The organism is Cronobacter sp. 153480017-3 (assembly GCF_053627815.1).
Genome location: NZ_JBSEYN010000004.1, coordinates 52,560 through 110,230, shown reverse-complemented (window position 1 = coordinate 110,230; position 57,671 = coordinate 52,560). Strand labels below are relative to the sequence as shown.

Sequence of the window (57,671 nt, the reverse complement as noted above, 5' to 3'; positions counted from 1 at the left end):
CATAAATGTTCGTTATCGCTCATAATAGCAAACAAACGCGCTTTTGATAACAACAAAAAAACATTTCCGTGTGATGTGAATAACATTATGGCGTTACAGACGGAGGAAGCCTTACACTTACGTTATTATCGGCATAGCGCCTCGCGCGGTTGGCCGGTCTTACGCCCCTTTAAAGATGAAAGAGATCACCATGGATCAGTTTGAATGTATTAATGTCGAAGAAGCGCACCAGAAACTGCAGCAGGGGAACGCCGTGCTGGTGGATATTCGCGATCCGCAAAGTTATGCGATGGGCCACACGCCTGGCGCGTTTCATTTAACCAACGCCACGCTGCCCGCCTTTATGCAGCAGACCGATTTCGACGTGCCGGTGCTGGTGATGTGCTATCACGGCAACAGCAGCAAAGGAGCGGCGCAGTATCTGCTTCACCAGGGCTATGACCAGGTCTACAGCGTGGACGGCGGTTTCGACGCCTGGCATCGCCATTTCCCGGCGGAAGTGGCGCACGGCGAGAGTTAAGCATCGTCTGCGCGTCGTTCGCAGGTATACTGTTTGCCTCATGTGGAGATACCTTTCTGAAAAGAACGACTTGCTATGTTGATGATTAACTCGTTTGACAACCCGCGTCTTGCACAGGCGTTTGTTGACTATATGGCCACCCAGGGCGTGATACTGGAAATCCAGCGGCATGACACCTGGGATATCTGGCTTGCCGATGAGGCGCAGGCGGAAAGGGTCAAAGCGGAGCTGAGCTATTTTCTCGCGCATCCGGGCGATCCGCGCTATCTCTCCGCGAGCTGGCAGACGGGGCAACTGAACGCCGGTTTGCGCTATCGCTCGTATCCGTTTATGGCGAGCGTGCGCGCCCACGCAGGCCCGCTGACGCTTGGCATGATGGCGCTGTGCGTCGTGGCGTATCTCGCGATGAGCATCATTGGTTCTCCGCAAGTGGCCGTCTGGCTTGCATGGCCGTTCGATCCCTCTCTCAAATTTCAACTCTGGCGCTATGTCAGCCCGCTGCTGTTGCACTTTTCCCTGCTGAGCCTGATCTTCAATCTGCTATGGTGGTGGTATCTTGCCGGTCCGCTGGAGCGTAGCGTCGGCAGCGGTAAACTGCTGACGCTAACGCTGGTGACGGCGCTGGTGGGCGGCGTTATTCAGTATCAAATTGCCGGCCCGTGGTTCGGCGGCCTCGGCGGCGTGGTCTATGCGCTGGTGGGCTATGTCTGGCTGCGCGGGGAACGCGAGCCGGAAAGCGGGCTTTATCTGCCTCGCGGCATTCTGGTGTTTATGCTGCTGTGGCTCGCTATCGGCGGCCTGGGGCTGTTTGGCAACAAGACGGCGAATGCCGATCTGGTGGCGGGGATGCTGATTGGCCTGGCGATGGCCATGACAGATACCCTGCATGCGCGAAAACGAAAATAATACGGCAACACGTCAGGAGAAGGGTGTGAAGCAAACACAACGTCACGATGCCATTATTGAACTGGTAAAAAAACAGGGCTATGTGAGTACCGAAGAGCTAGTGGAGCAGTTTGCCGTCAGCCCGCAAACCATCCGTCGCGACCTCAACGATCTCGCAGAACAAAATATGATCCTGCGCCACCACGGCGGCGCGGCGTTACCGTCAAGCTCGGTCAATACCTCCTGGCATGACCGCAAGGCGACCCAGACGGCGGAAAAAGAGCGTATCGCCTATAAAGTGGCAAGCCAGATCCCCAACGGCGCAACGCTGTTTATCGATATCGGCACCACGCCGGAAGCGGTGGCGCACGCGCTGTTGAATCATGAGAATCTGCGCATCGTGACCAATAACCTGAACGTGGCGAATACGCTGATGGTGAAGGACGATTTCCGTATCATTCTGGCGGGCGGCGAGCTGCGCAGCCGCGACGGCGGGATTATCGGCGAGGCGACGCTCGATTTTATCTCTCAGTTCAGGCTCGATTTCGGCATTCTGGGTATCAGCGGCATCGACAGCGACGGCTCGCTGCTGGAGTTCGATTATCACGAAGTGCGCACCAAGCGCGCGATTATCGAGAACTCGCGCCACGTGATGCTGGTGGTGGATCACTCCAAGTTTGGCCGCAACGCGATGGTGAATTTAGGCAGTATCAGCCTTGTGGACGCGGTTTATACCGACACCATGCCGCCCGCCGGCGTGATGCAGGTGATTAACGCCAATAAGGTGCAGTTAGAGTTGTGTTGAGGCCTTTGCGGTGAGGTGGGGTTTGCGGCGTGGTTGTTGGTAGAATGGCGGGTGCGCCTCGCTTACCCGCCCTACGATTCAGTTCATCGTAATATTATGTAGGGTGGGTAAGCGAAGCGCACCCACCGCGTACCCGCATTAATCGCCCTTATCAATGCCGCTTTTAAACCCCATACCCCATCATCTTCAACAACTGCTGGGCGTGCTGAACGGCGTCCTGACGGTGCGCCACGCCAAGCTTCTGATACAAATTGCGGATATGCGTTTTAATCGTGGTCGCCGCCACATCAAGCTCACCGGCAATCTGATCGTTGCTGTAACCGGAGTAGATAAGCCCCAGCACCTGCCATTCGCGTTGGGTCAGCGGGCTGGTGCGGATCAACTCCGGCACTTCCGGGTGATTCAGCAGCTTATTGACGAAGTTCTCGTCAAAATGCGCGAACTTGTGGCGATGATGCTGGTTAATGTCGCGCAGAATGCGCTGCGCGCGATGCTGTTCAATCTCTGGCAGCGTATTGAGCTGCAACAGCTGACGCAACTGCTGCGCCATTGCTTCGCCTTCAATCACGAAATGGCTGATAAACCCGGTGCGGTTGGCCAGCGTTAACGCTTCCATCAGCACGCGCTGGGCGTCGCTTTTCCGCCCGGCGTTCCAGTAAAGCTGATTCAGCAACAGCAGGTTGCGGTTGATATCGCTCATCAGCCGCAGGCTGCGGGCGTTTTCGTTGAGCTCTTCCAGCACCATCTCCGCGGGCTCGTAATCGCCAAGCAGGATCTGCACGCGGGCGATATTGCGCCACTGGCTTTGCAGGAAATGGTTATTGGCGAAGGCCGGTTTAGGCGTCTGGCGCAGCCAGGCCGCGGCGGCGGCTTTGTCGCCGGTCATCTGCCAGTAGATCACCCGCACTTTGTCGGCATTAGAAACCCAGTCGCTGTGGTAATGGCCGTTACCGAGCAGATTTTCGAGACGATTCAGATGGCTGCGGGCGTTGTCGAGATCGCCGCGCGCCAGCGAGCACTGCACCAGCAGCGCCAGGCACTGCAACTGCTGCTGCGGCTGGTAGTTCGCCAGCACAGTCATTCCGGTGCGCGCGCAGGCTTCCGCTTCATCCAGCCGCGCCCAGGCCCACAGCAGCTGCGCGCGAATACGCAGCAGGAACTCATGCAGCGGCAGCTGTTCGAGATGCTGCTCCTGGATAAGCGTAAAGGCTTTTTCCTGCGTCTCCCAGGCCGCCTGCAAAAAGCCCTGGGCGAAGAGAATTTCGCTCTGCTGGATAAGGCTCCAGAGTGCGTAGTGCCAGACATCGTGACGGCGCGCCATCAGTTCGGTCTGCTGCATCACCGACAGCGATTTCGTTAAATCGCCTTTGCAGTGCAGCACTTCGCCGTGGACGGATGTCGCCACGATGCGGCTGTAGAAATTCGCCAGCGGCAGCGTCTCCAGCGCGACCATCGCCAGCCGCTCGGCCTCGTCCGGGTCGCCGTCGTTAATCGCCACCTGCGCGCGCAGGGCGTTGAATTCGCCATGCAGCGTGTCGTCCATTTCGCCTTTCATCTCCTGCTCGGCGCGCGCCAGCAGGGTGTTGACTTCGCTGTAGCGGTGCTGGCTTTGCATCAGCCAGGCCTGCAACAGCACGAGGCGCGGATTGGCCAGCAGGCTTTCCCAGGGCAGGGCTTTTAAAGACTGTTCCAGCAGAGTGAGTTCACTGTGGTTGAACAGCCCCCAGGCGTGATTAAGCAGGATGTCGCGCAGCATACTGGCGTCGCCCGCCGCGAGCGCGTGGTGAATCGCCTCGCTCGGGAACCCCTGCGCCATCCAGCTCTCCGCCGCGGCGCGGTGGATATCCGGCAGCTCGGTCGACAGCTCCCACTGGCAGCGCTGACGCAGAAAACTACCGAACAGCGGGTGATAGCTGAACCATTCACCGGAATCATCCATCCGTTGCAAAAACAGCCCCTGGCGTTCGATCTCTTCCAGCCGCATCTGGCCGTTTTCTTCGCCGGTCACGCGCACGATCAGCGCGTCGTTCATTGAGCGCAGCAGGGCGCTTTTCAGTAAAAACTGTCGGGTGTCGTTATCGACGTTATTCAGCACTTCGTCGACCAGGTAATCGGACAGGTGGCTGGCGTTAATGCCTGCCAGCCGGCGCGCCGACTGATGCACCGCGCCGGTATTCTGACGTGCCGAAAGCGCAATGAGTTGCAGCGCGGTGGCCCAGCCTGCGACGTCGTCGCAAAGACGGTTGCTTTGCGCCGGTTCGATGGGCTGGCTCAGGCGGCAGTCGAAAAACTGGCGCGCTTCCTGGTGCGTAAAGGCGAGCTGCTGGCTACCGATTTCGAGCAACTGCTCGCGCACGCGCAGGTTAGCGATACCCAGTTGCGGCAGGTTGCGCGAAAGCACCACCAGCGTCAGATGATCGGGCTGATGGCGCAGGAAGAAGCGCATCGCCTCATGAATAACCGGATTGGTGATGAGATGGTAATCATCAATCACCAGAAAGAGCGGGCGCGGCCAGTCCGCCAGTTCGATGAAAAGCTGCGCAAAAAGGGAAGAGAGGCTCGCGTACTGGCGTTTCTGGGCCATCACTTCGCTGCTGGCACAGTGGCCACCGGTCGCCTGCTGAATAGCGGCGATAAGGTAGCTGGCGAAGCGCTCCGGTTGGTTATCGCCTTCGTCAAGCGAATACCAGCCCAGCTCCGTCTTACCTGCGGCCCACTGGGAAATCAACGTCGTTTTTCCGTAGCCGGCGGGGCTGGTGATTAGCGCCAGCCGGTAGTTGCTAGCGCCGGATAATTTAGCCAGCAGACGTTCACGAACCACAGTGTGTTCAAGACGAACCGGGCGACTTAACTTAGACGGTATCAACATAGGATCACTTCACTGTGCAGGAGGCAAAGAGATGACGATTTTTTTTGAGCTTCGTAATTAATACTAAATTAAGGTCGGACAGAATCAGCATGAATGCAAGTTATGTCCTTTTTTGGGCACGTTAAAGTTGCACTCTGTCACATTTCCATTTTTTCTGTGAATATTTCACCCCCGTTCGCCTGCAAAGGCCGTTGGCTCTGGCTTTGCGTTAAGGCGTGGATGAGTTTTATTTCGTCACTGGCACAGTAAACCTTGCAAACCTGCCATATTTTCAGTGGGTTTTGTGCGCAGAATCACCGTAAAAATGCGCCGGAAGGGAGCTGAAGCGTTATTTTTAGTGAGAATTCGTTTCCGCTGTAACAGCGCTTCCGCTTTCGCATGCTCTCAAGGGGAATATGTCGAGTGAAGCGGTACGTTTTGCAGATGTTCCCGCAGGTTTTACCGCTTTTTGTGGGGGTTTTAGTGCCGTAGATCACAGTTTTTGCTACTCCCCGTTTCTCCTCCCTAGCTAATCCTGCGCAGGAGGAGGAATTCACTCAGGGGGCGGGGCAAACTAGCGAAAATTCTCCTTATTTTTGCTACAGGACTCCGATTTACTATGTCACAGCCCACCTTTAATCCGACCGAATTCGAGGCTGCGCTGACCCGTCAGTGGCAGCGTTTTGGTTTACACAGCGCCAAAGAAATGACGCAGCGCCAGTGGTGGCAGGCGGTCAGCGGCGCGCTCTCAGACATGCTCGTGGCGATCCCGGCGCATCAGCCGCAGGCGAAACAGCGCCACGTGAACTACATCTCGATGGAATTCCTGATTGGCCGTCTGACCGGCAACAACCTGCTCAATCTCGGCTGGCACGATGAGGTGAGCCGCATTCTGGAAAGCCACAATATCCATCTGGGCGATCTGCTGGAGCAGGAAACGGACCCCGCGCTCGGCAACGGCGGTCTGGGGCGTCTGGCGGCTTGCTTCCTGGATTCGATGGCGACCGTAGGACAATCCGCGACCGGGTATGGCCTGAACTACCAGTACGGCCTGTTCCGCCAGTCTTTTGAAGACGGCAAGCAGATGGAAGCGCCGGACGACTGGCACCGCCGCAGCTATCCGTGGTTTACCCATAACGAGGCGCTGGATGTGCAGGTCGGCATCGGCGGTAAAGTGGTCAAAGAGGGAAAAACCGCGCGCTGGGTGCCAGGGTTCATCATCACCGGCGAAGCGTGGGATCTGCCGGTGGTGGGCTACCGTAACAGCGTGGCGCAGCCGCTGCGTCTGTGGCAGGCGACGCACGCCCATCCGTTTGATTTGACCAAATTTAACGACGGCGATTTCCTGCGTGCCGAGCAGCAGGGCATCGACGCGGAAAAACTGACTAAAGTTCTCTACCCGAACGACAACCATCAGGCGGGTAAAAAGCTGCGCCTGATGCAGCAATATTTCCAGTGCGCCTGTTCCGTTGCGGATATTCTGCGCCGTCATCATCTGGCGGGCCGCAAGCTGGCCGAGCTGCCGGATCACGAAGTCATCCAGCTCAACGACACGCACCCGACCATCGCCATCCCGGAACTGCTGCGCGTGCTGATCGACGAGTATCAGCTGAGCTGGGACGACGCCTGGGCGATCACCAGCCGCACCTTCGCCTACACCAACCACACTCTAATGCCGGAAGCGCTGGAGTGCTGGGACGAGCGTCTGATCCGCACGCTACTGCCGCGTCATATGCAGATAATCAAAGAGATCAACACGCGCTTTAAAAAGCAGGTAACCAAAACCTGGCCTGGCGACGAGGCGGTCTGGGCGAAACTCGCAGTAGTACACAACGGCCAGGTGCGCATGGCGAACCTCTGCGTGGTGAGCGGCTTTGCGGTGAACGGCGTGGCAGCGCTGCACTCCGATCTGGTCGTCAAAGATCTGTTCCCGGAATATCACCAGCTCTGGCCGAATAAATTCCACAACGTGACCAACGGCATTACGCCGCGCCGCTGGATCAAACAGTGCAACCCGGCGCTGGCGGCACTTATCGACAAAACGCTGAAAAAAGAGTGGGTAAACGATCTCGACGCGCTGGCTGGCCTTGAGAAATATGCCGACGACGCGGCATTCCGCAAAGCTTACCGCACCATCAAGCAGGAAAATAAACAGCGTCTGGCGGCGTATATTCACGCCCGCACCGGCATTGAAATCAACCCGAACGCGCTGTTTGACGTGCAGATCAAACGCCTGCACGAGTACAAACGCCAGCATCTCAACCTGCTACACATCCTGGCGCTGTATAAAGAAATTCGCGAAAACCCGAACGCGAACCGCGTGCCGCGCGTCTTCCTGTTCGGCGCAAAAGCCGCGCCGGGTTACTACCTCGCGAAGAATATCATCTACGCTATCAACAAAGTCGCGCAGGCGGTGAATAACGATCCGCAGGTCGGCGATAAGCTGAAAGTGGTCTTCCTGCCGGATTACAACGTCTCGGTCGCCGAGATGATGATCCCGGCAGCGGATATCTCTGAGCAGATCTCGACTGCCGGCAAAGAGGCATCCGGCACCGGCAACATGAAGCTTGCGCTCAACGGCGCGCTTACCGTTGGCACGCTGGATGGCGCGAACGTCGAGATTGCCGAGCAGGTGGGTGAAGAGAATATCTTTATCTTCGGTCACACGGTTGAAGAAGTGAAAGCGCTGAAAGCCAAAGGGTATGACCCGGTGAAATGGCGCAAGAAAGACAAACTGCTGGATGAAGTGCTCAAAGAGCTGGAAAAAGGCGTCTACGCAAACGGCGACAAACACGCTTTCGATCAGATGCTGCATAGCCTCGGGAAACAGGGCGGCGACCCGTACCTGGTGATGGCGGACTTCGCGGCCTATGTTGAAGCCCAGAAGCAGGTGGATGTGCTCTACCGCGACCAGGAAGCCTGGACTCGTGCGGCAATCCTCAACACCGCGCGCTGCGGCATGTTCAGCTCTGACCGCTCCATCCGCGATTATCAGCAACGTATCTGGCAGGCAAAACGCTAAAAGGAGCCGCCATGGAAAGCAAACGCCTTGACTCCTCCGCCCTTGCGGCGGGGATTAGCCCTAACTACATCAATGCGCACGGCAAACCGCAGGCGATTGGCGCTGAGACCAAACGGCGTTTGCTGGAAGCGATGAACCCGGAGGCCGCGCCGAAAGCGGCCGATAAATCGCCGCTGCCGCCGGTAAAAGTGGTGGCAAAGAGCCGCCGTATGCAGTTAACGCCGCAGGGCCGCGGCGATTACCACTGGCTGCTCACCAGCGAAACCGGCGAGCAGTTTAGCGGCAACGCGCGCGGCGGCGAGGCGCTGACGCTGCCGGCGAAGCTTGACGAGGGGTATCACACGCTGACGCTCACGCGTGACGACAGCCGCTGGCACTGTCGGCTTATCGTCGCGCCGAAGCGCTGCTATGAGCCGCAGGCGCTGCGTGAGGGTAAAAAACTCTGGGGCGCGTGCGTCCAGCTTTATACGCTGCGCTCGCAAAATAACTGGGGCATCGGGGATTTCGGCGATCTGCAAGCGATGCTGAATGAAGTGGGCCCGCGCGGCGGCGCGTTTATCGGTTTAAACCCGATTCACGCGCTCTATCCGGCGAACCCGGAGAGCGCGAGCCCGTACAGTCCCTCTTCTCGCCGCTGGCTTAACGTCATTTACATCGACGTGAACGCGGTGGAGGATTTCCGGCGCAGCGATGAGGCGCAGGCGTGGTGGAAGCTTAAGTCCACGCAGCAGGCGCTGAAAGCGGCCCGGGAGTCGCAGTGGGTCGATTACTCGACCGTGACCATGCTCAAGCTCACCGCGCTGAAAATGGCCTGGGCGCGCTTCTCCACGCGTGGCCCGGATGATGACGATGTGGTGGCGTTTCGCGATTTCGTGGCGCGCGCGGGCGAAAGCCTCTACTGGCAGGCTGCGTTCGACGCCATCCACGCCTGGCAGGCGCAGGAAGATCCGATGCGCTGGGGCTGGCCCGCCTGGCCGAAAGCGTATCAGAACACCAGCAGCCCGGAAGTGCAGGCGTTTTGTAAAAACCGCGCTGATGAGGTCGATTTTTACCTCTGGCTGCAATGGCTCGCGTATGAGCAGTTTGCCCGCTGCTGGCAGACCAGTCAGTCGCACGGTATGCCGATCGGGCTGTATCGCGATCTGGCGGTCGGCGTGGCGGAAGGCGGCGCGGAAACCTGGTGCGACCGTGAGCTGTACTGTCTGAAAGCATCGGTTGGCGCGCCGCCGGATATTCTGGGGCCGCTCGGTCAGAACTGGGGCCTGCCGCCGATGGATCCGCACGTGATGCAGGCGCGCGCTTACGAGCCGTTTATCGAACTGCTGCGCGCCAACATGACGAATTGCGGCGCACTGCGCATCGACCATGTGATGTCGCTGCTGCGTCTGTGGTGGATCCCCTATGGCGAAACGGCGGATAAAGGCGCTTATGTGCAGTATCCGGTCGACGATCTTCTGGCGATCCTCGCACTCGAAAGCCAGCGCCACCGCTGCATGGTGATCGGCGAAGATCTCGGTACGGTTCCGGCGGAAATCGTCGGCAAGCTACGCGACAGCGGCGTCTATTCGTACAAAGTGCTCTACTTTGAAAACGAAGGCGGCAGCCGCTTCCGCGCGCCGAAGCGCTGGACGTCGCAGGCGATGGCGGTCGCGACCACTCACGATCTGCCGACGCTGCGCGGCTACTGGGAAAGCGGCGATTTAACGCTTGGGAAAACGCTCGGGCTTTATCCCGACGAAGAGGTGTTAAAGGGACTGTACGCCGATCGCGAGCGGGCCAAACAGGGGCTGCTGGAGAGCCTGCACCAGCATGGCTGCCTGCCGAAACGCGCAGGGCATCACGCCGCGCGCATGAAAATGGGCGCCACGCTTAACCGCGCGCTCCAGCGCTATATCGCCGACAGCAACAGCGCGCTGCTCGGTCTGCAGCCGGAAGACTGGCTGGATATGGCGCAGCCGGTCAACGTGCCGGGCACCAGCGACCAGTATAAAAACTGGCGGCGCAAGCTCACCGTCGGGCTGGAAGCGATGTTTGCTGATGACACCGTGAACCGGTTGATTAAAGATCTGGATAAACGTCGCCGCGCCGCGTCGGCGGGTAAGCCAGCAAAACGTAAGTAATCGCTCGCCCCTGCGTCGCATACACCGCGCAGGGGCGACTATTTTTCACAGATGCAATAAAAAGCTTGCGTTGTGTGAGCCATCATGCGTTAATGCACTCCTCGGTTTGCGAGACAGACCCGTCGAAAAGCAGTTTAGTAAAGCAGTTCTCATTTCAAGTGTTATCCCAAGATATCCCTTCTTTTTGAGTCTCCTCCATAAGCGCTAAGTAAATTCTGTTATGCAGGCCACGCAACGCCGTAAGGCTCAATGATTTTTTAAGGTGATAACATGTCTGACAAAATGACTGGTTTAGTAAAATGGTTTAACGCGGAAAAAGGTTTCGGCTTCATCACTCCGGACAACGGCAGCAAGGACGTTTTCGTTCACTTCTCCGCTATCCAGAACAACGGCTTCAAAACCCTGGAAGAAGGCCAGAAGGTCTCTTTCTCCGTTGAAAGCGGCGCGAAAGGCCCGGCAGCTGCGAACGTAACTGCCATCTAATCGCTCGCTCTGCGCGGTTTCCGACAGCGATGACGGGTCAGCCCTGAGCAGTGAAATCGACGCAAAAAAACCCGCCTTGTGCGGGTTTTTTTATTCCGAGGATACGCGAAAAAAAAGCCCGCTGAAAGCGGGCTTTTTTAATGGCGGGCGATAGCGCTTAGTAGTAAGAGTGCTCGCCGCGCTGGTGTTCGGTGAGATCGCGCACGCCTTTGAGTTCCGGGAACTCGTTCAGCAGTTGCTTCTCGATACCTTCTTTCAGGGTCACGTCCACCATAGAACAGCCGTTACAGCCGCCGCCGAATTGCAAAATGGCGTAGCCTTCGTCGGTGATTTCCATCAGCGTGACACGACCGCCGTGGCCTGCCAGCTGCGGGTTAATCTGCGACTGCAGCATATACTCCACGCGCTCCATCAGCGGTGCGTCATCCGCCACTTTACGCATTTTCGCGTTAGGCGCTTTCAGCGTGAGCTGCGAGCCCAGCTGGTCGGTCACAAAATCGATTTCCGCATCTTCCAGATACGGCGCGCTCAGTTCGTCGACATACGCGGTGAGCAGGTCGAATTTCAATGCGGTATCCGTAGCTTCCACGGCGTCGGGCGGGCAGTAGGACACGCCGCATTCAGCATTCGGGGTGCCTGGATTGATAACGAATACGCGGATCTGCGTCCCTTCTTCCTGGCTTGCCAGTAGCTTGGCAAAGTGTGCCTGGGCGGCATCGGAAATACGGATCATAGCAATGGCCTAATAGTTGACTATTTTAGTTGGTTATAATACGCCCATCATCGAGGCTCTACAAGGTTCGACACAGGCACCATACCTGGACAGTCGCCGCGCCGTTGCGCTTAAGCAGGCGCGCGATTTGGGCAACAGTACTCCCTGTTGTGACGACATCATCCACAATAACGATATGGAGACCCGCCACCGGTAATTCAACCCGGAAGGCGTTTTTCAGGTTGCTGCGCCGCTGGCGGGCGCTGAGCTGCCGTTGGGGCGGAGCCGCTTTGATTCGCGCTACCACGCCCGGCGCGTAGCGTATCCCAAGCCAGCGTGACAGCGCCCTGGCGATAAGTGCGCTTTGGTTAAAACCACGCCGCCAGGCGCGTGTGCGGTGTAGCGGCACGCTGATGATAAGATCCGCTTTGGGAAGGGCGTCTGCGCGTTTCGCCGCCAGGATTTTTAACAGCAACAAACGGGCGAGTGCCGGCGCAAGCGCGGTACGTCCCTGAAATTTCAACTGATGCACCAGCCCGCTTACCGGCGGCGCGTAATCGCTCGCGGCGAGCAGCCGTTGCCAGACGGGGGGCTTTTGCAGGCAGCGGCCGCATGGTTGCGTCTCAAGCGCGGCAGGCATGCCGCACTGTGGGCACACCGCCACCTGCCGCCGCCGCTGGCAGCGCGAACAAATTCCCCATCCCGGCACGCGCAGCGGCATCCGGCATAGCCAACACATCCCCGGTATTGTTAGCATGACGACCTCCTTGTACATCAATCATGAGAAGAGTAACGGATGAACGACATCTGGTGGCAGACCACGGGCGAAGGAAATTGTCATCTTGTGCTGCTGCACGGGTGGGGGCTGAATGCCGAAGTGTGGCGTTGCATTTCGCAGGAATTAAGCTCGCACTTTACGCTGCACCTGGTGGATCTGCCGGGTTACGGGCGCAGCCAGGGCTATGGCGCGCTGACGCTCGACGAGATGGCGCGCCTGGTGGCGAGCCGCGCGCCCGAACGGGCCATCTGGCTCGGCTGGAGCCTCGGCGGGCTGGTGGCAAGCCAGGTCGCGCTCAATGAACCATCGCGGGTTGACGCGCTGGTGACGGTCGCTTCATCGCCCTGTTTTCAGGCGGGCAACGACTGGCCCGGCATCAAGCCGGAAGTCTTAAGCGGTTTTCAGCGTCAGCTGAGTGAGGATTTTCAGCGTACGGTCGAGCGTTTTCTCGCGCTGCAAACGCTCGGCACCGAGACGGCACGCCAGGACGCGCGCGTGCTGAAATCCATCGTACTGGCGCAGCCGATGCCTGGTGCTGACGTATTAAACGGCGGGCTGGAGATCCTGAAAACCGCCGATCTGCGCGAGGCGCTCACCGCCTGGCAGGGGCCGTTTTTACGCCTTTACGGGCGTCTCGACGGGCTGGTGCCGCGCAAGGTCGCAGCGCTGCTTGATGCACGTTTTCCTGACAGCGAATCGCAGGTATTTGAGAAAGCGGCTCATGCGCCGTTCATCTCTCACCCGCGCGAATTCTGCGATGCGCTGCTGGCGCTGAAGGCTCGCCTGGCAAACCGGTAAAAGCGCGCCATACTTTAGATGTCATTGTTATCGGGCGTTTTTATCCCGCCCTTCACATCATCTGAGCAGGGAGTCATTCATATGAAATTACGCACCGGTATGCTGTTGTCTGTGGTTGTGGGGTCGCTCTCTTTTGGCGCGATGGCGGCGGAAGAGCTGCAAAAAGATAAAGTCAAAGAGATGAATCTCACCAAAATCGGCACTATCGTCTCTGACAAAGGCACCGCGCCGATGGATGCGAAAGCCGAACTGGTTAAGAAAGCCGATGAAATGGGTGGCAAATATTATGTCATCACCAGCGGCGAGAAAACCGGCAAAGACATTCACGCCACGGCGGACGTGTATAAATAACGCGTTTATCAATAAAAAGGGCGGGCATCAGGCCCGCCCTGTCTGTTAGCGCAATTGCCACACCTCTTTACGGCACGCCTTGCCTTCCGGGCAGTGGCGACAGCTACCGCTCAGGCAGCCCGACAGCCACTCCTCCTGACGTTCCGCTTTTCCCATCGCTTCCAGGCGACTGAGCATCGCGTTGACCAGCGGCAGCGGCGTCGCGAGCTGTTCGCTGATACGCTGCGCGTCCATTCTTCCCGAGAGCGCCAGCAGATCGCGCACTTCGATTAGCGTTGCCATCAGTGGCACTCTCCGGCGGTGGTTTCGCAGCAGCGCGCCTCGCGGCGTGGCGCCAGCAGGCTGACATCGACCCGGCTACGCGCCCGGCGCAGCGCGGTCAGCAGCGCGATGTTAAACAACACCACCGCCAGCATCGCCGTCAGGCTAAAGAGCGGATGCGCCTGGAAAGTCGCGCCCTGGTAGAACAGGGTCGCCAGCGAATACGCGATATTCAGCCCCCAGAGAATCGAAAAGCCCATCCAGCCGCGGCTCGATTCACGAGCGATAGCGCCCATCACCGAAATGCAGGGGATATAGAGCAGCACGAAGATCAGATAACTATAAGCGGCGGCTTCGCTACCAAATTTCGCACTCATCACGCCCATCGCGCCCGTTGCCATTTCGCCGTCGCCTTTGCTTGCCTCAATCGGGTTCGCCAGCACGCTCAGGCTAAAGGTATCTTTCAGGCTCTGCCAGGTTTCCGCCAGCGCGGCGGTCAGTTCGTCCTTCAGACTGAAACTGGCCGCGTCAAATGGCGCTTCATGAATATTCTCGGCGGTATAAAGCGTGTTCAGCGTGCCGACGACCACTTCTTTCGCCATCGCGCCAGTGAATAACCCAACGGTGGCCTGCCAGTTATCTTCATGAACGCCGATCGGCGTTAAAAGCGGCGTCAGTACACGGCTGACGGAAGCCAGCGCGGAGTCGTTAATGTTGTCCACGGCCTTGCCACTGAACGAAAAGCTATTCAGCGCGCCAATGAACACACTGACAATGACGATGACTTTCCCCGCGCGCAGTACAAAGCCTTTCAGACGCTGCCAGGTTTGCAGCAGCAGGCTTTTCAGGTGCGGCACGTGGTATACAGGCAGCTCCATCACGAACGGCGTGGCTTCGCCTCGCATGATCGTATATTTCAGCATCAGGCCGGTCAGGATGGCCATCACAATGCCGAGCAGATAGAGCGAGAAGACCACCAGCGCGCCCTGCTGACCAAAAAAGGCAGCGGCAAACACGGCGAAAATCGCCAGACGCGCGCCGCAGGACATAAACGGCGCCATCATAATCGTCATCAGCCGTTCGCGCGGCGCATCCAGCGTACGGGCACCCATTACCGACGGCACGTTGCAGCCAAAGCCGACGATCAGCGGAACGAACGATTTACCCGGCAGGCCCAGCGCCTGCATCAGGCGATCCATCACAAACGCCGCGCGGGCCATATAACCCGAATCTTCAAGAAATGACAGAAACAGGTACATCATGCCTATCTGCGGCACAAGCGGCAGCACGGTATTTATACCGCCACCAATCCCCTGGGCCAGGAACAGCGTCAGCCAGGCGGGAAAATGCAACGTATAGCCGACCCATTGCAGCCCGTGAATGAACACGGCTACAGAACCCGCGTCGAAAATTGGCTGCAACGCGCCGCCGATGTTAATGGCGAGCAGAAACATCAGATACATCACGCCAAGAAAAATGGGCAGGCCCAGAAAGCGGTTGAGAATGATGTTATCCAGCGCGGCCGTGAGGCGGTGCGGTTCGGCGGTAAGGCTGTTGCTGACCGCATCGCAAATCGTCGAAATGCTCTGGTAGCGGGCGTCAACGATGTGCAGCGCCGGGTCGTTCAGCTCGCTTTCAAGCTGTGCCTGGATTTGCGGAAGCCGTGCCGCGGCATCGCCCGCGATGCCGCGGCTGTAAATATCGCCTTCAAGCATTTGCAGGGCGAGCCAGCGGCGCTGCTGGAGGGTGAGTTCGTGAGGCATCGCCGCCGCCAGCGTTTCGGCCGCGTCAACGAGCGGGGCGGGGTAATGCACACGCTCGATAGTCTCGTTGCGCGTGTGGCGATCAATCGTGAGCTTCAGGCTGTCTATCCCGCGTGCGCGGGTGGAGACCAGCGGCACCACCGGGCAGCCGAGGCGTTTCGCCAGCGCGTCGATATCAATGCGAATATTTTGCTTTTCAGCGATATCGAGCATGTTGAGCGCGACCACGCACGGGATGCCGAGCTCCAGCAGTTGCAGCGTCAGGTAGAGGTTGCGCTCAAGGTTGGAGGCGTCCACCACGTTTATCAGCATGTCCGCCTCGCCGCTAAGGATGTAGTGGCAGGCGATCTGTTCATCGAGCGAGGTTTGTGAGGAGATGGTGGTCAGAGAGTAGGTGCCAGGCAAGTCGACCAGCGTTACCTGATGATCGGTCGTCGCGAAGCTGCCTTCCTTGCGTTCGACCGTCACGCCGGCCCAGTTGCCCACGCGCTGCCGCGCACCGGTGAGCTGGTTAAATAGCGTGGTTTTGCCGGAATTGGGATTGCCGATTAAGCCGATGGTTAATTTTTTCATTTGCGTTAACTCAACACAGAAATAGTTCAGCGGGCTGCTTCAACCTGCAAAAGCGCCAGATCTTTTTTTCGCAGTACCAGGCTTACGCGTCGGGTTTCGATATGAATCGGGTCACCCAGCGGAGCCACGCGTTTTACCTCAAATGATGAGCCCGGCAGCATGCCGAGTGACAATAGTTTCTGGCGATAGGCCGGGCTGATTTCCCGGGCGAAACCCGTAATTTTCCAGCTGCTATTAGGTGTGAATTGCATAGGACCTGCTTATTCCGAATGCGCTCAGCGGCGGTGAACAGTGGCGATACAACGGCCGGGAGCCGATTATTGCGCGGGAAGGCGTTGTTTATCTGCTTAAGATGGTAATGAGAATGGTTTTTATCTTCAATAGAATATTGCAGCGCGGCGAGACTTTCTGAAGTTTATTTGTTCTGGCGCAAAAAATGCGGCATGGGGTATTTGCAATAAAAGTTTTCAATTTATTTATGCTTTATTTTTCATTTAATTAAATTTAAACGTACATACAATTTATTCCTCTGCGCGTTCGGCAGGTTATTTATTAGTGCCTGTTGTTATTAAAATGAAAAATGTAACCGCGCACATGTTGGCGTTTATTTCCGGATGTGAGGCTTTTTAAGGCGGCGAGGTGTTTTACCTGTCGAAGAAAGGCGGGTGCGCTGCGCTTACCCACCCTACAAATACGCAAACTGCCCTTTATGAATTGGCGGGTGCGCTGCGCTTACCCACCCTACAAATACGCAAACTGCCTTTTATGATGTGGTGGGTGCGCTGCGCTTACCCACCCTACAAATACGCAAACTGCCCGTTATGATGTGGCGGGTGCGCTGCGCTGCGTTTACCCACCCTACGGAACCAAAAAGCCTGCCGAAACGTAGGGCGGGTAAGCGCAGCGCACCCGCCAATGGCACCCTCCAAAAATAATAAAAAAGGCCAGTTTCCCGACCTTTCTTGTTCCATAACTGCGGATTACCGCTTTTTACCGAACGCGGCGGCGAGCGCGTCGCTCATCGCGCTGTTGCCGCCTGCGTTGCTGTCGCGCGCCGGTTTACGGTTATTCTGGGCCGGACGCTTTTGCGTCTCGCGGTTATTACCGCCGCCGCGCCGCGCGTTGCCTTCGCCGGGTTGCTCGTCAAGACGCATGGTTAGCGCGATACGCTTACGCGGCAAATCGACTTCCAGCACTTTCACCTTTACGATATCGCCCGCTTTCACCACGGTGTGCGGATCCTCGACGAATTTGTCGGAGAGCGACGAGATATGCACCAGACCATCCTGATGCACGCCGATATCCACAAACGCGCCGAAATTGGTCACGTTGGTCACCGCGCCTTCCAGCACCATGCCTGGCTGCAGATCGTTCATCGTCTCCACGCCTTCGGCGAACTGAGCGGTTTTAAATTCCGGACGCGGGTCGCGGCCGGGTTTTTCCAGTTCTTTGATAATGTCGGTCACGGTCGGCACGCCGAAACGCTCGTCGGTAAAATCTACCGCCTTCACGTTACGCAACGCGCTGCTGTTGCCCATCAGATCGCGCAGCGACTGCTCCGTCGCCGCCAGAATGCGCTCCACCACCGGATAGGCTTCCGGGTGAACCGTTGAGGCGTCGAGTGGGTTATCGCCGTGGTTAATACGCAGGAAGCCCGCGCACTGCTCAAATGCTTTCGGCCCCAGACGGCTGACTTTCAGCAACTGCTGGCGGTTGCGGAACTGACCGTTCTCATCGCGCCAGGCCACAATATTCTGCGCCATCATGCGCGTCAGGCCCGCCACGCGGGTCAGCAGCGGCACCGACGCGGTGTTGAGATCGACGCCCACAGCGTTCACGCAGTCTTCCACTACCGCATCGAGTTTGCGCGCCAACTGGCTCTGGCTAACGTCATGCTGATACTGGCCCACGCCGATAGATTTCGGGTCGATTTTCACCAGTTCTGCCAGCGGATCCTGCAGACGACGCGCGATAGAGACCGCGCCGCGCAGCGATACATCGAGATCCGGGAACTCCTGCGCCGCCAGCTCAGAGGCGGAATACACCGACGCACCCGCTTCGCTGACAATCACTTTCTGCGCCGTCACTTTCGGGAACTGCTTCTGCACGTCGAGGAAGAAACGCTCGGTTTCGCGCGAGGCGGTGCCGTTGCCGATAGCGACCAGCTCCACATTGTGCTTCTCGCACAGCGCGGCGATGACGACCGCCGCTTTTGCCGCCTGGCCGGTGTGCGGATAGACGGTATCGGTCGCGACCAGTTTGCCGGTGGCGTCAACCACCGCCACTTTAACGCCGGTACGCAGGCCCGGATCGAGGCCCATTGTGGCGCGCAGCCCTGCAGGCGCGGCCATCAGCAGGTCATGCAGGTTACGGGCGAACACGTTAATCGCCTCGTCTTCGGCGCGCTCGCGCAGCGTGCTCATCAGCTCGGTTTCCAGATGCATCAGCACTTTGATGCGCCAGGTCCAGCTCACCACGCCTTTACGCCAGCTGTCGGCCGGGGCGTTATTCAGGCGCAGCCCTAAATGATCGGTAATAATCTGTTCGCAGTAGCTTTCGCGCGGCGGCTCGTCGAATTGCGGGTCAGCGTTCAGCGAAAGCTGCAATACCCCCTCGTTGCGTCCGCGGAACATTGCCAGCGCGCGGTGCGACGGCACCGAGGCGATCGGTTCGTGATGGGCGAAGTAGTCGCGGAATTTCGCGCCTTCTTCCTCTTTGCCTGGCACCACGGTGGACACCAGATGCGCGTTTTTCCACAGGTAGTCGCGCACTTTGGCGAGCAGCGCCGCGTCTTCGGCAAAGCGCTCCATCAGGATATAACGCGCGCCGTCGAGCGCGGCTTTGGTGTCGGCCACGCCGTTATCGGCGTTAATAAATTTTGCGGCTTCCGCTTCCGGGTCGTGAGACGGCTCGTTCCACAACAGGTCAGCGAGCGGCTCAAGGCCCGCTTCAATCGCTATCTGCCCGCGGGTACGGCGCTTCGGTTTGTAAGGCAGGTAGAGATCTTCAAGCTCGGTTTTGCTCTGGGTGCCGGTAATGGCCGCCTGAAGTTCATCGGTCAGTTTGCCCTGATCGGCAATCGATTTGAGGATAGCCGCACGGCGCTCTTCGAGTTCGCGCAGATAACCCAGACGCGTCTCCAGCTGGCGCAACTGGGTGTCGTCCAGACCGCCGGTGACCTCCTTACGATAGCGTGCGATAAACGGCACGGTGTTCCCTTCATCAAGCAGGCGAATGGCAGCGTCTACCTGTTCAGCCCTGGCCTGAAGCTCACTGGCGATAATACGACTGAGCGAATCATTCATCATGGCAATATCATCTGTTATGTACAAAAAGTCAGGGCACAGTTATACGGACTGAAAGGTAAAAATGCCAGCCGTAGCCGCGCCCGCGGCGGGTTTCGGAGCTATCCGCAAAGGGCTTACTTCACATACTCAATGGCGTTTACATACCAGGTGGCTTCGCCGCCCGGCGTCTGGACGGTCGCCACGTCGCCTTCCTCTTTTTTGAGCAGCGCGCGGGCCATGGGGGAATCGATAGAGATGTAATCTTTGCGCCCGAAAATCTCGTCATAGCCGACGATACGAAAACGCTTCACGTCGCCGTCGTCATTTTCCACCTCAACCCAGGCGCCGAAAAAGACTTTGCCTTCTTGCTGCGGCGAATAATCGACGATTTTCAGGTTCTCAAGGCATTTGGTGAGATACCGCACGCGGCGGTCGATTTCGCGCAGGCGCTTTTTGTTGTACTGGTAATCGGCGTTTTCACTGCGATCGCCAAGGCTTGCCGCCCAGGTCACTTTTTTGGTGACTTCAGGCCGCTCCTCGCGCCACAGATAATCGAGCTCTTTTTTCAGTTTTTCGTAGCCTTCGCGGGTTATTAACGGCGTTTTCATCGGCTGGCCTTCGCTGAGAATTTTAACGTCCGTACCTTAGCGGGCGCGCTGGCGAATGTGAAGCGCCTGGCGCGCGAAAACGCGCTTGTCCCACATGCCAGAAACAACCCGGCCAGCATACGAAATGCGCCAGTTCGTTTATGATGAAAGCTGAGGTTGGCAGCGTCGTCATATCGCCCCCTGGAGATACGTCGGTTTTGTGATGAAAAGTGAAGATAAGCTGCTGTTAAATATGCTTTGTAACAATTTCGACTACAATATATACCAGATTTAACTCACCGGCTGACGCACACTTTTTTAGAATGGCGTTACAACTGTTTGAGCCTTTGGGAGTAAACACAATGCAGGAAAATTACAAGATTCTGGTGGTGGATGACGATATGCGCCTGCGCGCGCTGCTTGAGCGTTACCTCACCGAGCAGGGCTTCCAGGTGCGCAGCGTGGCAAACGCCGAACAGATGGACCGCCTGCTGACCCGCGAGTCCTTCCACCTGATGGTGCTTGATCTGATGCTTCCTGGTGAAGACGGGCTTTCTATCTGCCGCCGCCTGCGCAGCCAGAGCAACCCGATGCCTATCATCATGGTCACCGCGAAAGGCGAAGAGGTCGATCGTATCGTGGGGCTGGAGATTGGTGCCGACGACTATATTCCTAAACCGTTCAACCCGCGTGAACTGCTGGCCCGTATCCGCGCGGTTCTGCGCCGTCAGGCCAACGAACTGCCGGGCGCGCCGTCGCAGGAAGAAGCGATTATCGCCTTCGGGAAATTTAAGCTTAATCTCGGTACCCGCGAGATGTTCCGCGAAGATGAGCCGATGCCGCTTACCAGCGGTGAATTCGCCGTCCTGAAAGCGCTGGTCAGCCACCCGCGCGAGCCGTTGTCGCGCGATAAGCTGATGAACCTGGCGCGCGGGCGTGAATACTCCGCGATGGAACGCTCCATCGACGTGCAGATCTCCCGTCTGCGCCGCATGGTGGAAGAAGATCCGGCGCATCCGCGCTATATCCAGACCGTCTGGGGCCTGGGCTACGTCTTTGTGCCGGACGGCGCTAAAGCATGAGGAAACTGCGCTTCTCGCCTCGCAGTTCTTTTGCCCGCACGCTGCTTCTTATCGTCACCCTGCTGTTCGCAAGCCTGGTGACGACATACCTGGTGGTGCTTAACTTCGCCATCCTGCCGAGCCTCCAGCAGTTTAATAAAGTCCTGGCCTACGAAGTGCGTATGCTGATGACCGATAAACTGCAGCTGGAGGACGGGACGCAACTGGTGGTGCCGCCGGCGTTTCGTCGGGAGATCTACCGCGAGCTGGGGATTTCGCTTTACGCCAACGAGGCGGCGGAAGAGGCGGGTTTGCGCTGGGCGCAGCATTATGAGTTCTTGAGCCAGCAGATGGCGCAGCAGCTTGGCGGCCCGACGGAAGTGCGCGTCGAGGTCAATAAAAGCTCGCCGGTGGTGTGGCTGAAAACCTGGCTGTCGCCCAACATCTGGGTGCGCGTGCCGCTCACCGAAATCCATCAAGGCGATTTCTCGCCGCTGTTTCGCTATACGCTCGCGATTATGCTGCTGGCGATTGGCGGCGCCTGGCTGTTTATCCGCATTCAGAACCGGCCGTTGGTGGAGCTGGAGCACGCCGCGCTGCAGGTCGGTAAAGGCATTATTCCGCCGCCGCTGCGCGAATATGGCGCTTCCGAAGTGCGTTCGGTGACGCGCGCGTTTAACCATATGGCGGCAGGTGTGAAGCAACTGGCGGATGACCGCACGCTGCTGATGGCGGGCGTCAGTCACGATTTACGCACGCCGCTGACGCGAATTCGCCTCGCCACCGAAATGATGAGCGAAGGCGACGGCTATCTGGCGGAATCTATCAATAAAGATATCGAAGAGTGCAACGACATCATCGAGCAGTTTATTGACTACCTGCGCACCGGGCAGGAGATGCCGCTGGAAACCGCCGATCTTAACGCGGTGCTGGGCGAGGTGATCGCCTCGGAAAGCGGCTATGAGCGTGAGATAGAAACAGCGCTGCAAAGCGGCGAGATCCCGCTGCGCATTCATCCGCTCTCCATCAAGCGCGCCGTGGCGAATATGGTGGTCAACGCCGCGCGCTACGGTAACGGCTGGATCAAAGTGAGTAGCGGCACAGAACTCAACCGCGCCTGGTTTCAGGTGGAAGATGACGGGCCGGGCATTGAGCCTGCCCAGCTCAAGCACCTGCTGCAGCCGTTTGTGCGCGGCGACAGCGCCCGCAGCACCAGCGGTACCGGGCTGGGGCTCGCGATTGTGCAGCGTATTATCGACAATCACCATGGCCTGCTGGATATCGGCAAGAGCGAGCGCGGTGGGTTACGCATTCGCGCCTGGCTGCCGGTGCCGGTAGGCACGACGGTGGTTAAAAACAGCTAATTTTCTACTCTTCACATCATAAAAAAACGGCTCCTTTACGGAGCCGTTTTTACATTTAACCCGTTAGCGCTGTGGGCCTGCGCTCACCAGCGCGGCGCCGGCAGGCGTGTCGGTGTATTTCTCAAAGTTGCTGATAAAGAGCTGCGCCAGCTGCTGCGATTTTTCCTGCCACTGTTCCGGCGAGGCGTAGGTATTGCGTGGGTCGAGAATGCGCTCATCGACGCCCGGCAGGCTGGTCGGAATCGCCAGATTAAACAGCGGCAGCGTAAAGGTTTCCGCGTCGTCCAGCGAACCATTGAGGATGGCGTCGATAATCGCGCGGGTGTCCTTAATGGAGATGCGTTTGCCGGTGCCGTTCCAGCCGGTATTGACCAGATACGCCTGCGCGCCCGCCGCCTGCATACGTTTTACCAGCACTTCGGAGTACTGCGTCGGGTGAAGCATCAGGAACGCCGCGCCGAAACAGGCCGAGAAGGTCGGGGTCGGCTCGGTCACGCCGCGCTCGGTGCCCGCCAGTTTCGCCGTAAAGCCGGAGAGAAAGTGATACTGCGTCTGGCTGGCCGTCAGGCGCGATACCGGCGGCAGAACGCCGAACGCATCGGCGGTCAGGAAGATAACTTTCGTCGCGTGGCCCGCTTTCGACACCGGCTTCACGATGTTATCGATGTGGTAAATCGGGTAGGAGACGCGGGTGTTTTCGGTTTTAGAGGCATCGTCAAAATCAATGCTACCGTCGTCACGCACGGTGACGTTTTCCAGCAGCGCGTCGCGGCGAATGGCGTGATAGATATCCGGTTCGGCTTCTTCAGAGAGGCGAATGGTTTTGGCATAGCAGCCGCCTTCGAAGTTAAACACGCCGTCATCGTCCCAGCCGTGTTCGTCATCGCCAATAAGGCGGCGTTTCGGATCGGTGGAAAGCGTCGTTTTGCCGGTGCCGGAGAGGCCAAAGAATACCGCTACATCGCCTTTTTCACCGACGTTCGCCGAGCAGTGCATCGAGGCGATGCCTTTCAGCGGCAGCAGGTAGTTCATAATCGAGAACATGCCTTTTTTCATCTCGCCGCCGTACCAGGTGCCGCCAATCAGCTGCATCCGTTCGGTCAGGTTAAAGGCTACAAAGTTCTCGGAATTCAGCCCCTGCGCCTGCCAGTCCGGGTTCGTGCATTTCGCGCCGTTCATTACGATGAAATCCGGCTCGAAGCCTTCCAGTTCATCCTCGGACGGGCGAATAAACATGTTTTTAACGAAATGCGCCTGCCAGGCCACTTCGGTAATAAAACGCACCGACAGGCGGCTGTCCGGGTTAGCGCCGCAAAAGGCGTCGATGATGAAAAGACGTTTACCGGAGAGCTGCTGCGTCACCAGGCCTTTCAGATGCTGCCAGGTTTCCGGCGTCAGCGGTTTGTTGTCGTTTTTGCCTTTGCCGTTATCGGACCACCACAGCGTATCGCGCGTGGTGTCGTCGCGAACGATGTATTTATCCTTCGGCGAACGGCCGGTAAAAATGCCCGTGTCGACGGCGACCGCACCCAGATCCGTCAGTACCCCGCGCTCGTAACCCTCAAGCGACGGGTCGAGCTCTTCGCGATAAAGGGTGTCGTAATCGGGGTTATAAACCACCTCCTGGACGTCGTTAATACCGTAAGCCTTGAGATCCTGCGGGGTTATGCCTGTAACTCGCATTTCACTGCTCCTTAGCCAATTTATACTATCTGAAAGTGTAGGGTCATTCCGGGGACGTTAACCGCGACAGGCTTCATAGATTTACGTTACTGATGGGTTGCCAGGCGCGCCATAGTGGAAAATTCTGTGAGACCGGTCACGACGGGTCTCAGAGTATGGCAACATTTTATCTGTGTACGCGTTAATTGTTCCGAATATGTTATAAAAGCCACCCGCCAAACCCGCACTTTGTGACTGTAAGCGCTTTCCTGAAGAAAATTATCTTTTCTGTGAAAACCAAAACCGGCGGGGGATCGCACAGGATAAACAGACTTTTGCGGATACGCGTCCGGCTCTGGCCTGCGAAACGCGTCTTTTCCCACTTCACGCTCACTTCACGCAAAGGCGTTATCTTCACCGCGTGAATGCGTTTTTAAAGGATTATCGTCATGTCTGAACTTCATCCCCTGGCACCCGCGACGCGCTGGGGCATCGTGATTATTGCCGCGCTCTGCGGCCTGCTGATGTTTTTAACCGGTCCGCACAGCCTGATAGCGATGAGCCAGGGATCGGCGCTGGTGCTGCACTCGCTGGCCATCACACTCTGCGCGAGTGTGGCGCTGGCGGCGACTCGCCTGCGCGCGCTGCGTTTCTGGTGGATGACGGGCGCGCTGCTGGTGCTGGTAGGCGTGATGTCGGGCTGGATGCGCTGGTCTGTTTCGGGCGTTGATGAGCTGGACGCGGGTGAAATGATCGCCACCTGGTATTTCCACCTGGCGGCCACGCTCTTTATGGCGCTCCCCTGGCTGCAGCGTGACAGTACGTCCGGCGCGCCTGTTTCACGCCGCCTGGCGCTGTGGAATAACGGCGTCGCGCTGCTGATGGCGCTGGCGCTCGCCGGTGTGTTCTGGGGCGTGCTGCTGCTGTGGGCGAAACTCTTTAACGCGGTGGATATCCGCTTCTTTGACATTCTGTTTTTCGACACGCCGCTCTTTGTTTATGTCATGGCGACGGTTTCCGGCGCGGTATGCTTGCTGCTGTGCCGCAGCCAGACGCGCATCACCGAGGCGCTGATGCGTTTTCTGACGCTGGCGGCATCCGGCCTGCTGACGCTCGCCGCGCTTATCGCGCTGCTGTTTCTCGCGACGCTGCCGTTTGTTGGCCTGAGCGGCCTTGCGGCGCGCACCTCCTGTAACGCGCTGCTGAATACGCTGGCGCTGGTCTTGCTCGCGCTTTCCGGGCTGGCCTGCGCGCCGTCGCCGCATAAAGCGCTGCGTCTGCTGAACAGCACCGGCGTTGTCGTCACACCGCTTTTCTCGGCGCTCGCCGGGTGGTCGCTGTGGCTGCGCGTACAGCAATATGGCTGGACGCCGTGGCGCGTTTACGCGGCGCTTATCACGGCGACGGTGCTGTGCTGGGCGGTGTGCGCCACGCTGCAGGCGATTAGCCGTATGAAGGGCAATGAACCGGCAGGCGATCGCGGCGGCCGTGTTGTCATGCTCTTCTCGCTCGCACTGCTGGTTTTAAGCCATACGCCAGTGCTCGACCCGTGGCGCATCAGCGTGGAGAGCCAGATGGCGCGTTATGAGAGCGGGGCGCAAAAGGCCGACCTGATGAGCCTCTATATGCTGCAACACGCCGGACGCCGCGGCCAGGCGGCACTGAATGAACTTCGCCATAACCCGGCTTTTATGGCCGATAAAGAGAATCGTCAGGCGCTGCGCGATCTGCTGGACAGCGACTCGACGGTGGCCGATGACGACCTGCGCGACGCCATTACGCTTGCCGCAGGGGCGCAGGCACCTGCAGAGAGCTGGTGGCAGTGGGTCAGCAAAGAAGACACCTACAGCGTGCGCGGCTGTTTATATGAGAAGGGCAGTTGCGTTGTGGCGGCGCTCGATTTGAACCATGACGGGCAAAATGAAGTGCTGCTGTGCAGTAGCGACACGCGAAGCTGTAGCGTCACGATGCGCGAGAACGGCCAGTGGCGGCAGGCGGGCTGGAGCCAGGAGATTCCCGGCAGTCTGACGCGCGAAAAATTCGACAAGGCGCTGCGCGAAAATCAGATCAAAGGAAAAGAGAAAACCTGGCAGGATGTGGAAATTGGCGGGGTGAGGATCCCGATAAACTATCAGTAAGCGTAAAAAAAGCGCTTCCCGCAAGGCGGCGGGAAGCGTCAGCAGGCTTTAGTGTACCTGCGGATCGGCCGGGGAGGCGTTTTTACGGATCCCGGCGATATCCATCGCGTCGAACACATAGTGGGTGCCGCAGTAGTCGCAGTGCATATCCACTTCGCCGTCTTCTTCCAGAATCTGCGCGACTTCTTCATCCGGCAGCGTGCGCAGCGCATCGGCGCAGCGCTCGCGCGAGCAGGTGCATTTGAACTCCACCGCCTGCGGATCGTAAACGGTCACTTCTTCTTCGTGGTAGAGACGCCACAGCACATCGTTGGCGGGCAGCGTGAACAGCTCGTCCGCCTTGATGGTTTCGGTCAGCGTCGCCAGATGGTTGAAATCATCCGTCTGGGCGTCCTGCGCTGGCAGCACCTGCAACAGCATGCCGCCAGCGGCAGGCTGGCCCTGCGCTTCACCGGTGCGGATAAACAGACGGGTCGGCAGCTGTTCGGAGCGCATGAAGTAATCTTCCAGACACGCGGCCAGCGTATCGCCTTCCAGACCGACGACACCCTGATAGCGCTCGCCTTCTTCCGGCGTAATGGTGATGACCAGATAGCCATTGCCCACCAGCGTTTTCAGGTCGGCGTCCGCCGGGACATCGCCCTGCACGCGCGCGACGCCGCGCATCTGCTGGCGGTTGTTGCCGTTAATGACGGCAAGCGTCATCGGGCCGTCGCCCTGCAACTGAACGGTGATATCGCCCGCGAATTTCAGCGTCGCGGTCAGCAGGCTGGTGGCGACCAGCAGCTCGCCGAGCAGGGTTTTAACCGGCATCGGATAGTCATGGTTTTCAAGGATCTGTTTCCAGGTTTCTGAAACCGTCACCAGTTCGCCGCGCACGGCATAATTTTCAAAAAGATAGCGGTGTAGTTGGTCGTGTTGAGCCATTATTCTCTCTCCTGGCGTGACGGTTATTCGCTGTCGCCAAATTTAAATTTGATCAGATCGCGGCGCTCTTTTTTATCCGGGCGGCGATCCGGATGCGGCATGGAAAGGGCGTTGAGTTTACGCGCCAGCGCGAGTTTTTCGCGCTTTTCGATACTTTCTGCCGTCTCTTCGTACAGCAGTACCGCCTCGCTTGCCGGTCGTCGCTGATCGGTAATGCCTTTTACCACCAGCGTGCGTTCATCGTTTCCCTGGCGCAGCGTTAATACCGCGTTCGGTTCGATAATTTTACTCGGCCTGGTCCGTTGCCCGTTGTAGTGCACCTTGCCGCCTTCGATCATCTCGCGGGCCAGCGTGCGGGTTTTATAGAAGCGCGCCGCCCAGAGCCATTTGTCCAGGCGAACCCCTTCGGTGGATTTCTCTTTCATCACGACTCCTCGGTTTGCAGCGAGGGGATCAGACGCCGGTAATCGCCAAGCGCCGGGTGGCGCTGATAGCTTTTATCCGCAACGCCTGAATCGGGATTGGTGACGCCAAGGCAGTAGCGAATACCAAACCGCGCGGCGGCATCGAGAATCGGCTCGCTGTCGTCAATAAACAGCGTGCGCGACTTATCAAGGCCGGTGTGCCGGGCAACGGCCTGCCATAACCGCTGATCCTCTTTTGGATAACCAAATGTGTGGGTGGAAAGTAATAAATCAAGGTGCTGAGCAAGCCCGGTATGCTCAAGCTTGACCGCCAGATTATGCGGATGCGCGTTGGTCAGCAAAATACGCCGCTTGCCGCAGGCTTTCAGCGCGTCGAGAAACGGCACGGTATCTTCACGTATCAACGCGCGCGGCCCTTGCTCGGTCGTCATGGCGCAGATATCGAGCCCCAGGCGCTCGCTCCAGTAATCCAGACAGTACCAGTTTAGCGTATGCTGCACGGCGTGATATTCGGCGCGGATATGGTTGTGGGCGTCATCCAGCGAGATGCCGCGCTGCTGGCTTAGCGTTTCGGGCACCAGCTTCTGCCAGAAGAAGGTGTCGAATGCCAGATCCAGCAGCGTGCCGTCCATATCCAGCAGAACGGTATCAACGTCCTGCCAGGCGATATCAATAGTCATGGGAACTCCCGCCTGAGGAAAAAGGGGCGACAGGTTACCATAAACCTGTCGCCGCCGGATTATCAGAACAGGGGGCGAATATCCGCGGAAGGGACCAGTTGCGGGTTGAAGCAGTTTTCGTAGTAGCGCTGAATTTCTTCGATACGGGTGCGGCTGCGCTGCCAGCGGCGCAGCGCGACGACGCCGTTATACAGCGCACAGATGAGCATCACCAGCATCAGGAGTGTGGTGCCGAAATAGCGCCACAGCCCGGCGCTGTCAGGGATACTGCTGAGCGTCACATGCTGGGTGCCGTTGGCGTCGGTGCGCAGGCTGGTAACGACGCCTTCCGCATGGAATGGCGTCTGCATCAGCATACCCGCCAGCCGCTGGAACTCTTTCCACTGCTCCTGCGGCGGCAAATCATACAGCGACGTCGGCGGCAGTGGCTGGTTCACCATATCTTTGCCTTCATCGCTGATAATCATAAAGCCGCCCGGTGGCGGGCTGTTGAGCGACTGCGCGGCGCGGCTGGTTTCACGTACGAAGAACGGCGCGGTGGAAGCAATCACCAGATTATCGAGCGATTCAGCGCTGACCGGGCGCAGCAGGACGTTAATGCCGTCGAGCTTGCCTTCGCTGGCGCGTTTCACGAGCGACGGCCAGTCTTTGGTGTTGCCGAGGTTCACCAGCGCGTTTTTCAGCCTGACGCACTCTTCTTCGCCGGTACACAGCGCTTCGGTTTTCAGCACGATCTCCGCGAAATCATCGAGCAGCACCATGCCCGATTTCTGAATCGCCGACGCCAGCTGCGGGTTGATTTTGGTGTCGCCTTCCTGCGGATGCAGCTGGCGGTTTACTGCTTCTGCCAGCGCCGTGGCTTTGGTCACCGTGTCGGATTCCGGCAGAGGCAGCGGGCTTGCGTTATTCCAGAGAATTTGCGAGCAGTCGAACGGCATAAACGGGTAATTCTGGCGGGTGGTATAGCGCCCCGGCAGATGAATATTACACATGCCTGTGCCGTTAATCCGCAGCGTATCACCAACGCGCAGGCCAGCTTCTTCAAGCTTCGCCACGCTGGTCGCTTCGACCGTTTGTGCGCCTTTAAGCCAGGAGATAGTCAGCTTAAACGGCATATCGAGCGGCACCCAGATAGTCAGCAGCAGCAATACCAGCAGCGCGCCTGCGCCGATCACTGCGCTGCGCAGCCAGTGCTGAAGCGGGAAATGTTTTACTTCGTCATGCAGCGACAGAAAACGACCCTGGCGCACCACATGCCTGTCCATATAGATATCGATATCCGTTTTCTGGCCTAAATCATGCGCGATAAACGGCTGCCAGTGCGGCGGATAGATCAGGTCGATAATGCCGAGCGAAATATTATTAAGCTGTTCCTGGTTGGTTTCGCCAAACAGCCCCCAGCGTTTCGGTGTGCCCCGCAGACAATGGATTTCGCGCAGCGCTGTTTTCGCCGGCGGCGCATACAGCCCCCACAGGCCTGCGCCCAGCAGCAAAATGGCGCCGCCAGCCAGCCAGGGCAGCATCATCGGCGGCGTGACGAGGCAGAAGAAAAAAAGTACAAACGCGGCGCAGATCAGCAGCGCCTCGCGCAGTCCATCCGGACGCCCGAGCGCATGCTCCTCCTGCGTCTCCTGCCGGATATTCAGCAGCTCAATCTGTTCGCTCTCTTCGCCGCGAATGGACGCCAGGCCAGATGCCGGGCCTTCCAGCACGTAGCCGCGGGCTTCATGCACATGTTCCTGAATAGAATGGCCATTCAGAGAGATAACCAGCGGCAGCGTCGCGGTGCGGATAAGCTCGACGCTATTATCATCAGTGATGTATTGCTCGCAGAAGGGCGGCAGATGCACTTCTACCGAGTCCAGATAGTAACGCCATTTGTTCGGATCGTCAGACGAGAGGCCGTAGCGGGTAATAGCCCGACGGATGCAATAGACGGTGCTGCTTTGCGGCGTCAGCGTTAACCGGACTGGCGGCTTAATGGCGCCGGTCGGCGTCGGCGAATCCTGAAAACGCGAGAGCGTTTCCAGATAGCTTTCGATGGCGCTACGCTCTTCACTGCTGAGTTTACGGGTAGTGGCACCAGCAAAAACCTGGGCGGGTAAACGAGGATGACGGGGGCGAATTTTGCGCTTTATCCACCAGCCTGCAATGACGATGCAGGCCAGCATAGCAGCGACTAAAATCAACAAGGTGCTCATGCTTTCCCCATCAAATCACGGTACTCGATGCAAATGTAAACAAGTATTGCCTATGCAACATTAAGGCAGAACAATGAACAAAAATCGACAGGTATGGAGTCAACTTGAGTGAAATTATTTGAGGCATACCAGCGGTAAATCAATGTTAGCAAAGCGGGAAGCGTGGAAATATCAGCAAATTCTTATTTTAAATTCAACCTCTTGACATAAATGGGTATTTAGGTTTTACGTGCGCGTGAAGTTGCAGGAATGTAAATAAAAAACGATTCACATTGCCCGAACCGTGCGGTGTGTCGCACAATGAGCAAAGATATGGTTACCCGGTGGCCGGTTAATATGAATAAACCTCTGCAAAAACCCACTATTTTAAATATTGAAACGGTCGCCCGTTCGCGTCTTTTCAGCGTTGAGCAGGTAAGTCTCGCCTTCAGCAATGGCGAGCAGCGCGTCTATGAGCGTATGCGTCCTTCGGAGCGCGAGGCGGTGATGATCGTGCCCATCATTGACGAGCATCTGGTTTTAATCCGTGAATATGCTGTCGGCACCGAATCCTACGAGCTGGGCTTTTCCAAAGGGCTTATCGATCCGGGTGAAAATATTTACGAAGCGGCCAATCGCGAATTAAAAGAGGAAGTCGGCTTTGGTGCGAACCAACTGACGTTCCTGAAAAAACTCACTATGGCGCCGTCTTATTTCTCCAGCAAAATGAATATCCTGGTGGCGGAAGATCTCTATCCGGAAACGCTGCAGGGCGACGAGCCGGAGCCGCTGATTCAGGAGCGCTGGCCGCTCGCGCATATGATGGATCTGCTGGAAGATCCGGATTTCAGCGAGGCCCGCAACGTCAGCGCGCTGTTCTTAGTGCGCGAATGGCTGAAGATGCACGGCAGGCTGTAATCGCCTTACAAAAAACGCCCGGCAAAGGGCGTTTTCGTCAGCGTGATACTTAAAAAAAACGCCCCATGACGGGGCGTTTGTTGTTTTATCAGAACAGCTCGTGGGTTTCCCCGTTATCGATAATCGTCGTGCCGACTTCATGCACCGCCTGCTGGGTCGGCTGCGTGCCTTCGATAAAGTACTCTTCACGGCTGTTGCCGCCATTCGCCAGCTGGCCGGTACTGCGGTCGATATTGACCGTCACGATGCCCGGCGGCGGCGTTAACGGCTCTTCCGGCACGCCTTCCAGCGCGGCCTTCATATACGCATCCCACGCAGGCTGCGCGCTTTTCGCACCGCCCTCATAGCCGGAGATCTGGTCTTTAATCGCACCCGAGGCCGTGGTGCGGCCGAGATCGCGGCGGTGATCGTCAAAGCCAATCCACACAGACGTCACCACCCCCGGACCATAACCGGAGAACCAGGCGTCTTTCGAGCTGTTGGTCGTACCGGTTTTACCGCCGATATCGCGACGTTTGAGATCGCGTCCGGCGCGCCAGCCTGTTCCCTGCCAGCCCGGCTCGCCGAAGATATTGCTGTTCAGCGCGCTTTTAATCAAAAACGACAGCGGCGTGCTGATGACGTGCGGCGCATACTGCGGTGCCGGGCTCTGCGCGACCAGATCGCGGTTTGCCTGCTCAAGCTGTGGCATCGGCACCGGCGCGTTCTGCTGTTCGGCAGAGGTGGCGACGTTTTCCACGTCTTTGTTTTCCAGCACGTTTGATTTCGGCGTTTCGCCGTAAATCACCGGGATATCGCAATCCGGGCAGGCGATTTTCGGCTTCGCTTCAAACAGCGTTTCGCCCTGAACATTGGTGATTTTGCTGATAAACCACGGGTCCACCAGGAAGCCGCCGTTCGCCATTACCGCATAGCCGCGCGCGACCTGTAACGGCGTGAAGGACGCGGAGCCGAGCGCCAGCGATTCGGTATGCACGATATTCTGCGCCGGGAAGCCGAAACGCTGAAGATATTCCGCCGCGTAATCGACGCCCATCGCGCGCATGGCGCGAACCATCACCACGTTTTTCGACTGGCCCAGGCCCTGGCGCAGACGAATCGGCCCAGCATATTCCGGCGGAGAGTTCTTCGGACGCCAGTCAGAGCCCGCACCGGCATCCCAGCGCGAAATCGGCACGTCGTTCAGAATGCTCGCGAGCGTCAGGCCCTTGTCCATCGCCGCCGTATACAGGAACGGCTTAATATTCGAGCCGACCTGGCGCAGCGCCTGGGTCGCACGGTTGAACTTGCTCTGATTGAAATCAAAGCCGCCCACCAGCGCCAGTATCGAACCATCTTTCGGGTTGATGGAAACCAGCGCCGAGTTGACATCCGGCACCTGCGCGAGCCACCAGCTGTCATCGACCTTACGCACCCAAATCTGCTGACCTGCCTGCAACACGTCGGTGACGCGGCGCGGCGTCGGGCCCTGCGCGGTATCGGAGCGGTAAGGGCGCGCCCAGCGCACACCGTCCATTTTCAGCGACACCGAGGAGTTATCGGCAAGCAACGCCGTCGCTTCGTCAGGATTCGCCGAGGTGACTACCGCAGGCAGCAGCGGCCCGTAGGTCGGCAGGTTTTTCAGCGAATCGGTGATTTTCTTGCTGTCCCACGCCACTTCGCCCACGCGCCACAGCACGTTAGACGGGCCGCGATAACCGTGGCGCATGTCGTAATCCATCACGTTGTCGCGCACCGCTTTCTGCGCGGCCTGCTGAATGCGGCGGGTAATGGTGGTGTAAACCTTATAACCGTCCTCGTAGGCGTTTTCGCCGTAACGGCTGATCATCTCCTGACGCACCATTTCTGTCAGGTACGGCGCGGAAAACGCGATTTCCGGCGCGTGATAATTGGCGTTAATGGTTTCGCTGCGCGCCTCGTCATACTGCGACTGGCTGATATAGCCCTCGCTCAGCATACGTGAGAGCACGACGTTACGGCGCGCCGTGGCGCGCTCAAGCGAGTAGAGCGGGTTGAACGTCGATGGCGCTTTCGGCAGGCCAGCTATCACGGCAATTTCGCTTAAGGAGAGTTGATCCACCGTTTTGCCGAAATAGACCTGAGCAGCCGCGCCCACGCCGTAAGCGCGATAACCGAGATAAATCTTGTTCAGGTAAAGCTCAAGGATCTCATCTTTCGTCAGCAGTTGCTCAATACGCACCGCGAGAAAAGCCTCCTTGATTTTACGCATCAGGGTGCGTTCCGGGCTAAGAAAGAAGTTACGCGCCAGCTGCTGCGTAATGGTACTCGCGCCCTGTGAAGCGTGACCGGAGAAGAGCGCCACGCTCGCGGCACGGAAAATACCGATAGGATCGACGCCGTGGTGATCGTAGAAGCGGCTGTCTTCTGTCGCGATAAACGCTTTCACCATTTCCGGTGGGATCTGATTGAGCGTCAGCGGGATACGGCGCTTTTCGCCGTACTGTGCGATCAGCTCGCCGTCAGCGCTATAGATCTGCATAGGAATTTGCAGCCGCACATCTTTCAGCGTGGCGACGTCAGGTAACTGGGGCTCAATAAATTTATACAGGCCGTATATCGAGCCGGCTCCCAGCAGAATGCAAAAGACTGCAAGGAAGAATAAATACTTTACGAACTTCACCGAGGATTTCCCATTTAGTTTCTGTTGGGCAGTTTATAAACAACCGCGCGGTAGTATAAAGGCAAGCCTGAAGCATTGATATGGCATTTTCATTTTGCGCGACAGGGAGAACGTCAAAAATGATCGTCGGGAAATGGCAGATAGGCTTGCATATTCAATCAGATAGCATCGTTGCCGTGGCGCTGGTGCGAAAGCGAGGCGGCTGGCGACAGCAGCGCTGGTGGAGATTCCCGCTGGCCCCTCATCACGACGGCGAACCGCGCCGCCAGGCGTTAATCGAGGCGCTGACGCCGTGGCGCGCGCAACTGCCGCGCTACTCCTCCATCCGGCTTGGGTTTCCGGCGCAGCGCACGTTACAGCGCGAACTTCCCAGGCCTGCGACCACGCTGTGCGAGCCAGAGTGCGAGGCCTGGCTTGGTGCCGTGGCTGCCCGTCAGCTCTCTTTGCCGCCCGACGCGCTGGCGTTTGATTATACCGAACGCCAGGACGGCTATGCCGTAACCGCCGCGCGCGCTGCGGAAGTGGCGGAGCTGATGGCGTGCGCCCGCGCGCTGCGTTTTACGCCCGCCGCGCTGACGCCGGATGCGAGCGCGCTGGCCTGCCTCTTGCCCTATACCGCTGATGCCTGTCAGGCCATCGTGGCGCAGACGGGCACGCAGTGGCTGTGGGCGATGCGCGATCGCTGGGGCGTCTGTGCAACGCCAGGCGTGGAAGGGCTGAGATCGCTCGGCGCGCAGCTTGGCATACAGGCACAGGAAATCGCGCTGTGCGGTGCATCCTGGCAAGAAGGCGACTGGCAGGCGTTTGATCCGTGGCAGGTTATCACCTGGCCCTGTCTGCCAAAGCCCGAAGACACCGGGTGCTTCGCCGTCGCGCTTGGTCTGGCGCTGGGAGCGGCGTGATGAGGCGGCATATTAATCTTCTGCCGTGGCGGCATGTCAGGCGGCGCACCCGGCTGATGCGCTGGGGCGGTTTTTTTCTTCTCGCAGCGCTGGTGGTTCTGCTCGCGTCTATGGCGGGCCATTACGTCATCAGGCACCAGCAGCGCGCGCTGCAGCAACAGCTTGATGCGCTGCTCATTACGCTGACGGAGCAGAAATCGCGGCTGCGAGAGGCGCAGCGCGCCGCGGCGGAATATGAGGCATTACGCGCGCGCTGGCAGCGTCGTGAAAGCGACCGCCAGGAGGTCGCGGCATGGCGGCAGCGTCTGCTGACGCTTGCCGATGCCTTGCCGTCATCGCTCTGGCTCACCACGCTGCGTTTTCATGATGACTGTCTCGAGCTCACCGGCAATGCGTATGAGCCCCAGGCGCTCAGCCTCTTTGAGGAAAACGTGCGAGCGCTTGCGCCTTTTACGCAGATAACGCCGGGGGAAACGCGCCGGGAGGCGGAGGGCTACTGGCACTTTTCGCTCTCATTGCAAAAGGAGTCTGCCGATGCGGCTTCTCATTGATCGCTGGCTTTCCGGTCCCTCATCGCGGCGTGCCGCGTGCGCTGGCGTCTGGATAGCGCTGCTGGTCGCGGCGGCTTACGCAGGGCTGATGCCTCTCACCAGGGACTTTCGCCAGCTGCAAGCGCAGCTTGAACAGCGCCGGGCTGAACTGCAAACGCTTAAGCAGCGGCAGGCTGCGCAATCTGGCGAGCGAGACGCTGTGGCAGCGCTTGAGGCACAACTTGCCATGAAGCCCTTTTCGCCGCTGGCGGTGGATCCCGGCCCCGAAGGGCATCTTATTCACTGGCAACCGCAAGGGGATACCGGCGAGCTGGAACTGGCATTAGCCTGGCCGCATGTGCCTGATATTTTTGAGGCGCTCGCGCAAAGCGACATGCTGGCGCACGGTTTTACGCTGAGCAGAGAGGGCGACCAACGCCTGCGGCTCATGCTACAGCTGGAGCGCGCCCATGAGAAGTAGCGCGCTATGGATCTTACTGATGCTGGCGAGTTGCCCGGCCTGGGCTGCGCGAGACCCTTTTGCGCCGCCGCAGGCGCGCTGTCAGCTGCATCAGGCCGATCTCTGGCGTTACGGCGGCATGGTGAAAAGGGGCGAGTCGGTGCGGGTGCTGTTACAGACGCCGGAGAAAACGTGGCTTCGCGTCAGCCCAGGCGCGACGCTCCCGACCGGCTGGCAGCTTACCGGTGTTGAGGCCAATAAGGTGATGTTAAAGAGTGGCGACGGGTGTCGCCCTTCGGTTCTGGTATGGACACTTAAGGATACGCATCATGATAAGGAAATCCCCTCCTTTATTATTACTCGCGGCGACAACCGTCTTCGCCGCGCCCACGAGCCCGGGCGTCTCGCTGGTGGCGGATGAAACGCCGGTCGTCCAGCTATTACAGGCGCTGGCTGAAAGCGAGCAGTTAAACCTGGTGGTCGCGCCGGGTGTGGAGGGCGTCGTCTCTTTGCATTTGCAGGATGTGCCCTGGCAGCAGGCGTTCCAGATGGTGACGGAGAGCGCGCGGTTGCGCTGGCATAAAGAGCGCAACACTTTGCGCGTCTACCCTGAAAGCTGGGAGCAGCAAAATCAGGCACAGCGGGACGCCGCGCGCCAGCAGCAGGAACGGAATCTGCCGCTGGTAAACGACACCTTCACACTGCGTTATGCCGAGGCTTCGGAGCTTGCCGCCGCGATGGCCGCGCTCGGCGATAAACTGATAACCCCGCGCGGTAGCGTCACGGTAGATAAGCGCACTAACCGCCTACTGGTATGTGATACCGCCAACGCGTTGCGTCAGGTACGGGAGTGGGTCGCGAAAATGGATATCCCGGTAGGTCAGGTGGAACTGGCCGCGCATATCGTCACCATTAACCAGCAGAGCCTGCGTGAGCTTGGTGTTAAGTGGAGTACCGCGGATGCCGACGGCCCCACGACGCTCTATCACCCGACGACCATTTCCGCGGATCTGGCAGTGGCGAATGCGACCACGCGGCTTGGTTTTAATATCGGGCGTATCGATGGGCGCATGCTGGAGTTTGAGCTTTCGGCGCTGGAGCAAAAACAGAAGGTGGAGATTATCGCGAGCCCCCGGCTGTTAGCGGCACATCAACAGCCAGCCAGCATCAAGCAGGGCAGTGAAATTCCGTATCAGGTGTCGAGCGGCGAAAGCGGGGCGACCTCCGTGGAGTTCAAAGAAGCGGTGCTGGGGATGGAGGTAACGCCCACCATTGGGCAGGACGGGCGTATTAAGCTTAAGCTGCGCATTAGCCAGAATATGCCGGGCCAGGCGCTACAGCAGGCCGATGGCGAAGTGTTAGCGATTGATAAACAAGAAATCGAAACGCAGGTTGAGGTCAAAGACGGCGAAACGCTGGCGCTTGGTGGAATTTTCCAGCAAAAAAATAAAGCGGGGAATGAACAGGTGCCGGTTTTGGGAAATATTCCGCTCTTCGGGAGTCTTTTTCGCCACGACGGTAAAGATAACGAAAAACGTGAACTGGTGGTGTTTATTACGCCGCGCATCATCAACGGGGCCTGAGTTCACAGGAGTTTTTAGCCATTATCGTCGCCGGATGTTTGACGCAGGGGTGGAATTAGCATACAAGGAGTACCGATTTGAGAGTCGGTCAAAGGCGGTGCATCCGTTGTTGTTTTTTCACTCCTGTGCGTCAGACGCGGTGATTTATTCGGTTGCCAAACTACCTTGAGTGTTGAGATAATTTTTGATCTGACTCTCGCACTATCGCTTAAGAGGTTTCAGTTCATTTCCCGCAGCTCAGGGTTATTGCACGCGGGTTTATCATCAACGAATTGTCTTAGTAGTACCGAAAAAATGGCAGAGAAACGCAATATCTTTCTGGTTGGGCCTATGGGTGCTGGCAAAAGCACTATTGGGCGTCAGTTAGCACAACAGCTCAACATGGAATTTTACGACTCCGATCAGGAGATCGAAAAACGTACCGGAGCTGATGTCGGCTGGGTCTTCGATGTAGAAGGCGAAGAAGGTTTCCGCGATCGCGAAGAAAAAGTCATCAATGAACTGACGGAAAAGCAGGGTATTGTACTGGCGACCGGCGGTGGCTCTGTCAAATCCCGCGAAACCCGCAATCGTCTCTCCGCGCGTGGTGTGGTGGTCTATCTGGAAACCACTATCGAAAAGCAGCTCGCCCGTACTCAGCGTGATAAAAAACGCCCGCTGTTGCAGGTTGATACGCCGCCGCGTGAAGTGCTCGAAGCGCTCGCCAACGAACGTAATCCGCTGTATGAAGAGATTGCCGACGTCACCATCCGTACTGACGATCAGAGCGCAAAAGTCGTGGCTAACCAGATTATCCATATGCTGGAAAACAACTAATTCCGGCGAATCCTTACTCACCTGCGGGTAAAGCACAGAAGGTTACTGAACGTCATGGAGAGGTTAACGGTTACTCTCGGGGAACGTAGTTACCCTATCACCATCGCAGCCGGATTGTTCAACGATCCGGCTTCCTTTTGGCCTTTGCGTGCAGGTGATCAAACCATGCTGGTCACCAATGAAACGCTGGCACCGCTGTGGCTGGATAAAGTCCGCTCCGCGCTGGAGCAGGCGGGCGTGAAGGTTGACCAGGTGATTTTGCCCGACGGCGAGCAGTATAAAAGCCTGGCGGTACTGGAAACCGTGTTCAGCGCGCTGCTGGAAAAACCGCATGGCCGCGATACCACGCTTATCGCGCTGGGCGGCGGCGTTATCGGCGATCTTACCGGCTTTGCCGCGGCGTGCTATCAGCGCGGCGTGCGCTTCATCCAGGTGCCGACCACGTTGCTTTCGCAGGTCGATTCCTCCGTTGGCGGCAAAACCGCCGTTAACCATCCGCTTGGCAAAAACATGATAGGTGCCTTCTGGCAGCCCGCCTCCGTGGTGGTCGATCTCGACTGTCTGCAAACCCTGCCTGCGCGTGAGCTGGCCTCCGGGCTCGCTGAAGTCATCAAATACGGCATCATCCTTGACCGCGATTTTTTCCTCTGGCTGGAGGAGAATATCGACGCGTTGCTGGCACTCGATGGCGCGGCGATGGCGTACTGCATCCGCCGCTGTTGCGAGATCAAAGCCGATGTCGTCGCGGCGGACGAGCGCGAAAGCGGTATGCGCGCCTTGTTGAACCTGGGCCATACTTTTGGTCACGCGATCGAAGCGGAAATGGGTTACGGCAACTGGCTGCATGGCGAAGCGGTCGCCGCAGGCATGGTGATGGCGGCGCGTGCCGCCGAGCGTCTCGGCCAGTTTGAGACGCAGGATGTCGAGCGCATTATCGCGCTGCTCAAGCGCGCGGGACTGCCGGTCACCGGCCCTGAATCCATGCCGCCGCAGGCGTATCTACCGCACATGATGCGTGATAAAAAAGTTCTGGCTGGCGAGCTGCGCTTAGTGCTGCCGCTGGCTATCGGGAAGAGTGAAGTGCGCGGCGGAGTGCCGCACGATCTGGTTTTAAGCGCGATTGCTGATTGTCAGCAGGCGTGAATGAAAAGTACTGTTCGCCAGTCAATGGCGTTTTTACTATCGGGCAATAGCGTGGCGCAGGCCGCAATGAGCCTTCGAGTGGGGTGTTAAATGGATGAATTCAAACCAGAAGACGAGCTGAAACCCGATCCCAGCGATCGTCGTCCTGGTCGTTCTCGTAAATCTGCTGAGTTCGATAACGAACCGCAAATCAACATTGATGACGTTGATCTTGATGCAGACGATCGTCGTCCGGCGCGAGCGCGTCGCGAGCAGGCGCAAGAGACTTACGAAGCGGATGAATCGCTGGCGGATGATGAAGAAGTCCAGGAACGTCGTCCGCGCAAGCGTAAAAAAGCGCCCCCGAAAGGGCCCATTTCTCGCCAGCATCTGATGATGGCGCTCGGTATTTTTGTTCTGGTGCTGCTGATTATCGGCATCGGTTCGGCGCTGAAAGGCCCGGACGCCACGAAAACCGACGACGCGCAGGCGCAAAACGCCGAGAAGAATATCGATCTCTCCGGTAACGCAGGCAGCGCGTCAGATCAGGCCAACGGTGCGCAGCCGCAGCCGGGCAACACCTCTGCCGCAAATCAGAACAGCGCTAACGCGCCGCAGGATATCTCTCTGCCGCCGGTTTCCTCAACGCCGACTCAGGCGGAATCCCCGTCTGCGCCGCAAGGCCAGCAGCGTGTCGAAGTTCCGGGCGATCTGAACAATGCGCTGACGCAGCAGCAGGGCCAGATTGATAACACCGTGGCAGGCTCTACGCTTCCCACCGAGCCTGCAACTGTCGCGCCGGTGAACGGCAACGCCGCCGCCTCTCAGCCGTCGCGCGACACCGCGCAAAGCGAGAAACCTGCGCGTCATAACGCCACTACCACCACGCGTCCTGAGCGTAAGCAGATGGTGATTGAGTCTGAGCCGCGTAAAACGCAGACTACCCAGAGCAAACCGCAGCAGACACCGGCGAAAACCGCCACCACGGAGCAGAAGCCAGCCAGCACGCCGAAACGCAGCGAGCCTGCGACCGGCACCGCCTCCGCACCGGTAAAAGCGCCAGCGACCACCGCCACGCAAGCGCCGAAGAGTACGCCTGCCGCGAGCCAGCCTTCTGCCCCTGCGGGTGGTGCGAGCGCGGGTAATGTCGGTGCGCTGAAATCCGCGCCGGGCAGCCACTACACGCTTCAGCTGAGCAGTTCGTCGAACTACAACAACCTGAACGCGTGGGCGAAGAAAGAGAATCTCAAAAACTACGTGGTCTATCAGACGACCCGTAACGGTCAGCCGTGGTATGTGCTGGTAAGCGGCGTGTATGGCTCGAAAGATGAAGCGAAACGCGCGGTTTCTTCGCTGCCAGCCGACGTGCAGGCGAAAAACCCGTGGGCTAAGCCGATTCACCAGGTCCAGGCCGATCTGAAGTAATGAGTAAAGCGCAGTATGCTGTCGGAGCCTCCTCCACAGCGTGGGAAGGTATGAGTTAATCAGGCAGCATGAAAAAATATCGCGCTTTTCTTAAATGGGCAGGGGGGAAATACCCCCTGCTCGATGATATCAAACGTCACCTCCCTGAAGGGGAGTGTCTTATCGAGCCTTTCGTTGGCGCCGGGTCGGTTTTTCTCAACACCGACTATTCGCGCTATGTGTTATCAGATATCAACAGCGATCTGATAAGTCTCTACACCACGGTTAAAGATAAAACTGACGATTACGTCAGCGAAGCGCGTCTGCTGTTTACCGCCGAGCATAATCAAGCCGAGGTGTACTATCAGTTGCGTGAAGAGTTTAACCAGAGCCGGGACGAGTTCCGCCGCGCGCTGCTCTTTTTGTATCTTAACCGCCACGGTTACAACGGGCTGTGCCGCTATAATCTGCGCGGCGAGTTCAACGTGCCGTTTGGTCGTTACAAAAAGCCCTATTTCCCGGAGACGGAGCTGTACCATTTTGCGGAGCGCGCCCAGAACGCGCTATTTATCTGCGAATCCTACGACGCCAGCATGGCGCGGGCGCAGCAGGAAAACAGCGCGGTGGTCTATTGCGACCCGCCTTATGCGCCGCTTTCCGCTACCGCGAATTTTACGGCTTACCACACGAACAGCTTTAATCTGGAACAGCAGCGGCATCTGGCGCAGCTTGCGGAAGGGCTGCAAAGTCAGCGCATTCCGGTGCTCATTTCCAACCACGATACCGAGCTGACCCGCCAGTGGTATCAGCAGGCGAAGCTGCATAAGGTGCGGGTACGACGCAGCATCAGCAGCAATGGCGGCACGCGCAGAAAGGTGGACGAACTGCTGGCGCTCTACGAGGCCTGAGCCGGTTCCGCCCGCCATACACACAAGACTTAATGGAGAAGCGGATGAAACAGTATTTGATTGCCCCCTCGATTCTGTCGGCCGACTTTGCCCGGCTGGGTGAAGACACCGCACGGGTGCTGGCCGCCGGTGCCGACGTCGTCCATTTCGATGTTATGGATAACCACTATGTGCCAAACCTCACCATCGGGCCGATGGTGCTGAAGGCGCTGCGCGATTACGGTATTACCGCGCCCATCGACGTGCATCTAATGGTAAAACCGGTGGATCGCCTGATCCCCGATTTCGCCGACGCGGGTGCCAGCATCATTACGTTCCACCCGGAAGCCTCCGAGCATATCGACCGTTCGCTGCAACTGATCAAAGAACACGGCTGCAAAGCGGGCCTGGTTTTTAACCCGGCGACGCCGCTGAGCTATCTCGATTACGTGATGGATAAACTGGACGTGATTCTGCTGATGTCGGTCAACCCCGGCTTCGGCGGTCAGTCATTTATCCCGCAGACGCTGGAGAAGCTTAAAGAAGTGCGCCAGCGCATCGACGCCTCAGGGCGCGACATCCGCCTGGAAGTGGACGGCGGCGTGAAGGTCAGCAATATCGGCGCTATCGCCGCGGCGGGTGCCGATATGTTTGTCGCGGGTTCCGCTATCTTCAACGAGCCGGATTATCAGAAAGTCATCAACGATATGCGTAGCGAGCTGGCAAAGGTTTCTCATGGATAAGCTGCAAAAAATCCGCGCTGTCGCTTTCGATCTCGACGGTACGCTGGTAGACAGCGCGCCGGGCCTGACCTGGGCGGTGGACAACGCGCTCTATGCGCTGGAACTGCCGACCGCGGGCGACGCGCGCGTCATTACCTGGATTGGCAACGGTGCCGATGTGCTTATTGAGCGCGCGCTGACCTGGGCGCGTCAGGAGAAAGCCGCGCTTCGGGCCGCCGCGGGTAAACCTGCGCAAACCGACGACATCCCGGAAGAAGAGCAGCGCCGCATGATGCGCCGTCTGTTTGACCGTTATTATGGCGAGGCCGTCGAGGCGGGCAGCGCGCTGTTCCCGGATGTGGCCGAGACGCTAGACGCGCTGCGCCGTCATGGTCTCGCGCTCGGGCTGGTCACCAATAAGCCGACGCCGTTTGTGGCCCCGATGCTGGAATCGCTCGGTATCGCAGACCATTTCAGCATTATTATCGGCGGCGATGATGTGCAGAATAAAAAACCGCACCCGGAGCCGCTTCTGAAAGTTATGGACGCGTTGCAGGTGACAGCGCAGGAGTTGCTCTTTGTCGGCGATTCACGCAATGATATTCATGCGGCGCAGGCCGCTGGCTGCGCAAGCGTCGGCCTGAGCTATGGCTATAACTACGGTGAAGCGATAACGTTAAGCCACCCGGATTTCGTCTTTGACCATTTCCGCGACTTACTGCCCGCGTTCGGGCTCCCCCACAGTGACAATCAGGAATTGAAAAATGAGTAAGCCCATCGTTTTTAGTGGCGCACAGCCATCCGGAGAACTGACCATCGGTAACTACATGGGTGCGCTGCGTCAGTGGGTTAACATGCAGGACGACTACCACTGCATCTACTGCATCGTGGATCAGCATGCCATCACTGTGCGTCAGGACCCGGCCGCGCTGCGCAAAGCCACGCTGGATACGCTGGCGCTCTACCTCGCCTGCGGCATCGACCCGAAAAAGAGCACCATCTTCGTGCAGTCTCACGTGCCGGAGCACGCGCAGCTGGGCTGGGCGCTGAACTGCTACACCTATTTCGGCGAACTGAGCCGCATGACGCAGTTCAAAGATAAATCCGCGCGCTATGCGGAAAACATCAACGCCGGTCTGTTTGATTACCCGGTGCTGATGGCGGCGGATATCCTGCTGTACCAGACCAATCTGGTGCCGGTGGGCGAAGATCAGAAACAGCACCTGGAGCTGAGCCGCGATATCGCGCAGCGCTTTAATGCCATCTACGGCGACATTTTCCGTGTGCCGGAGCCGTTCATCCCGAAATCGGGCGCGCGCGTGATGTCACTGCTGGAGCCGACCAAAAAGATGTCTAAGTCGGATGACAACCGCAATAACGTCATCGGCCTGCTGGAAGATCCGAAATCCGTTGTGAAGAAAATCAAACGCGCGGTGACCGATTCCGACGAGCCGCCGGTAGTGCGCTACGATGTGGCGAACAAAGCGGGTGTCTCTAACCTGCTGGATATCCTCTCCGCCGTGACCGGCCAGAGCATCCCGGAGCTGGAGCAGCATTTCGAAGGCAAAATGTATGGTCATCTGAAAGGCGAAGTGGCGGATGCCGTCTCCGGTATGCTCACAGAGCTTCAGGAGCGCTATCACCGCTACCGCAACGACGAAGCCTTCCTGCAAAGCGTGATGAAAGAAGGGGCCGAGAAAGCCCGCGCGCACGCTGGCGAAACGCTGAAGAAAGTGTATGAAGCCATCGGGTTTGTGGCGCAGCCGTAATAAAAAACCGGGTCAGCCCGGTTTTGCGTGTCACAGTGAAACCACCTCTCAGGAGGTGGTTTTTTATTGCTCAGCGCAGGTGTATTACTGCTCTGCTGCCGGGCCGCAGCCGCCGATCATTTTCGAAATAGAAATCGCCGGATGAAGCAGATAGTCATAGCTGCAGGTTTTGTTTTTATTTTCGACATGGCCGGTACAGGCGGTCAGTGAGGAGAGTACGGCGGCCAGCATCGCGAGTTTAATGACGTGTTTCATTATGCATCCCTATAGATAAAGTGTCCTAAATAGCTGATATGAATGTCTTTTATGACGCTTCATAACGGGACGACTTTATGCGGCTTCAGGCAGGGGAAGTCAACGTCAGTAACAGGACTTGCACAACAGGAAAAACCGCGCGGGCGCGGGTGTTCAGCGCCGCTGGTTGTCGATGGTCAGCGTGACGCGATTAGCGCGGCAGAACAACTCGGAATAGTGCACGGGTTTCTGGTGCTGGTCGTAGGCGATTTTACTGATGCGAAACAGCGGCTCGCCCAGCTCGCATTTCAGCCACTGCGCTTCGGCTTTGGTGGCGGTGAAAATGTCGATGGTCTTTTTATCGCTCACCACCTGCGTATCGAAGCGTTCCTGAAACAGCTGATAGGTTGACGCGCCGGCGCTGTAGATCTCGTCAAACTGCGGGTAACGGGAGAGCGGGATCCACGAGGCGTCGATAAACAGCGGTTCGCCATCGAGATACATCACCCGGCGCAGCAGGAACATTTCGCCGCCACCCGGAATATTCAGGCGTTCGCAGAACGGGTCGGCGCTGACGCGTGTCTGTTCAATCACTTCTTCTTTGGTGGGCTTGCCCTGCGATACGCCGAAATCGGTAAAGCCGCTCACGGTCAGCAGGGCATTTTCCACTTTCTTGCTCTGCACGAACGTGCCTTTACCCTGCCAGCGGATCAGAACGCCATCTTTCACCAGATCGCTAATCGCCTTGCGAATGGTAATGCGGCTGACGTTATAGAGCGTACACAACTCGCTTTCAGTAGGGATCTGCTGGCCGGCCTGATAAACGCCTTGCCCGATGTCATCAAGCAGACGCTGGCGGACGGTGGCGTAAAGGAGTTGATGAGAGTAGCGCTCCGTAGCTGGCATGTATCGACCTTGAAGTTGTAGAAAACGTGCGGATGATTATAAGAGCGTTTATTGAGGAGTGACAGGGCGTTGGCGTGAGTTGCGTCACGCCAACGCAGACCTTACCAGGCACCGTGATAGCCAAGCGTTCTCGCCGCGCACTGCGTACCCTGTTTCATGGCATCGATGAGCGGCAGCCCGGCGGCGACAGCGCACAGGAAACCGGCGATGTAAGAATCTCCGGCGCCCATCGTATCCACCACCTCAACCTGCTCCGGCGGCATGCGCCAGAACCGCGCGCCATCCCACGCCAGACTGCCGTTCTCGCCGAGCGTGGCGATGGCGACGCCCGCGCCGCATGCCACCACCGTTTGCAGACGGTCACGCAGCCAGGGCGTCTCGTCATGCGCGGAGGCAAACGCATAATCCAGATGCTCCGGCAGCGTGCGCCACAGCGGGCTTTCCCATTTGTCGGCAAAATCAAATGACAGCGTCTTACCGGCGGCGTGAAGCGCCGGAAAAGCAGCGTCGGCATGGCCCCAGATGGCGGAGTGAATCATATCGAACCCTGTGAGCCAGCGCAGATCCTTATCGCTCACCGTAAAGCCCGCCATCACGCCTTCGGTGTAGTCGCCAAGAATGCGGTCATTGTTGCGAAGCTCCACCTGGGTCTGCGCCGTGACGCCCGGTCTGGTATGCAGGTGTGAGATATCGACACCGTGGCGCGCCAGATCCTGTTTTAGCATGTCGCCATAGTCGTCATCGCCGACCCAACTGACGCAGGCGGGCCGCATTCCGTAGCGGGTGCTGTACACCGCCACGTTAACCGCGTTGCCGCCGGAGAACGCTTTGCCAAGCTGCGGGTAGATATCCACGCAGTTATCGCCGACTGTCGCCAGTGTTTTCATAGCGCCTCCTGTGGCAGCAGGTCGCGAAAGCGCGACAGCGCCTGGCGAGCGTAAAGCCGCGGCTCATTCATATACATTGTCACCAGCTCGATAGTGCAATAGCCGTCGTAGCCGCGATCGATAATGTCGCGCATCAACTCGCGCAGCGGCATTTTGCCTTCGCCGGGGATGTAGTGGCTGTCGCTCGCGCCGTCGCTGTCGACGATATGCAGATGACGCAGCTTATCGCCGAGCTTGTCGAAGTAACTCATCACCGGCTCGCCCTGCACAAACGGCGCGCAGATATCGACCATGCTGTAGAAGCGCGGCGACGGTACCAGCGAGAGCGCCCGCAGCACGTCGTTCGCGTTGCACACGACGTTGGATTCATAAGGTGTCAGCGGCTCCAGCAGCAGATCGATGCCGATCTCTTCGGCGAATTCACACAGCTCGCGCAGGTTATCGGCGAGGCGCTGCCAGATGGCATCAGGCCCGGTGAGATAGCCCGCGTGGGCCGCGGAAATCAGCGTAAAGCCTGCGTCCATCTCTTTGGCCATCTCCATCGCGAGCTTGATCATGTCGAGGCTTTCGCGGCGCATCCGCTCGTCGCCCAGCATCATGTTATAGGGATAGCCATTGGTTTCCGGCGTGTAGCCGATGATCGGCATCTGATAAACGCGCGACAGTTCTTTCACCTGGTGAATGCCGCCTGCTTTGAGATCCGGCGCAAACGCGTGCGGCCTGCCGCCCCACAGCTCCAGCCCGTCATAACCCAGTTCGTGCGCGTCGCGAAAGGCGTGCTCCAGCGGCAACCGTTGATGCCCGCAGGTAAACATACCCGTTTTCATAATCCTTCTCCTTGCACCAATATCCGGCCCCCGCAGGGGCCGGGCGGGGATTAATATTCAACAATGCCGCCGTAGTAGCGACGGTCGTCCGGGTTGTGGTCTTTGTAGATGGAGAGGTAGTAGCAGAGCCACTCCATCGGCACGAACATCAGGAACGGCGCGAGCCACGGGTGCAGCCCCTGGGAAATCTCCGCGTAGTCGATGACGATGACGTTATCGGTACGCTCGCGTACAAAGCGGATCGCGCGCTCGGTGGTGTGGCGGCTCTCATCGTTGCCAAGCAGGAACAGGAACGGCACGCCCGGTTCGACAATCTCCAGCGGCCCGTGGCGGAATTCGCCGCTCTCGATCACCGAGCCATGCGTCCAGGTAAACTCCATCAGCGTCACGATCCCCTCTTTGTAGCCGAGCGGGCGCAGCGGGCCTGCGGAAACGGTGTAGATCATCGGCCACTGCGACGCCTGCTCGCCGAGCTGGCGGCCTTTGTCTTCCCAGGTGCGCACCAGATGGCCCAGCGCCTGCGGCAGCTTGCGCAAGTCATTTTTGATTTTGCCGATCTCCGCGTGCGGCGCCTGACGGGTGATCATCTCCAGCACCACGCTGTAGCAGAGCAGCAGATGAATTTCCCAGATGCAGTCGGCTTCATACGCCACCACGTGTTCAGCGGCCTGCACGATCGGGCTGTCCGGGCGCTTGGTGAACGCGGCGGTCAGTGCGCCGCAGGCCGCACCCAGCTCCAGCGCCTTAATGACTTCTTCGGTTTTGCCGTAGTCGGAGACGCCAATCACCGCGCACTTCGCATCGAGGCGGTGCGGCGTGTTGTCGCAGAACTCCCAGCCAGAAAGCGCGTAAACCTGAAGGCTTGAGTAACGATCCGCCAGGTGCTTCGCCGTCTGTGCCGCGTTTAGCGGCGAGCCGCAGGCGACGAAATAGATGCGGTCAATACCGCGCTGGATCATCTCATCCACGATGGCGTGTACGTGCGGCACATCCTTTTCCAGAATTTTTTCTACCTCCTGAACCATATTTTCGGTAACCAGGAAATCCACGGTGCTTTTATCGATATTCAACATGAAACAACTCTCCAGACAGGGTTAAGAAACATGAGCCAGACGGCGGTTGCGCTTTTCCCAGAAGGCGTAAGCGGGCAGGCCGGTGGCGATAACAATCAGGGCGCAGATAAGGCCGGGAACCGGCGCCCACACGAAGGTGGAGGCAACCAGAATCAGGCTTGAGGCGATGGCGGCGAAGGTCATGAGGCCGAAGGCCGGGGTGCGCCACAGCGGTTGGTAATCCTCACGCTTGCGACACCAGATGATGGAGCCGAAGGTGAGCGTGTTTTTAAAGCACATCACCAGGGTGAAATAGCCGAGCAGGCTGGTGAGGTCTGACACGAAGATGAAGAAAATGCCCAGCGCGCACTGCAAAATGATGGAGACATCCGGCGTGTTGTATTTCGGGTGCACGTGGCCGAAGCATTTGAAGAACAGGTTGTCTTTCGCCATCGCGTATTCGAGACGCGGCTGATACATCACGCAGCTGGAGAGCGAGCCTAAAATAACAATCATGGCGGTAATGGCGACAAATACGCCCGCCACGCTGCCGAGCGCCGGAATGTAAGTCAGCGCGTCGGAAATCGGCGTTTCGGAGGCGGCGAGCTTGTCGAACGGCATCAGCCCGGAGATAACCAGCGCCAGCAGCGAATAGAGCACCAGGACCAGCAGGCAGGAGCCAATCAACGCCCGCGGCATGGTTTTGCCGGGGTTTTTGATTTCGCCGGTCATGTAGCAGATGGACGCCATGCCGGTGTAGGACCAGCTGGTAGCCGAGATCCCCGCCAGCAGCGCCATGATGCCCGCCGCCGCGCTGGTGGTGGCGTTGGTGGCTGGCGCTGTGAAGTTATCGCCCTTCAGCCAGAAGACGCCGATGCCAATCACTATCGCGAAAGGAATGATTTTGGCGATGGTAATCAGCGTCTGGAACGTCGCGCCGCCTTCCACCGAGCGCAGGTGCAGCAGCATAAACGCGAGGATAAGCGCCGTTGCGACGAGCTTGCCGGTAAGCGGATCGAGCGGCACCAGAAACCCGAAGTTACTGACAATGGCGAGCGCCATGATGGAGAGCGACGGCGCGTCGTTGGCCCAGAAGCTGGCCCAGCCGGAGAGGAACGCCAGCGGGCGGCTACCGGCGTTTTTGAGATACACGTAATCAGCGCCGTTCTCGGGGTAAGCGGTAGAGAGCTCCGCGTAAACGCACATCTGCGGGATCACAATCAAACCACCAATGACAAACGCGAGCACCGTGAGCCACGGCGTGCCTGCCGCTTTCGCCACTTCACCAACCGAAACGAAAATACCGGAACCGACGGTCGTTCCGACGGAAATGGCCAGCACGGCCCAGAAGCCGAGCTTGCGTTGGAGTTCCTGGCCTTCCATATCGTTACCTTTTTAGTATTGAACAGGGTTGTAGGATTCAGAGCGCGTCGCCCGGATGAAGGCAGCAGGAGGCCGCACGACCCGTCAGATGGGGGCGCGGAATGCCGTCAGGCTGTTTTCATGATGAGATGACGCATAACGAATATAACAACACATAATGAATTGTGTTGGCGAGGCAGATCACAAAATCACCGCATGTTAGCGATATGTAATATATTTTAATGCTATGTCTTTGAAAGATAAGGAAAGAAATTTTCAGGCCAGCGGGGCTGGCCTGAGAGGGGTTATTTAGACGAGAACCAGTTGAGTTTATCGCGCAGCGCCACGACACGGCCGACAATAATCAGGCTCGGGCTTTCCACGCGTTGCGCCAGCGCGCCAAGCTCGGTCAGCACACCGGCCACCACGCGCTGTTTGACGCTGGTGCCGTTTTCCACCAGCGCTACCGGCATCTGCGGATCCATGCCGTGTTCAATCAGTTTTTCCTGGATGGCGGCGGCCTGGTTTAACCCCATGTAGAACACCAGCGTCTGTTTTTCGGCGGCGAGATTATGCCAGTCAAACTCACCGCCGTTTTTCAGATGTCCGGTGATAAGCCGCACGCTCTGTGCGTAATCGCGGTGGGTCAGCGGCAGCCCGGCGTAGGCTGAACAGCCCGACGCCGCGGTGATGCCCGGTACCACAGAGAAAGGAATGCCCGCGTCGCAGAGCGTTTCCAGCTCCTCGCCGCCGCGCCCGAAGATAAACGGATCGCCGCCTTTCAGGCGCACCACGCGTTTGCCGCGCTGGGCTTCGCGCAGCAGGATCTGGTTTATCTCCTCCTGCGGTACGCAGTGATAGCCCGCGCGTTTGCCGACAAACACGCGATCGGCGTCGCGGCGCACCAGATTCATAATCTCATCGGAGACCAGACGGTCGTAGACCACGATATCCGCCTGTTGGATCTGCTGAAGCCCCTTGAGCGTCAGCAGGCCCGGATCGCCAGGGCCCGCGCCCACCAGTACGACTTCGCCGCGATCGTCAAGCGGTTCACTCAGCAGCGTTTCGGTAATACGGGTGACGGCCTGTTCATCGTCATTGGCGAGCGACTGCGCGAGGCGGTCGTTAACGAAGAATTTTTCCCAGAAGCGGCGGCGTTCGCTCATGGAGGTGAAAGTTTGCTTCACGCGGCGGCGCAACTGTCCGGCATATCCCGCGACTTTACCGAGGTGTTGAGGCAGCAGCGCTTCGAGCTTTTCGCGCAACAGGCGTGCAAGCACGGGTGACGTGCCGCCAGAGGAGATGGCCACCATCAGCGGCGAGCGGTCGATAATCGAGGGCATGATGAAGCTCGCCTGTTTCGGCGCATCCACCACGTTGCAGAAGATACGGCGCGCTTCGGCGGCCTCGCTGACCTGATTATTTACCGCGTCATCGTCCGTGGCGGCGATAGCCAGCCAGCAGTCGTCGAGCAGGCTTGCGTTAAATTCGCCCTGCACCAGGCGCAGCATGCCCTGTTTTGCCCAGGCTTCAAACTGCGGCGCGAACGCGAGCGCGTTGACCGTAAGCGCTGCGCCTGCCTCCAGCAGCAGACGCGCCTTACGTTCTGCGACATCGCCGCCGCCGACCAGCAGGCAGGCGCGATGACGTAACTGACAAAATATCGGCAGGTGATCCACGGCGTATCCTTCTTCTCGGGCTTAATGAGCGGGTTGTGGGGCGGTGTGGGCGACAGGCTGCGGGCGCTTCGCTTTCAGGGAGCATATCAGTAACCCAAACCCGTGAACACGGCGTCAGAAGGCGTATTCGCGGGGATTACCCCCAACAGGTTATGCGCGATACCCCTGAATATGAAGGGCCTCTGGCCCAATACGCTACCAACGCTTCCGGAATGTGAACGCTGGTAGCGTTTTCATAAGTAGCGCTTTTGGCTGGCTTCCTTAAAACACCGTGGTGGATGCGCTGCGCTTATCCACCCTACGAACTGACGCTCTTACATGGCGCAGGTGGATACACAGCGTGTATCCATCCTGGGATATTTACGCCTTCACCTGTACCTGACCGTCTTTCACGCGTGCCTCAAAGTGCGGCACAGAACGGCTTTCGTCTTCCATACACAGCCCATCGCGCAGGCGGAAGCGCTGCTTTTTCAGCGGGCTTGCCACCCATAACTCGCCCTGATGTTCGGCGATGATGCCGCGTGACAACACGCTGGCCTCAAAGAACGGGTCGATATTGCTGATGGCATATACCTCGTCGTTCGCGCGCGGGCGGAAAATCGCCACCTGGTGTTCGCCGACCAGCGCGCAAACGCCGGTCGCCGGAATGATCTCATCGAGCGAACAAATCGTGTTCCACTGACTCATACGGTTTCCTCCACGAAGGTGACAGGGATGCGCTCATACGGCGTGGCCGGACGGTGCTGCTGGCGCTCCGGCACCACCTGCACGTTAGGGTCACGGCGATCGCTGTTCACGAAATGTTTAAAGCGGCCCTGCGCCTGCGGATCGTTGACCGTTTCGGTCCACTCGCAAATCACCGCCTCGCGCAGACGCGTCATTTCGGCTTCGAGCTGGCTGTTCAGGCCCAGCTTGTCGTCAATGATGACGCTTTTCAGGTAGTCGATGCCGCCTTCCATATTGTCCAGCCACGGCGCGGTACGGGTCAGTTTGTCTGCGGTGCGGATGTAGAACATCATGAAGCGGTCGAGATAGCGCACCAGCGTTTCTTTATCGAGATCCGCCGCCAGCAAATCCGCATGACGCGGTTTCATGCCGCCATTACCGCAGACATACAGGTTCCAGCCTTTTTCGGTAGCGATAATGCCGACATCTTTGCCCTGCGCCTCGGCGCATTCACGCGTACAGCCGGAGACGCCGAATTTCATTTTGTGCGGCGTGCGGATGCCTTTGTAGCGGTTTTCCAGCTCAACGCCGAAGCCCACACTATCGCCGACGCCATAACGACACCAGGTGCTGCCGACGCAGGTTTTCGCCATGCGCAGCGCTTTGGCGTAGGCGTGGCCAGTTTCGAAGCCTGCGGCAATCAGCTGACGCCAGATCTCCGGCAGGTCGTCTTTCTGCGCGCCAAACAGGCCGATACGCTGAGAGCCGGTAATTTTGGTGTAGAGGTTAAATTCGCGGGCGATACGGCCCACTTCCATCAGTCCTTCCGGGGTGATTTCGCCACCTGCGGAGCGCGGGATGACGGAGTAGGTGCCATCTTTCTGGATGTTCGCGAGGAAGTTGTCGTTGGTGTCCTGCAGCGGCGTGTGCTGCGGCTTGAGAATGTATTCATTCCAGCAGGACGCCAGCAGCGAGCCGACGGTCGGCTTACAGACTTCGCAGCCGTAGCCTTTGCCATATTTCGCCAGCAGTTCCTCGAACGATTTAATGCCTTCAACGCGAATGAGGTGATACAGCTCCTGACGGGAGAACGCGAAGTGCTCACACAGGTTATTGTTCACTTCGATGCCCTGTTTCGCCAGTTCAGCGTTCAGCACCTGAGTCACCAGCGGGATACAGCCGCCGCAGCCGGTACCGGCTTTGGTTTCGGCTTTCAGCGCCGCGACGGTATGGCAACCTTTGTTGATAGCGGCGATCAGCGCCCCTTTGGTCACGTCGAAGCAGGAGCAAATCTGCGCGCTGTCCGGCAGTTTATCGACGCCGATAGACGGCTTACCGCTGGCGGCGTGCGCCGGGAGGATCAGGGAATCCGGGTTTTCCGGCAGCTCGATGCCGTTCAGCACCAGTTGCAGCAGGTTGCCGTAATCACTGGTGTCGCCCACCAGCACCGCGCCGAGCAGCGTTTTGTTGTCTTCGCTGACGATAAGGCGTTTGTAGATCTCTTTGCTTTCGTCGAGGAACACATAGCTGCGTGATTTCGGCGTGCGGCCATGTGCGTCGCCGATGCCGCCGACGTCAACGCCCAGCAGTTTCAGCTTGGCGCTGAGATCCGCGCCTTCAAACTGATTGCCCGCGTTGCCGAGAATATGGTCAACCGCCACCTGCGCCATTTTGTAGCCCGGTGCGACGAGGCCATACACGCGGCTGTTCCAGCTGGCACATTCGCCAATGGCGTAGATATCCGGGTCGGAGGTCTGGCACTGGTCGTTAATCACAATGCCGCCGCGCGGTGCTATTTCAAGGTCGCACTGTTTCGCCAGTTTGTCGCGCGGGCGGATACCGGTGGAGAACACGATGAAGTCGACTTCCAGCTCGCTGCCGTCGGCAAAACGCATCGTTTTACGCGCTTCAGTGCCCTGCTGGACAATCTCCTGGGTGTTTTTGCTGGTGTGAACTCGCACACCCATGCTTTCGATTTTACGGCGCAGCTGCTCGCCGCCCATCTGGTCGAGCTGTTCGGCCATCAGCATCGGTGCGAATTCAATCACGTGCGTTTCGACGCCTAAGTTTTTCAGCGCGCCCGCGGCTTCCAGACCGAGCAGGCCGCCACCAACCACCGCGCCGCGTTTGCTGCGACGCGCGCAGGCTTCAATCGCGTTCAGATCTTCGATGGTGCGGTAAACGAAGCAGTCCTGGGTGTCGGAGCCTTTAATCGGCGGGATCCACGGGTAGGAGCCGGTCGCCATGATCAGTTTGTCGTAGAAGACGGTGCGCCCGGCGCTGGAGTGGATCACTTTCTCCTGGCGGTTAATGGTGATGGCGCGCTCGCCCACCAGGACTTTCACACCGTGCTTGTCGTAGTAGCCTTCACGGACCAGCGACAGCTCTTCCGCGGTGTGATGGGAGAAATAAGAGGAGAGGTGCACGCGGTCATAGGCGATGCGCGGCTCCTCACAGAAGACGGTGATGTCGAACTGGCCTGGTTCGGCTTTATCGAGAAGGTCTTCGATAAAGCGGTGACCAACCATGCCGTTACCGATAATAGCGAGTCTGACTTTGCTCATTTTTGCCTCGATTTCTTTTCTATTACCGCCTACCTTAACGATTCAGCACCCTCGCTTATTGATGTAAATCAATTACATCTTTGTATACCCCTTAATGGTTATATTGTTGATTTTAGTGGTATTTCCTAAGTGCAGGAATTAACAGAGGTTTCGCGGGTGTCGGTTTTTTGTGCCGCAATGGCGCAAATTTTCACCAGAAGTATTGATGGCGTGAAGGCGTTAAAGTGAGGCGGGAGAAGAGGGCAAACCGCAAAGGGCGAGGGAAACGAAAGAGGAAAAGCGTCCCCTCCCGGCAGGGAAGGGACAGATAAGACTTAGTGCGCCGCTTCTGTCTTCGCGTGCTGGCGATGGCGGGTAACAAAGCCCAGCGCGAAGCACATCACGAACACCACAGCGTAAAGGCCGTTGGCGGTAAACAGCGCCGCCTGCGGGCCGTGATTTGCCACAATCGGGCCCGTCACGATAAAGGTCAGCATGGTGCCGACGGTGCCGCAGGTCAGGATGAAGTTAACCAGTTTCGGCGAGGAGACTTTGGTCTGCTGCGAGCCGAGCGTAATGATGGTGGTGTAAATCGCGCTGGAGAAGAAGCCCAGTGCCAGAATGAACCACGCCATATGCTCCGGCTTGCTGGTGATGAAAAAGTACATCAGCACCGTGGCGAGACCCGCCAGCACGGTCAGAATGCGCTGCAAATCAAAGAAGCGCAGCACGAAGCTGAAGACCCACATGCCGACCATGTAAGACATCCAGAAGTTGCTCACCAGCGTGCCGGCGTCGTTCAGGTTCATGCCGAGGCCTTTGGTGGCGTATTCCGGCACCCAGCCGATAAAGCCGAGCTGTCCCAGAATGTAGCAAAGCGCCGCGATGGAGAGGAACAGCACGCCCACGCCCCATTTCTCTTTCACGACCGGCTGGTTGTTCTTCACGGCGTGTTTGCCGAGCACCGGGAAATCACAGCCGAACGTCAGGATGAAAATCGCGACATAAACCAGACCAATGCAGGCGTAGACCCAGTACCACTCGATGCTGCGCGCCAGCAGGAAGGCGGCGACCATCGGGAAGATCATCCCGGCCATGCTGAAGAAGGAGTCGGTAAACAGCAGGCGTGAGCCGCGCTGACGGCCTTCATACATATGGGTAATCAGGAACGTCCCGATCGACATCGTGATCCCGCTCACCAGGCCAAGCACAAACATCGCGGCGGAGAAGAGTGTGAGGCTCTGGCTGAACATCAGCGCCACCACGGCAAGCACCATTAACACGAAGCCAAAGCGCAGCTGGGTTTTCAGCGGCACGATTTCCATCAGCCAGGCGTTTAAAAAGATAGAGATCAAAATCCCGGCGTTCAGGAAAGTGAAGGTGTTACTCATGCTGGATACGGGCAGTTTGAAATATTCTGCGATATTTCCCATCACCATCCCGGTGACGATTACCAACGCGCCAGTAAGGGCGTAGGAAAAAAAGCTGATCCATGTGAGCTTAATACGATTGCTGTTAGTCATGACTGGCCTGTGAATAGAAGTGTAAAGCGCGTTGACGGCGCCGGGAACCCAGGCATTCTAGGTGGTATTGTGATCCAATAAAACATTCATTGATCACATGTCGTGTAAAACGACATGCTTTATATGACGGGGCTCACAGAATTTCACGCATCAGATCCGATGAGCGCTTTTTCGCTGCGCGCTGGTTCGTAAATCCAGGTAAATCGCTGGCACGTCATGCAATCGCTATTTAGAATCGACCCACTCGCTTATTTCTGCTTCGTAAGGAATTCTTCATGCTCAAATCCACTCTGGCGGCTGTTGCGGCTGTATTTGCTCTCTCTGCCCTGTCTCCTGCTGCGCTGGCGGCAAAAGGCGACCCGCACGTTCTGCTGACGACCTCTGCGGGAAATATTGAGCTGGAGCTGAACAGCCAGAAAGCGCCGGCGACCGTGAAAAACTTCGTTGATTACGTCAACAGCGGTTTTTATAACAACACGATTTTCCATCGCGTGATCCCGGGCTTTATGGTGCAGGGCGGCGGCTTTACTGCGGATATGCAGCAGAAGCCGACCAACGCGCCGGTGAAAAACGAAGCGGATAACGGCCTGCCAAACGCGCGCGGCACCATCGCGATGGCGCGCACCGCAGAGAAAGACAGCGCCACCAGCCAGTTCTTTATCAACGTGGCGGATAACGCGTTTCTGAACCACGGCCAGCGCGATTTCGGCTACGCCGTTTTCGGTAAAGTCGTGAAGGGCATGGATGTGGCGGACAAAATCGCCCAGGTCCAGACCCACGACGTCGGCCCGTATCAGAATGTGCCGTCCAAACCGGTCGTTATCCTCTCCGCGAAAGTCCTGCCGTAATCTTCCTCACGCGGGCTTTGCGGCCCGCGTTGCTTCTCCTTCCGGCAAACCCGCCTGTTGCTGCTTATACTTGTGGCACACGGGGTTACGCTCAGGGAGGCAAAATGCCAAAGAAACTCACCGACAAACAAAAGTCCCGTCTCTGGGACGCGCAAAAGAATCATAATTTTCAGGCCAGCAACCGGCTGGAAGGCATTGAGGTGCCTCTGGTGACTTTGTCCCGCGAAGAAGCGCTGGCGCGCATTGACGAGCTAAGGGGGCATTATGAGCGATAAATTCGGCGACGGGCGCGACCCTTATTTCTGGTCCGGCAGCGATGTGCTGCGCAACCGGCTGAACATTCATGCCGCGAAGGATCTGCAGCATGCCGAGCGTGAACTGACCTCGCTGCGCGCGGCGACGCTGGAACTCGGCCCGGTACAGCGCGGGCTGCCGCACCTGTGCGCCATTCACCGCCAGCTTTTCCAGGATATCTACGACTGGGCGGGCGAACTGCGTGAAGTGGACATCTATCAGGGTGAAACCCGCTTTGCGCATTTCGAATATCTGGAGACAGAGGGCAACGCGCTGATGCAGGCGCTGGAAGATGAGGACTATCTCATTGGTCTGGAGCCCGAGGCGTTTGTCGCGCGCCTCGCGCACTACTACTGCGAAATCAACGTGCTGCATCCGTTTCGCATCGGCACGGGCCGCGCTCAGCGTGTGTTCTTCGAACAGCTGGCGCTGCATGCGGGCTACAGCCTTGACTGGCGCGGCGTGGAGGTTGAGGCGTGGCGCGCCGCCAACCAGGCGGGCGCGATGGGCGATCTGGCACCGCTTGAGAAAATCTTCGCAAGCGTAGTGAGCGAAGCGCGGGAAAGCGAGTAAACTGACGCGGTTCTTTTTTCCGGAGCCGCCATGTTACTGCTTATCGACAACTACGATTCTTTCACCTGGAACCTGTTTCAGTATTTCAGCGAGCTGGGCGCGGAGGTGGTGGTCAGGCGCAACGATGAACTGACGTGCGACGATATCGAGGCGCTCGCCCCGGCGCGCCTCGTGATCTCTCCCGGCCCCTGTACGCCGAATGAAGCCGGTATTTCACTGGCGGCGATCCGGCGTTTTGCCGGTCGCCTGCCGATCCTCGGCGTTTGCCTCGGGCATCAGGCCATCGGACAGGC

At 58.1% G+C, this 57,671-nt stretch carries 52 protein-coding genes (1 of these 52 only partly in view); 28 read left to right on the top strand and 24 right to left on the bottom strand.

Features of this window, described 5'->3' with window-relative positions:
- Positions 1-190: 190 nt before the first annotated feature.
- From glpE to ACUW6V_RS11290, 3 genes are all read left to right on the top strand, one after another.
- Positions 191-520, top strand: coding sequence for a thiosulfate sulfurtransferase GlpE (glpE, locus tag ACUW6V_RS11300; RefSeq protein WP_004388026.1), 330 nt, complete (start codon positions 191-193; stop codon positions 518-520).
- 75 nt (positions 521-595) lie between these two features.
- Complete coding sequence (glpG, locus tag ACUW6V_RS11295) at positions 596-1,426, top strand: rhomboid family intramembrane serine protease GlpG (RefSeq protein WP_007899829.1); 831 nt, start codon at positions 596-598, stop codon at positions 1,424-1,426.
- Positions 1,427-1,451: 25 nt separating this feature from the next.
- The gene (locus tag ACUW6V_RS11290; RefSeq protein WP_007702726.1) at positions 1,452-2,210 is read left to right on the top strand and encodes a DeoR/GlpR family transcriptional regulator; all 759 of its coding nucleotides are present in this window, start codon (positions 1,452-1,454) and stop codon (positions 2,208-2,210) included.
- A gap of 163 nt (positions 2,211-2,373) precedes the next feature.
- Here the strand turns inward: ACUW6V_RS11290 and malT are convergent, their stop codons facing one another.
- Positions 2,374-5,079, bottom strand: coding sequence for an HTH-type transcriptional regulator MalT (malT, locus tag ACUW6V_RS11285; protein WP_015387168.1), 2,706 nt, complete (start codon positions 5,077-5,079; stop codon positions 2,374-2,376).
- A 598-nt stretch (positions 5,080-5,677) separates the two neighbouring features.
- Between malT and malP the strand changes: the two genes are divergently transcribed.
- The 3 genes from malP (at position 5,678) to cspE (ending at position 10,683) form a co-directional block, all read left to right on the top strand.
- Complete coding sequence (gene malP, locus ACUW6V_RS11280; protein WP_454038361.1) at positions 5,678-8,080, top strand: maltodextrin phosphorylase; 2,403 nt, start codon at positions 5,678-5,680, stop codon at positions 8,078-8,080.
- Between the two features lie 11 nt (positions 8,081-8,091).
- A complete protein-coding gene (malQ, locus tag ACUW6V_RS11275; RefSeq protein ID WP_063265768.1) occupies positions 8,092-10,200 on the top strand; it encodes a 4-alpha-glucanotransferase in 2,109 nt (702 codons plus the stop codon).
- A 270-nt stretch (positions 10,201-10,470) separates the two neighbouring features.
- Positions 10,471-10,683, top strand: coding sequence for a transcription antiterminator/RNA stability regulator CspE (cspE, locus tag ACUW6V_RS11270; RefSeq protein ID WP_004386389.1), 213 nt, complete (start codon positions 10,471-10,473; stop codon positions 10,681-10,683).
- 157 nt (positions 10,684-10,840) lie between these two features.
- On the opposite strand, the gene nfuA is transcribed toward cspE, so the two are convergent.
- Both nfuA and gntX read right to left on the bottom strand, forming a co-directional pair.
- The gene (gene nfuA, locus ACUW6V_RS11265) at positions 10,841-11,416 is read right to left on the bottom strand and encodes a Fe-S biogenesis protein NfuA (protein ID WP_004386390.1); all 576 of its coding nucleotides are present in this window, start codon (positions 11,414-11,416) and stop codon (positions 10,841-10,843) included.
- Positions 11,417-11,474: 58 nt separating this feature from the next.
- Positions 11,475-12,152 (bottom strand): DNA utilization protein GntX, encoded by a 678-nt coding sequence (gntX, locus tag ACUW6V_RS11260; protein WP_085660815.1) that lies wholly within the window; start codon positions 12,150-12,152, stop codon positions 11,475-11,477.
- A 39-nt stretch (positions 12,153-12,191) separates the two neighbouring features.
- Between gntX and bioH the strand changes: the two genes are divergently transcribed.
- Positions 12,192-12,971: a pimeloyl-ACP methyl ester esterase BioH gene (gene bioH, locus ACUW6V_RS11255; protein ID WP_105547339.1), complete on the top strand. Its 780-nt coding sequence runs from the start codon at positions 12,192-12,194 to the stop codon at positions 12,969-12,971.
- 81 nt (positions 12,972-13,052) lie between these two features.
- Complete coding sequence (locus ACUW6V_RS11250; RefSeq protein ID WP_032971976.1) at positions 13,053-13,322, top strand: YdgH/BhsA/McbA-like domain containing protein; 270 nt, start codon at positions 13,053-13,055, stop codon at positions 13,320-13,322.
- 45 nt (positions 13,323-13,367) lie between these two features.
- Here ACUW6V_RS11250 and feoC read toward each other — a convergent pair whose 3' ends face one another.
- The 5 genes from feoC to greB form a co-directional block, all read right to left on the bottom strand.
- Positions 13,368-13,604 carry a [Fe-S]-dependent transcriptional repressor FeoC gene (feoC, locus tag ACUW6V_RS11245; RefSeq protein ID WP_004386393.1) on the bottom strand — a complete coding sequence of 79 codons (237 nt, stop codon included), beginning with the start codon at positions 13,602-13,604 and terminating at the stop codon, positions 13,368-13,370.
- On the bottom strand, positions 13,604-15,919 hold the full coding sequence (gene feoB / locus ACUW6V_RS11240) for a Fe(2+) transporter permease subunit FeoB (protein ID WP_097649661.1): 2,316 nt from the start codon (positions 15,917-15,919) through the stop codon (positions 13,604-13,606). Before feoB ends, feoC begins: the two co-directional genes overlap by 1 nt.
- 26 nt (positions 15,920-15,945) lie before the next feature.
- On the bottom strand, positions 15,946-16,170 hold the full coding sequence (gene feoA / locus ACUW6V_RS11235; protein WP_004386395.1) for a ferrous iron transporter A: 225 nt from the start codon (positions 16,168-16,170) through the stop codon (positions 15,946-15,948).
- 729 nt (positions 16,171-16,899) lie between these two features.
- Positions 16,900-19,227, bottom strand: coding sequence for a Tex family protein (locus tag ACUW6V_RS11230; RefSeq protein WP_454038360.1), 2,328 nt, complete (start codon positions 19,225-19,227; stop codon positions 16,900-16,902).
- A 113-nt stretch (positions 19,228-19,340) separates the two neighbouring features.
- Complete coding sequence (gene greB, locus ACUW6V_RS11225; protein WP_004385524.1) at positions 19,341-19,814, bottom strand: transcription elongation factor GreB; 474 nt, start codon at positions 19,812-19,814, stop codon at positions 19,341-19,343.
- Between the two features lie 341 nt (positions 19,815-20,155).
- On the opposite strand from greB, the gene ompR reads away from it, so the two are divergent.
- Positions 20,156-20,875 (top strand): osmolarity response regulator transcription factor OmpR, encoded by a 720-nt coding sequence (ompR, locus tag ACUW6V_RS11220; RefSeq protein ID WP_004385525.1) that lies wholly within the window; start codon positions 20,156-20,158, stop codon positions 20,873-20,875.
- Positions 20,872-22,218: a two-component system sensor histidine kinase EnvZ gene (gene envZ / locus ACUW6V_RS11215; RefSeq protein WP_004385526.1), complete on the top strand. Its 1,347-nt coding sequence runs from the start codon at positions 20,872-20,874 to the stop codon at positions 22,216-22,218. The genes ompR and envZ overlap by 4 nt, the downstream gene beginning before the upstream one ends.
- A gap of 63 nt (positions 22,219-22,281) precedes the next feature.
- On the opposite strand, the gene pckA is transcribed toward envZ, so the two are convergent.
- Entirely contained in the window at positions 22,282-23,901 is a 1,620-nt protein-coding gene (pckA, locus tag ACUW6V_RS11210) for a phosphoenolpyruvate carboxykinase (ATP) (RefSeq protein ID WP_454038359.1), read from the bottom strand.
- Between the two features lie 428 nt (positions 23,902-24,329).
- Between pckA and ACUW6V_RS11205 the strand changes: the two genes are divergently transcribed.
- On the top strand, positions 24,330-26,018 hold the full coding sequence (locus ACUW6V_RS11205) for a DUF4153 domain-containing protein (protein WP_041460671.1): 1,689 nt from the start codon (positions 24,330-24,332) through the stop codon (positions 26,016-26,018).
- Between the two features lie 48 nt (positions 26,019-26,066).
- Here ACUW6V_RS11205 and hslO read toward each other — a convergent pair whose 3' ends face one another.
- From hslO to ACUW6V_RS11185, 4 genes are all read right to left on the bottom strand, one after another.
- Positions 26,067-26,945, bottom strand: a complete 879-nt coding sequence (gene hslO, locus ACUW6V_RS11200; protein WP_007778775.1) for an Hsp33 family molecular chaperone HslO — start codon at positions 26,943-26,945, stop codon at positions 26,067-26,069.
- A gap of 23 nt (positions 26,946-26,968) precedes the next feature.
- Positions 26,969-27,370 (bottom strand): ribosome-associated heat shock protein Hsp15, encoded by a 402-nt coding sequence (gene hslR / locus ACUW6V_RS11195; protein WP_004385531.1) that lies wholly within the window; start codon positions 27,368-27,370, stop codon positions 26,969-26,971.
- Complete coding sequence (gene yrfG, locus ACUW6V_RS11190) at positions 27,370-28,050, bottom strand: GMP/IMP nucleotidase (RefSeq protein WP_004385532.1); 681 nt, start codon at positions 28,048-28,050, stop codon at positions 27,370-27,372. Before yrfG ends, hslR begins: the two co-directional genes overlap by 1 nt.
- Positions 28,051-28,112: 62 nt before the next feature.
- A complete protein-coding gene (locus ACUW6V_RS11185) occupies positions 28,113-30,251 on the bottom strand; it encodes an intracellular growth attenuator family protein (protein WP_007871608.1) in 2,139 nt (712 codons plus the stop codon).
- 336 nt (positions 30,252-30,587) lie between these two features.
- Between ACUW6V_RS11185 and nudE the strand changes: the two genes are divergently transcribed.
- On the top strand, positions 30,588-31,148 hold the full coding sequence (gene nudE / locus ACUW6V_RS11180) for an ADP compounds hydrolase NudE (RefSeq protein WP_454038358.1): 561 nt from the start codon (positions 30,588-30,590) through the stop codon (positions 31,146-31,148).
- 88 nt (positions 31,149-31,236) lie between these two features.
- On the opposite strand, the gene mrcA is transcribed toward nudE, so the two are convergent.
- Positions 31,237-33,789: a peptidoglycan glycosyltransferase/peptidoglycan DD-transpeptidase MrcA gene (mrcA, locus tag ACUW6V_RS11175; protein ID WP_004385535.1), complete on the bottom strand. Its 2,553-nt coding sequence runs from the start codon at positions 33,787-33,789 to the stop codon at positions 31,237-31,239.
- Between the two features lie 119 nt (positions 33,790-33,908).
- Here mrcA and ACUW6V_RS11170 point away from each other — a divergent pair, with 119 nt between their 5' ends.
- The 12 genes from ACUW6V_RS11170 (at position 33,909) to trpS (ending at position 43,984) form a co-directional block, all read left to right on the top strand.
- Positions 33,909-34,691, top strand: coding sequence for a pilus assembly protein (locus tag ACUW6V_RS11170; protein ID WP_454038426.1), 783 nt, complete (start codon positions 33,909-33,911; stop codon positions 34,689-34,691).
- Positions 34,688-35,242 carry a PilN domain-containing protein gene (locus tag ACUW6V_RS11165; RefSeq protein WP_454038357.1) on the top strand — a complete coding sequence of 185 codons (555 nt, stop codon included), beginning with the start codon at positions 34,688-34,690 and terminating at the stop codon, positions 35,240-35,242. Before ACUW6V_RS11170 ends, ACUW6V_RS11165 begins: the two co-directional genes overlap by 4 nt.
- Positions 35,226-35,702, top strand: coding sequence for a HofO family protein (locus tag ACUW6V_RS11160; RefSeq protein ID WP_454038356.1), 477 nt, complete (start codon positions 35,226-35,228; stop codon positions 35,700-35,702). The genes ACUW6V_RS11165 and ACUW6V_RS11160 overlap by 17 nt, the downstream gene beginning before the upstream one ends.
- A gap of 19 nt (positions 35,703-35,721) precedes the next feature.
- The gene (locus ACUW6V_RS11155; RefSeq protein ID WP_032987496.1) at positions 35,722-36,102 is read left to right on the top strand and encodes a HofP DNA utilization family protein; all 381 of its coding nucleotides are present in this window, start codon (positions 35,722-35,724) and stop codon (positions 36,100-36,102) included.
- Positions 36,011-37,264 (top strand): DNA uptake porin HofQ, encoded by a 1,254-nt coding sequence (hofQ, locus tag ACUW6V_RS11150; RefSeq protein ID WP_454038355.1) that lies wholly within the window; start codon positions 36,011-36,013, stop codon positions 37,262-37,264. Before ACUW6V_RS11155 ends, hofQ begins: the two co-directional genes overlap by 92 nt.
- 294 nt (positions 37,265-37,558) lie before the next feature.
- Positions 37,559-38,080 (top strand): shikimate kinase AroK, encoded by a 522-nt coding sequence (gene aroK / locus ACUW6V_RS11145; RefSeq protein ID WP_004386573.1) that lies wholly within the window; start codon positions 37,559-37,561, stop codon positions 38,078-38,080.
- A gap of 54 nt (positions 38,081-38,134) precedes the next feature.
- Entirely contained in the window at positions 38,135-39,223 is a 1,089-nt protein-coding gene (gene aroB / locus ACUW6V_RS11140; protein WP_004386574.1) for a 3-dehydroquinate synthase, read from the top strand.
- Between the two features lie 90 nt (positions 39,224-39,313).
- On the top strand, positions 39,314-40,627 hold the full coding sequence (gene damX / locus ACUW6V_RS11135; protein ID WP_454038354.1) for a cell division protein DamX: 1,314 nt from the start codon (positions 39,314-39,316) through the stop codon (positions 40,625-40,627).
- Positions 40,628-40,695: 68 nt separating this feature from the next.
- Positions 40,696-41,514, top strand: a complete 819-nt coding sequence (dam, locus tag ACUW6V_RS11130; protein ID WP_004386576.1) for an adenine-specific DNA-methyltransferase — start codon at positions 40,696-40,698, stop codon at positions 41,512-41,514.
- Between the two features lie 44 nt (positions 41,515-41,558).
- A complete protein-coding gene (rpe, locus tag ACUW6V_RS11125) occupies positions 41,559-42,236 on the top strand; it encodes a ribulose-phosphate 3-epimerase (RefSeq protein WP_007753071.1) in 678 nt (225 codons plus the stop codon).
- A complete protein-coding gene (gene gph, locus ACUW6V_RS11120) occupies positions 42,229-42,987 on the top strand; it encodes a phosphoglycolate phosphatase (RefSeq protein ID WP_454038353.1) in 759 nt (252 codons plus the stop codon). Before rpe ends, gph begins: the two co-directional genes overlap by 8 nt.
- On the top strand, positions 42,980-43,984 hold the full coding sequence (gene trpS / locus ACUW6V_RS11115) for a tryptophan--tRNA ligase (protein ID WP_004386579.1): 1,005 nt from the start codon (positions 42,980-42,982) through the stop codon (positions 43,982-43,984). The genes gph and trpS overlap by 8 nt, the downstream gene beginning before the upstream one ends.
- Positions 43,985-44,068: 84 nt before the next feature.
- On the opposite strand, the gene ACUW6V_RS11110 is transcribed toward trpS, so the two are convergent.
- From ACUW6V_RS11110 to tsgA, 10 genes are all read right to left on the bottom strand, one after another.
- Positions 44,069-44,239, bottom strand: a complete 171-nt coding sequence (locus ACUW6V_RS11110) for a YhfL family protein (protein ID WP_104671970.1) — start codon at positions 44,237-44,239, stop codon at positions 44,069-44,071.
- A gap of 153 nt (positions 44,240-44,392) precedes the next feature.
- Positions 44,393-45,124: a GntR family transcriptional regulator gene (locus ACUW6V_RS11105; protein WP_004386581.1), complete on the bottom strand. Its 732-nt coding sequence runs from the start codon at positions 45,122-45,124 to the stop codon at positions 44,393-44,395.
- A gap of 101 nt (positions 45,125-45,225) precedes the next feature.
- On the bottom strand, positions 45,226-46,011 hold the full coding sequence (gene frlD / locus ACUW6V_RS11100) for a fructoselysine 6-kinase (RefSeq protein ID WP_454038352.1): 786 nt from the start codon (positions 46,009-46,011) through the stop codon (positions 45,226-45,228).
- On the bottom strand, positions 46,008-46,838 hold the full coding sequence (gene frlC, locus ACUW6V_RS11095) for a fructoselysine 3-epimerase (RefSeq protein WP_454038351.1): 831 nt from the start codon (positions 46,836-46,838) through the stop codon (positions 46,008-46,010). Before frlC ends, frlD begins: the two co-directional genes overlap by 4 nt.
- 50 nt (positions 46,839-46,888) lie before the next feature.
- Complete coding sequence (gene frlB / locus ACUW6V_RS11090; protein WP_454038350.1) at positions 46,889-47,911, bottom strand: fructoselysine 6-phosphate deglycase; 1,023 nt, start codon at positions 47,909-47,911, stop codon at positions 46,889-46,891.
- Positions 47,912-47,932: 21 nt separating this feature from the next.
- Positions 47,933-49,273, bottom strand: a complete 1,341-nt coding sequence (gene frlA / locus ACUW6V_RS11085; RefSeq protein ID WP_012126405.1) for a fructoselysine/psicoselysine transporter FrlA — start codon at positions 49,271-49,273, stop codon at positions 47,933-47,935.
- Between the two features lie 284 nt (positions 49,274-49,557).
- Positions 49,558-50,931 (bottom strand): siroheme synthase CysG, encoded by a 1,374-nt coding sequence (gene cysG / locus ACUW6V_RS11080; protein ID WP_063265788.1) that lies wholly within the window; start codon positions 50,929-50,931, stop codon positions 49,558-49,560.
- A 360-nt stretch (positions 50,932-51,291) separates the two neighbouring features.
- The gene (gene nirD, locus ACUW6V_RS11075; protein WP_032987483.1) at positions 51,292-51,618 is read right to left on the bottom strand and encodes a nitrite reductase small subunit NirD; all 327 of its coding nucleotides are present in this window, start codon (positions 51,616-51,618) and stop codon (positions 51,292-51,294) included.
- The gene (nirB, locus tag ACUW6V_RS11070) at positions 51,615-54,161 is read right to left on the bottom strand and encodes a nitrite reductase large subunit NirB (RefSeq protein WP_104671972.1); all 2,547 of its coding nucleotides are present in this window, start codon (positions 54,159-54,161) and stop codon (positions 51,615-51,617) included. Before nirB ends, nirD begins: the two co-directional genes overlap by 4 nt.
- Positions 54,162-54,475: 314 nt before the next feature.
- Positions 54,476-55,663 carry an MFS transporter TsgA gene (gene tsgA / locus ACUW6V_RS11065; protein ID WP_054625460.1) on the bottom strand — a complete coding sequence of 396 codons (1,188 nt, stop codon included), beginning with the start codon at positions 55,661-55,663 and terminating at the stop codon, positions 54,476-54,478.
- 275 nt (positions 55,664-55,938) lie between these two features.
- On the opposite strand from tsgA, the gene ppiA reads away from it, so the two are divergent.
- From ppiA to ACUW6V_RS11045, 4 genes are all read left to right on the top strand, one after another.
- Entirely contained in the window at positions 55,939-56,511 is a 573-nt protein-coding gene (ppiA, locus tag ACUW6V_RS11060; protein WP_004386589.1) for a peptidylprolyl isomerase A, read from the top strand.
- Positions 56,512-56,615: 104 nt separating this feature from the next.
- Entirely contained in the window at positions 56,616-56,786 is a 171-nt protein-coding gene (locus ACUW6V_RS11055; RefSeq protein ID WP_007899722.1) for a YhfG family protein, read from the top strand.
- A complete protein-coding gene (locus ACUW6V_RS11050; RefSeq protein WP_104658317.1) occupies positions 56,776-57,378 on the top strand; it encodes a putative adenosine monophosphate-protein transferase Fic in 603 nt (200 codons plus the stop codon). The genes ACUW6V_RS11055 and ACUW6V_RS11050 overlap by 11 nt, the downstream gene beginning before the upstream one ends.
- A 30-nt stretch (positions 57,379-57,408) precedes the next feature.
- Positions 57,409-57,671 carry the beginning of an aminodeoxychorismate synthase component II gene (locus ACUW6V_RS11045; protein ID WP_014727921.1) on the top strand. Its footprint extends 301 nt past the window's final position, so only the first 263 of its 564 coding nucleotides appear in the window; its start codon is at positions 57,409-57,411; its stop codon lies beyond the right edge, outside the window.

Bases quoted from the DNA above. Each gene is read 5' to 3' on its own strand.
- glpE (WP_004388026.1), top strand. From the start codon at position 191: ATGGATCAGTTTGAATGTATTAATGTCGAAGAAGCGCACCAGAAACTG.
- glpG (WP_007899829.1), top strand. From the start codon at position 596: ATGTTGATGATTAACTCGTTTGACAACCCGCGTCTTGCACAGGCGTTT.
- malT (WP_015387168.1), bottom strand. From the start codon at position 5,079: ATGTTGATACCGTCTAAGTTAAGTCGCCCGGTTCGTCTTGAACACACT.
- malP (WP_454038361.1), top strand. From the start codon at position 5,678: ATGTCACAGCCCACCTTTAATCCGACCGAATTCGAGGCTGCGCTGACC.
- malQ (WP_063265768.1), top strand. From the start codon at position 8,092: ATGGAAAGCAAACGCCTTGACTCCTCCGCCCTTGCGGCGGGGATTAGC.
- cspE (WP_004386389.1), top strand. From the start codon at position 10,471: ATGTCTGACAAAATGACTGGTTTAGTAAAATGGTTTAACGCGGAAAAA.
- nfuA (WP_004386390.1), bottom strand. From the start codon at position 11,416: ATGATCCGTATTTCCGATGCCGCCCAGGCACACTTTGCCAAGCTACTG.
- gntX (WP_085660815.1), bottom strand. From the start codon at position 12,152: ATGCTAACAATACCGGGGATGTGTTGGCTATGCCGGATGCCGCTGCGC.
- bioH (WP_105547339.1), top strand. From the start codon at position 12,192: ATGAACGACATCTGGTGGCAGACCACGGGCGAAGGAAATTGTCATCTT.
- ACUW6V_RS11250 (WP_032971976.1), top strand. From the start codon at position 13,053: ATGAAATTACGCACCGGTATGCTGTTGTCTGTGGTTGTGGGGTCGCTC.
- feoC (WP_004386393.1), bottom strand. From the start codon at position 13,604: ATGGCAACGCTAATCGAAGTGCGCGATCTGCTGGCGCTCTCGGGAAGA.
- feoB (WP_097649661.1), bottom strand. From the start codon at position 15,919: ATGAAAAAATTAACCATCGGCTTAATCGGCAATCCCAATTCCGGCAAA.
- feoA (WP_004386395.1), bottom strand. From the start codon at position 16,170: ATGCAATTCACACCTAATAGCAGCTGGAAAATTACGGGTTTCGCCCGG.
- ACUW6V_RS11230 (WP_454038360.1), bottom strand. From the start codon at position 19,227: ATGATGAATGATTCGCTCAGTCGTATTATCGCCAGTGAGCTTCAGGCC.
- greB (WP_004385524.1), bottom strand. From the start codon at position 19,814: ATGAAAACGCCGTTAATAACCCGCGAAGGCTACGAAAAACTGAAAAAA.
- ompR (WP_004385525.1), top strand. From the start codon at position 20,156: ATGCAGGAAAATTACAAGATTCTGGTGGTGGATGACGATATGCGCCTG.
- envZ (WP_004385526.1), top strand. From the start codon at position 20,872: ATGAGGAAACTGCGCTTCTCGCCTCGCAGTTCTTTTGCCCGCACGCTG.
- pckA (WP_454038359.1), bottom strand. From the start codon at position 23,901: ATGCGAGTTACAGGCATAACCCCGCAGGATCTCAAGGCTTACGGTATT.
- ACUW6V_RS11205 (WP_041460671.1), top strand. From the start codon at position 24,330: ATGTCTGAACTTCATCCCCTGGCACCCGCGACGCGCTGGGGCATCGTG.
- hslO (WP_007778775.1), bottom strand. From the start codon at position 26,945: ATGGCTCAACACGACCAACTACACCGCTATCTTTTTGAAAATTATGCC.
- hslR (WP_004385531.1), bottom strand. From the start codon at position 27,370: ATGAAAGAGAAATCCACCGAAGGGGTTCGCCTGGACAAATGGCTCTGG.
- yrfG (WP_004385532.1), bottom strand. From the start codon at position 28,050: ATGACTATTGATATCGCCTGGCAGGACGTTGATACCGTTCTGCTGGAT.
- ACUW6V_RS11185 (WP_007871608.1), bottom strand. From the start codon at position 30,251: ATGAGCACCTTGTTGATTTTAGTCGCTGCTATGCTGGCCTGCATCGTC.
- nudE (WP_454038358.1), top strand. From the start codon at position 30,588: ATGAATAAACCTCTGCAAAAACCCACTATTTTAAATATTGAAACGGTC.
- ACUW6V_RS11170 (WP_454038426.1), top strand. From the start codon at position 33,909: ATGATCGTCGGGAAATGGCAGATAGGCTTGCATATTCAATCAGATAGC.
- ACUW6V_RS11160 (WP_454038356.1), top strand. From the start codon at position 35,226: ATGCGGCTTCTCATTGATCGCTGGCTTTCCGGTCCCTCATCGCGGCGT.
- ACUW6V_RS11155 (WP_032987496.1), top strand. From the start codon at position 35,722: ATGCTGGCGAGTTGCCCGGCCTGGGCTGCGCGAGACCCTTTTGCGCCG.
- hofQ (WP_454038355.1), top strand. From the start codon at position 36,011: ATGATAAGGAAATCCCCTCCTTTATTATTACTCGCGGCGACAACCGTC.
- aroK (WP_004386573.1), top strand. From the start codon at position 37,559: ATGGCAGAGAAACGCAATATCTTTCTGGTTGGGCCTATGGGTGCTGGC.
- aroB (WP_004386574.1), top strand. From the start codon at position 38,135: ATGGAGAGGTTAACGGTTACTCTCGGGGAACGTAGTTACCCTATCACC.
- damX (WP_454038354.1), top strand. From the start codon at position 39,314: ATGGATGAATTCAAACCAGAAGACGAGCTGAAACCCGATCCCAGCGAT.
- dam (WP_004386576.1), top strand. From the start codon at position 40,696: ATGAAAAAATATCGCGCTTTTCTTAAATGGGCAGGGGGGAAATACCCC.
- rpe (WP_007753071.1), top strand. From the start codon at position 41,559: ATGAAACAGTATTTGATTGCCCCCTCGATTCTGTCGGCCGACTTTGCC.
- gph (WP_454038353.1), top strand. From the start codon at position 42,229: ATGGATAAGCTGCAAAAAATCCGCGCTGTCGCTTTCGATCTCGACGGT.
- trpS (WP_004386579.1), top strand. From the start codon at position 42,980: ATGAGTAAGCCCATCGTTTTTAGTGGCGCACAGCCATCCGGAGAACTG.
- ACUW6V_RS11110 (WP_104671970.1), bottom strand. From the start codon at position 44,239: ATGAAACACGTCATTAAACTCGCGATGCTGGCCGCCGTACTCTCCTCA.
- ACUW6V_RS11105 (WP_004386581.1), bottom strand. From the start codon at position 45,124: ATGCCAGCTACGGAGCGCTACTCTCATCAACTCCTTTACGCCACCGTC.
- frlD (WP_454038352.1), bottom strand. From the start codon at position 46,011: ATGAAAACACTGGCGACAGTCGGCGATAACTGCGTGGATATCTACCCG.
- frlC (WP_454038351.1), bottom strand. From the start codon at position 46,838: ATGAAAACGGGTATGTTTACCTGCGGGCATCAACGGTTGCCGCTGGAG.
- frlB (WP_454038350.1), bottom strand. From the start codon at position 47,911: ATGTTGAATATCGATAAAAGCACCGTGGATTTCCTGGTTACCGAAAAT.
- frlA (WP_012126405.1), bottom strand. From the start codon at position 49,273: ATGGAAGGCCAGGAACTCCAACGCAAGCTCGGCTTCTGGGCCGTGCTG.
- nirD (WP_032987483.1), bottom strand. From the start codon at position 51,618: ATGAGTCAGTGGAACACGATTTGTTCGCTCGATGAGATCATTCCGGCG.
- nirB (WP_104671972.1), bottom strand. From the start codon at position 54,161: ATGAGCAAAGTCAGACTCGCTATTATCGGTAACGGCATGGTTGGTCAC.
- tsgA (WP_054625460.1), bottom strand. From the start codon at position 55,663: ATGACTAACAGCAATCGTATTAAGCTCACATGGATCAGCTTTTTTTCC.
- ppiA (WP_004386589.1), top strand. From the start codon at position 55,939: ATGCTCAAATCCACTCTGGCGGCTGTTGCGGCTGTATTTGCTCTCTCT.
- ACUW6V_RS11055 (WP_007899722.1), top strand. From the start codon at position 56,616: ATGCCAAAGAAACTCACCGACAAACAAAAGTCCCGTCTCTGGGACGCG.
- ACUW6V_RS11050 (WP_104658317.1), top strand. From the start codon at position 56,776: ATGAGCGATAAATTCGGCGACGGGCGCGACCCTTATTTCTGGTCCGGC.